Origin of the sequence: Jatrophihabitans lederbergiae, from assembly GCF_031845305.1 — a bacterium.
In the GTDB taxonomy this organism is placed as follows: domain Bacteria; phylum Actinomycetota; class Actinomycetes; order Mycobacteriales; family Jatrophihabitantaceae; genus Jatrophihabitans_A; species Jatrophihabitans_A lederbergiae.
Map to the genome: position 1 here is coordinate 114,945 of NZ_JAVREH010000002.1, position 54,902 is coordinate 169,846.

60 protein-coding genes and 3 pseudogenes (2 of these 63 cut by a window edge) are annotated in these 54,902 nt (G+C 68.7%); 48 read left to right on the plus strand and 15 right to left on the minus strand.

Translation table 11 applies throughout. The annotated features are described in order from the left end of the window. From rplE to egtD, 15 genes are all read left to right on the plus strand, one after another. Positions 1 to 556 carry the 3' portion of a 50S ribosomal protein L5 gene (rplE, locus tag RM423_RS02045; protein WP_311421326.1) on the plus strand. The gene continues 23 nt to the left of window position 1, outside the view, so 556 of the gene's 579 nt are visible here — the last part of the coding sequence; its start codon lies off the left edge, out of view; it ends in the stop codon at positions 554 to 556. 5 nt (positions 557 to 561) lie between these two features. Beyond that, the gene (locus RM423_RS02050; RefSeq protein WP_311421327.1) at positions 562 to 747 is read left to right on the plus strand and encodes a type Z 30S ribosomal protein S14; all 186 of its coding nucleotides are present in this window, start codon (positions 562 to 564) and stop codon (positions 745 to 747) included. Positions 748 to 994: 247 nt separating this feature from the next. After that, positions 995 to 1,402, plus strand: coding sequence for a 30S ribosomal protein S8 (rpsH, locus tag RM423_RS02055; RefSeq protein WP_311421328.1), 408 nt, complete (start codon positions 995 to 997; stop codon positions 1,400 to 1,402). Between the two features lie 10 nt (positions 1,403 to 1,412). Continuing rightward, positions 1,413 to 1,949: a 50S ribosomal protein L6 gene (gene rplF, locus RM423_RS02060; RefSeq protein ID WP_311421329.1), complete on the plus strand. Its 537-nt coding sequence runs from the start codon at positions 1,413 to 1,415 to the stop codon at positions 1,947 to 1,949. A gap of 2 nt (positions 1,950 to 1,951) precedes the next feature. Next, a complete protein-coding gene (gene rplR / locus RM423_RS02065; protein ID WP_311421330.1) occupies positions 1,952 to 2,341 on the plus strand; it encodes a 50S ribosomal protein L18 in 390 nt (129 codons plus the stop codon). Between the two features lie 34 nt (positions 2,342 to 2,375). Further along, the gene (rpsE, locus tag RM423_RS02070) at positions 2,376 to 3,005 is read left to right on the plus strand and encodes a 30S ribosomal protein S5 (RefSeq protein WP_311421331.1); all 630 of its coding nucleotides are present in this window, start codon (positions 2,376 to 2,378) and stop codon (positions 3,003 to 3,005) included. A 13-nt stretch (positions 3,006 to 3,018) separates the two neighbouring features. Continuing rightward, complete coding sequence (rpmD, locus tag RM423_RS02075) at positions 3,019 to 3,201, plus strand: 50S ribosomal protein L30 (protein WP_311421332.1); 183 nt, start codon at positions 3,019 to 3,021, stop codon at positions 3,199 to 3,201. Positions 3,202 to 3,204: 3 nt separating this feature from the next. Beyond that, positions 3,205 to 3,660: a 50S ribosomal protein L15 gene (gene rplO / locus RM423_RS02080; RefSeq protein WP_311421333.1), complete on the plus strand. Its 456-nt coding sequence runs from the start codon at positions 3,205 to 3,207 to the stop codon at positions 3,658 to 3,660. A gap of 251 nt (positions 3,661 to 3,911) precedes the next feature. Continuing rightward, a complete protein-coding gene (secY, locus tag RM423_RS02085; RefSeq protein ID WP_311421334.1) occupies positions 3,912 to 5,219 on the plus strand; it encodes a preprotein translocase subunit SecY in 1,308 nt (435 codons plus the stop codon). 65 nt (positions 5,220 to 5,284) lie between these two features. Continuing rightward, positions 5,285 to 5,938 carry an adenylate kinase gene (locus RM423_RS02090; RefSeq protein WP_311421335.1) on the plus strand — a complete coding sequence of 218 codons (654 nt, stop codon included), beginning with the start codon at positions 5,285 to 5,287 and terminating at the stop codon, positions 5,936 to 5,938. Positions 5,939 to 5,945: 7 nt separating this feature from the next. Then, complete coding sequence (gene map / locus RM423_RS02095; protein WP_311421336.1) at positions 5,946 to 6,779, plus strand: type I methionyl aminopeptidase; 834 nt, start codon at positions 5,946 to 5,948, stop codon at positions 6,777 to 6,779. Positions 6,780 to 6,874: 95 nt separating this feature from the next. Then, positions 6,875 to 8,146: a glutamate-cysteine ligase family protein gene (locus RM423_RS02100; protein WP_311421337.1), complete on the plus strand. Its 1,272-nt coding sequence runs from the start codon at positions 6,875 to 6,877 to the stop codon at positions 8,144 to 8,146. Further along, entirely contained in the window at positions 8,143 to 9,486 is a 1,344-nt protein-coding gene (gene egtB / locus RM423_RS02105; RefSeq protein ID WP_311421338.1) for an ergothioneine biosynthesis protein EgtB, read from the plus strand. Before RM423_RS02100 ends, egtB begins: the two co-directional genes overlap by 4 nt. Before the next feature lie 6 nt (positions 9,487 to 9,492). Next, positions 9,493 to 10,323 carry an ergothioneine biosynthesis protein EgtC gene (gene egtC / locus RM423_RS02110; protein WP_311421339.1) on the plus strand — a complete coding sequence of 277 codons (831 nt, stop codon included), beginning with the start codon at positions 9,493 to 9,495 and terminating at the stop codon, positions 10,321 to 10,323. Continuing rightward, positions 10,307 to 11,272: an L-histidine N(alpha)-methyltransferase gene (gene egtD, locus RM423_RS02115; protein WP_311421340.1), complete on the plus strand. Its 966-nt coding sequence runs from the start codon at positions 10,307 to 10,309 to the stop codon at positions 11,270 to 11,272. Before egtC ends, egtD begins: the two co-directional genes overlap by 17 nt. A 199-nt stretch (positions 11,273 to 11,471) precedes the next feature. Here the strand turns inward: egtD and RM423_RS02120 are convergent, their stop codons facing one another. The 3 genes from RM423_RS02120 to RM423_RS02130 form a co-directional block, all read right to left on the minus strand. Next, positions 11,472 to 11,636 carry a hypothetical protein gene (locus tag RM423_RS02120; RefSeq protein ID WP_311421341.1) on the minus strand — a complete coding sequence of 55 codons (165 nt, stop codon included), beginning with the start codon at positions 11,634 to 11,636 and terminating at the stop codon, positions 11,472 to 11,474. A 115-nt stretch (positions 11,637 to 11,751) separates the two neighbouring features. Continuing rightward, positions 11,752 to 12,252, minus strand: a complete 501-nt coding sequence (locus tag RM423_RS02125; RefSeq protein ID WP_311421342.1) for a M78 family metallopeptidase domain-containing protein — start codon at positions 12,250 to 12,252, stop codon at positions 11,752 to 11,754. Positions 12,253 to 12,299: 47 nt separating this feature from the next. After that, positions 12,300 to 12,737, minus strand: a complete 438-nt coding sequence (locus tag RM423_RS02130; protein WP_311421343.1) for a hypothetical protein — start codon at positions 12,735 to 12,737, stop codon at positions 12,300 to 12,302. A 572-nt stretch (positions 12,738 to 13,309) separates the two neighbouring features. Between RM423_RS02130 and RM423_RS26235 the strand changes: the two are divergent. Continuing rightward, positions 13,310 to 13,399 (plus strand): annotated as a pseudogene (locus RM423_RS26235) (transposase); the annotation flags it as partial. Positions 13,400 to 13,788: 389 nt separating this feature from the next. On the opposite strand, the gene RM423_RS02140 reads toward RM423_RS26235, so the two are convergent. After that, a complete protein-coding gene (locus RM423_RS02140) occupies positions 13,789 to 14,226 on the minus strand; it encodes a hypothetical protein (protein WP_311421343.1) in 438 nt (145 codons plus the stop codon). A gap of 238 nt (positions 14,227 to 14,464) precedes the next feature. On the opposite strand from RM423_RS02140, the gene RM423_RS02145 reads away from it, so the two are divergent. Next, positions 14,465 to 14,761: a helix-turn-helix transcriptional regulator gene (locus RM423_RS02145; RefSeq protein WP_311421344.1), complete on the plus strand. Its 297-nt coding sequence runs from the start codon at positions 14,465 to 14,467 to the stop codon at positions 14,759 to 14,761. An 86-nt stretch (positions 14,762 to 14,847) separates the two neighbouring features. On the opposite strand, the pseudogene RM423_RS25365 reads toward RM423_RS02145, so the two are convergent. Next, positions 14,848 to 15,069: pseudogene (locus RM423_RS25365) on the minus strand (LLM class flavin-dependent oxidoreductase); the annotation flags it as partial. A gap of 274 nt (positions 15,070 to 15,343) precedes the next feature. Here RM423_RS25365 and infA point away from each other — a divergent pair. The 8 genes from infA to truA all read left to right on the plus strand — a co-directional run bounded on the left by infA (position 15,344) and on the right by truA (position 20,226). Next, the gene (gene infA, locus RM423_RS02150; protein WP_311421483.1) at positions 15,344 to 15,565 is read left to right on the plus strand and encodes a translation initiation factor IF-1; all 222 of its coding nucleotides are present in this window, start codon (positions 15,344 to 15,346) and stop codon (positions 15,563 to 15,565) included. A gap of 67 nt (positions 15,566 to 15,632) precedes the next feature. Further along, positions 15,633 to 15,746, plus strand: a complete 114-nt coding sequence (gene rpmJ, locus RM423_RS02155) for a 50S ribosomal protein L36 (RefSeq protein WP_015883600.1) — start codon at positions 15,633 to 15,635, stop codon at positions 15,744 to 15,746. A 192-nt stretch (positions 15,747 to 15,938) separates the two neighbouring features. Next, positions 15,939 to 16,316 (plus strand): 30S ribosomal protein S13, encoded by a 378-nt coding sequence (rpsM, locus tag RM423_RS02160; protein WP_311421484.1) that lies wholly within the window; start codon positions 15,939 to 15,941, stop codon positions 16,314 to 16,316. Between the two features lie 76 nt (positions 16,317 to 16,392). Next, on the plus strand, positions 16,393 to 16,800 hold the full coding sequence (gene rpsK, locus RM423_RS02165; protein ID WP_311421345.1) for a 30S ribosomal protein S11: 408 nt from the start codon (positions 16,393 to 16,395) through the stop codon (positions 16,798 to 16,800). A 58-nt stretch (positions 16,801 to 16,858) separates the two neighbouring features. After that, a complete protein-coding gene (gene rpsD / locus RM423_RS02170; RefSeq protein WP_311421346.1) occupies positions 16,859 to 17,464 on the plus strand; it encodes a 30S ribosomal protein S4 in 606 nt (201 codons plus the stop codon). A gap of 149 nt (positions 17,465 to 17,613) precedes the next feature. Further along, positions 17,614 to 18,639, plus strand: coding sequence for a DNA-directed RNA polymerase subunit alpha (locus RM423_RS02175; protein WP_311421347.1), 1,026 nt, complete (start codon positions 17,614 to 17,616; stop codon positions 18,637 to 18,639). Between the two features lie 73 nt (positions 18,640 to 18,712). Continuing rightward, complete coding sequence (rplQ, locus tag RM423_RS02180) at positions 18,713 to 19,351, plus strand: 50S ribosomal protein L17 (RefSeq protein ID WP_311421348.1); 639 nt, start codon at positions 18,713 to 18,715, stop codon at positions 19,349 to 19,351. Positions 19,352 to 19,371: 20 nt separating this feature from the next. Beyond that, positions 19,372 to 20,226 (plus strand): tRNA pseudouridine(38-40) synthase TruA, encoded by an 855-nt coding sequence (truA, locus tag RM423_RS02185; protein WP_311421349.1) that lies wholly within the window; start codon positions 19,372 to 19,374, stop codon positions 20,224 to 20,226. 46 nt (positions 20,227 to 20,272) lie between these two features. Here the strand turns inward: truA and RM423_RS02190 are convergent, their stop codons facing one another. Next, a complete protein-coding gene (locus RM423_RS02190; RefSeq protein ID WP_311421350.1) occupies positions 20,273 to 20,881 on the minus strand; it encodes an RBBP9/YdeN family alpha/beta hydrolase in 609 nt (202 codons plus the stop codon). A gap of 63 nt (positions 20,882 to 20,944) precedes the next feature. Next, positions 20,945 to 22,309, minus strand: a complete 1,365-nt coding sequence (locus RM423_RS02195) for an FAD-binding oxidoreductase (RefSeq protein ID WP_311421351.1) — start codon at positions 22,307 to 22,309, stop codon at positions 20,945 to 20,947. Positions 22,310 to 22,364: 55 nt separating this feature from the next. Here RM423_RS02195 and RM423_RS02200 point away from each other — a divergent pair, with 55 nt between their 5' ends. From RM423_RS02200 to RM423_RS02285, 18 genes and pseudogenes are all read left to right on the plus strand, one after another. Then, positions 22,365 to 24,038, plus strand: a complete 1,674-nt coding sequence (locus RM423_RS02200) for an ABC-F family ATP-binding cassette domain-containing protein (protein ID WP_311421352.1) — start codon at positions 22,365 to 22,367, stop codon at positions 24,036 to 24,038. Positions 24,039 to 24,201: 163 nt separating this feature from the next. Continuing rightward, on the plus strand, positions 24,202 to 24,642 hold the full coding sequence (gene rplM / locus RM423_RS02205; protein ID WP_311421353.1) for a 50S ribosomal protein L13: 441 nt from the start codon (positions 24,202 to 24,204) through the stop codon (positions 24,640 to 24,642). A 6-nt stretch (positions 24,643 to 24,648) separates the two neighbouring features. Beyond that, positions 24,649 to 25,062: a 30S ribosomal protein S9 gene (rpsI, locus tag RM423_RS02210; protein WP_396327569.1), complete on the plus strand. Its 414-nt coding sequence runs from the start codon at positions 24,649 to 24,651 to the stop codon at positions 25,060 to 25,062. 6 nt (positions 25,063 to 25,068) lie between these two features. Continuing rightward, positions 25,069 to 26,412 carry a phosphoglucosamine mutase gene (gene glmM / locus RM423_RS02215; RefSeq protein WP_311421355.1) on the plus strand — a complete coding sequence of 448 codons (1,344 nt, stop codon included), beginning with the start codon at positions 25,069 to 25,071 and terminating at the stop codon, positions 26,410 to 26,412. A gap of 158 nt (positions 26,413 to 26,570) precedes the next feature. Further along, the gene (locus tag RM423_RS02220; protein WP_311421356.1) at positions 26,571 to 27,371 is read left to right on the plus strand and encodes a hypothetical protein; all 801 of its coding nucleotides are present in this window, start codon (positions 26,571 to 26,573) and stop codon (positions 27,369 to 27,371) included. 38 nt (positions 27,372 to 27,409) lie between these two features. Then, entirely contained in the window at positions 27,410 to 29,257 is a 1,848-nt protein-coding gene (glmS, locus tag RM423_RS02225; protein WP_311421357.1) for a glutamine--fructose-6-phosphate transaminase (isomerizing), read from the plus strand. A 9-nt stretch (positions 29,258 to 29,266) separates the two neighbouring features. Beyond that, a pseudogene (locus RM423_RS02230) lies at positions 29,267 to 30,253 on the plus strand (NAD(P)/FAD-dependent oxidoreductase); the annotation flags it as partial. Between the two features lie 89 nt (positions 30,254 to 30,342). Then, a complete protein-coding gene (locus RM423_RS02235) occupies positions 30,343 to 30,711 on the plus strand; it encodes a holo-ACP synthase (RefSeq protein ID WP_311421359.1) in 369 nt (122 codons plus the stop codon). A 5-nt stretch (positions 30,712 to 30,716) separates the two neighbouring features. Beyond that, positions 30,717 to 32,153 carry an NAD(P)H-hydrate dehydratase gene (locus RM423_RS02240; RefSeq protein WP_311421360.1) on the plus strand — a complete coding sequence of 479 codons (1,437 nt, stop codon included), beginning with the start codon at positions 30,717 to 30,719 and terminating at the stop codon, positions 32,151 to 32,153. A gap of 134 nt (positions 32,154 to 32,287) precedes the next feature. After that, positions 32,288 to 33,460 (plus strand): alanine racemase, encoded by a 1,173-nt coding sequence (gene alr / locus RM423_RS02245; RefSeq protein WP_311421361.1) that lies wholly within the window; start codon positions 32,288 to 32,290, stop codon positions 33,458 to 33,460. Further along, positions 33,460 to 34,599: an alpha/beta fold hydrolase gene (locus tag RM423_RS02250; RefSeq protein ID WP_311421362.1), complete on the plus strand. Its 1,140-nt coding sequence runs from the start codon at positions 33,460 to 33,462 to the stop codon at positions 34,597 to 34,599. The genes alr and RM423_RS02250 overlap by 1 nt, the downstream gene beginning before the upstream one ends. Then, positions 34,599 to 35,045 carry a tRNA (adenosine(37)-N6)-threonylcarbamoyltransferase complex ATPase subunit type 1 TsaE gene (gene tsaE, locus RM423_RS02255; RefSeq protein ID WP_311421363.1) on the plus strand — a complete coding sequence of 149 codons (447 nt, stop codon included), beginning with the start codon at positions 34,599 to 34,601 and terminating at the stop codon, positions 35,043 to 35,045. Before RM423_RS02250 ends, tsaE begins: the two co-directional genes overlap by 1 nt. 20 nt (positions 35,046 to 35,065) lie before the next feature. Next, positions 35,066 to 35,725 (plus strand): tRNA (adenosine(37)-N6)-threonylcarbamoyltransferase complex dimerization subunit type 1 TsaB, encoded by a 660-nt coding sequence (tsaB, locus tag RM423_RS02260; protein ID WP_311421364.1) that lies wholly within the window; start codon positions 35,066 to 35,068, stop codon positions 35,723 to 35,725. Continuing rightward, positions 35,722 to 36,198, plus strand: coding sequence for a ribosomal protein S18-alanine N-acetyltransferase (rimI, locus tag RM423_RS02265; protein ID WP_311421365.1), 477 nt, complete (start codon positions 35,722 to 35,724; stop codon positions 36,196 to 36,198). Before tsaB ends, rimI begins: the two co-directional genes overlap by 4 nt. Further along, a complete protein-coding gene (tsaD, locus tag RM423_RS02270) occupies positions 36,188 to 37,234 on the plus strand; it encodes a tRNA (adenosine(37)-N6)-threonylcarbamoyltransferase complex transferase subunit TsaD (RefSeq protein ID WP_311421366.1) in 1,047 nt (348 codons plus the stop codon). Before rimI ends, tsaD begins: the two co-directional genes overlap by 11 nt. Next, positions 37,234 to 37,470 (plus strand): hypothetical protein, encoded by a 237-nt coding sequence (locus RM423_RS02275; protein WP_311421367.1) that lies wholly within the window; start codon positions 37,234 to 37,236, stop codon positions 37,468 to 37,470. Before tsaD ends, RM423_RS02275 begins: the two co-directional genes overlap by 1 nt. Positions 37,471 to 37,494: 24 nt before the next feature. Then, positions 37,495 to 38,046: a SigE family RNA polymerase sigma factor gene (locus RM423_RS02280; protein WP_311421368.1), complete on the plus strand. Its 552-nt coding sequence runs from the start codon at positions 37,495 to 37,497 to the stop codon at positions 38,044 to 38,046. Next, positions 38,043 to 39,407 (plus strand): DUF4232 domain-containing protein, encoded by a 1,365-nt coding sequence (locus tag RM423_RS02285; protein ID WP_311421369.1) that lies wholly within the window; start codon positions 38,043 to 38,045, stop codon positions 39,405 to 39,407. Before RM423_RS02280 ends, RM423_RS02285 begins: the two co-directional genes overlap by 4 nt. A gap of 3 nt (positions 39,408 to 39,410) precedes the next feature. On the opposite strand, the gene RM423_RS02290 is transcribed toward RM423_RS02285, so the two are convergent. Beyond that, positions 39,411 to 40,601 (minus strand): class I SAM-dependent methyltransferase, encoded by a 1,191-nt coding sequence (locus RM423_RS02290; protein ID WP_311421370.1) that lies wholly within the window; start codon positions 40,599 to 40,601, stop codon positions 39,411 to 39,413. Between the two features lie 181 nt (positions 40,602 to 40,782). Between RM423_RS02290 and groES the strand changes: the two genes are divergently transcribed. Both groES and groL read left to right on the plus strand, forming a co-directional pair. Further along, positions 40,783 to 41,094, plus strand: coding sequence for a co-chaperone GroES (groES, locus tag RM423_RS02295; RefSeq protein ID WP_311421485.1), 312 nt, complete (start codon positions 40,783 to 40,785; stop codon positions 41,092 to 41,094). A gap of 165 nt (positions 41,095 to 41,259) precedes the next feature. Next, the gene (groL, locus tag RM423_RS02300; protein WP_311421371.1) at positions 41,260 to 42,897 is read left to right on the plus strand and encodes a chaperonin GroEL; all 1,638 of its coding nucleotides are present in this window, start codon (positions 41,260 to 41,262) and stop codon (positions 42,895 to 42,897) included. A gap of 225 nt (positions 42,898 to 43,122) precedes the next feature. On the opposite strand, the gene RM423_RS02305 is transcribed toward groL, so the two are convergent. The 4 genes from RM423_RS02305 to RM423_RS02320 form a co-directional block, all read right to left on the minus strand. After that, the gene (locus tag RM423_RS02305) at positions 43,123 to 43,404 is read right to left on the minus strand and encodes a WhiB family transcriptional regulator (protein WP_311421372.1); all 282 of its coding nucleotides are present in this window, start codon (positions 43,402 to 43,404) and stop codon (positions 43,123 to 43,125) included. A gap of 273 nt (positions 43,405 to 43,677) precedes the next feature. Continuing rightward, positions 43,678 to 44,076 (minus strand): DUF5319 domain-containing protein, encoded by a 399-nt coding sequence (locus tag RM423_RS02310; RefSeq protein ID WP_311421373.1) that lies wholly within the window; start codon positions 44,074 to 44,076, stop codon positions 43,678 to 43,680. Between the two features lie 67 nt (positions 44,077 to 44,143). Further along, complete coding sequence (locus tag RM423_RS02315; protein ID WP_311421374.1) at positions 44,144 to 46,678, minus strand: ABC transporter permease; 2,535 nt, start codon at positions 46,676 to 46,678, stop codon at positions 44,144 to 44,146. A 5-nt stretch (positions 46,679 to 46,683) separates the two neighbouring features. Further along, positions 46,684 to 47,538: an ABC transporter ATP-binding protein gene (locus tag RM423_RS02320; protein WP_311421375.1), complete on the minus strand. Its 855-nt coding sequence runs from the start codon at positions 47,536 to 47,538 to the stop codon at positions 46,684 to 46,686. Between the two features lie 293 nt (positions 47,539 to 47,831). Between RM423_RS02320 and guaB the strand changes: the two genes are divergently transcribed. After that, entirely contained in the window at positions 47,832 to 49,352 is a 1,521-nt protein-coding gene (guaB, locus tag RM423_RS02325) for an IMP dehydrogenase (RefSeq protein ID WP_311421486.1), read from the plus strand. A gap of 47 nt (positions 49,353 to 49,399) precedes the next feature. Beyond that, positions 49,400 to 50,188, plus strand: a complete 789-nt coding sequence (locus tag RM423_RS02330; RefSeq protein ID WP_311421376.1) for an isocitrate lyase/PEP mutase family protein — start codon at positions 49,400 to 49,402, stop codon at positions 50,186 to 50,188. A gap of 56 nt (positions 50,189 to 50,244) precedes the next feature. Here RM423_RS02330 and RM423_RS02335 read toward each other — a convergent pair whose 3' ends face one another. From RM423_RS02335 to RM423_RS02345, 3 genes are all read right to left on the minus strand, one after another. Beyond that, the gene (locus RM423_RS02335; protein WP_311421377.1) at positions 50,245 to 51,609 is read right to left on the minus strand and encodes an HNH endonuclease signature motif containing protein; all 1,365 of its coding nucleotides are present in this window, start codon (positions 51,607 to 51,609) and stop codon (positions 50,245 to 50,247) included. A 243-nt stretch (positions 51,610 to 51,852) separates the two neighbouring features. Further along, positions 51,853 to 53,817, minus strand: coding sequence for a S9 family peptidase (locus tag RM423_RS02340; RefSeq protein ID WP_311421378.1), 1,965 nt, complete (start codon positions 53,815 to 53,817; stop codon positions 51,853 to 51,855). A 44-nt stretch (positions 53,818 to 53,861) separates the two neighbouring features. Further along, positions 53,862 to 54,326 carry a tRNA (cytidine(34)-2'-O)-methyltransferase gene (locus tag RM423_RS02345; RefSeq protein WP_311421379.1) on the minus strand — a complete coding sequence of 155 codons (465 nt, stop codon included), beginning with the start codon at positions 54,324 to 54,326 and terminating at the stop codon, positions 53,862 to 53,864. A gap of 65 nt (positions 54,327 to 54,391) precedes the next feature. On the opposite strand from RM423_RS02345, the gene RM423_RS02350 reads away from it, so the two are divergent. Further along, a protein-coding gene (locus RM423_RS02350) for a GuaB3 family IMP dehydrogenase-related protein (protein ID WP_311421380.1) crosses the window boundary here: on the plus strand, positions 54,392 to 54,902 show its beginning. Its footprint extends 626 nt past the window's final position; 511 of the gene's 1,137 nt are visible here — the first part of the coding sequence; it begins with the start codon at positions 54,392 to 54,394; the stop codon falls past the right edge of the window.

Below are 54,902 nucleotides of genomic sequence, written 5' to 3' on the forward strand. Positions count from 1 at the left end.
TACTCAGGTGCCAGCACCGCGTTTGAAGCTTCGCTACCGCGAAGAGATCATGCCGGCGATGCAGGGGGAGTTCTCGTACTCCAACCCCATGCAGGTGCCCGGTGTGGTCAAGATCGTCGTGAACATGGGTGTCGGCCAGGCCGCCAAGGACGCCAAGCTCATGGACGGCGCGGTCCGTGACCTGACGCTGATCACCGGCCAGAAGCCGCTGGTCCAGCGCGCCCGGGTGTCGATCGCGCAGTTCAAGCTGCGTGAGGGCATGCCGATCGGCGCGAAGGTCACGCTGCGCGGCGACCGGATGTGGGAGTTCCTGGACCGGCTGCTCAGCCTGGCCCTGCCCCGCATCCGTGACTTCCGCGGCCTGTCCCCGAAGCAGTTCGATGGCAACGGCAACTACACCTTCGGTCTGACGGAGCAGTCGATGTTCCACGAGATCGACCCCGACACGATCGATCGCCCGCGCGGCATGGACATCACTGTGGTGACCACCGCCAAGACCGACGACGAAGGTCGCGCGCTGCTCAAGGCGCTCGGCTTTCCGTTTAAGGAGAACTGACCCCCATGGCAAAGACCTCGCTGAGGATCAAGGCCGCGGCAAAGCCGAAGTTCGCCGTCCGCGGTTACACCCGCTGTCAGCGGTGCGGTCGCGCGCACGCCGTCTTCAAGAAGTTCGGACTCTGCCGGATCTGCGTCCGCGAGATGGCCCACGCGGGCGAGCTCCCAGGTGTGACGAAGTCCAGCTGGTAAAAGCCCGATTTCATAATCGGGAGTCGATCAGGCAAACTTGTCTGGTTGTCAATCGCTTCGGGGTAGGCCCTGCGCCGGTGTACCGGCCTGATGGAACCGTTCCGAGAAAGGTAAGACCTAATCCGTGACTCTGTTCCCCGCCGGCCTTGAAAGCGAGGCCGTCTCATGACCCAGCTTCCCGCCGGCCTTGAAAGCGAGGCCGTCTCATGACCCAGCTTCCCGCCGGCCTTGAAAGCGAGGCGGTCTCATGACGATGACCGACCCCATCGCCGACATGCTTACCCGCCTGCGCAACGCCAACTCGGCTTACCACGACACCGTCGTGATGCCGCACAGCAAGCTCAAGGGTCACATCGCCGAGATCCTGCAGCAGCAGGGTTACATCGGTGGTTTCGAGATCACCGACGCTCCGGACGAATTGCCCGGCAAGGTGCTGACACTGTCGTTGAAGTACGGGCCGAACCGCGAGCGAAGCATCGCCGGCGTGCGTCGGGTCTCCAAGCCGGGCCTCCGGGTATACGCGAAGTCCACCGGACTCCCGCGCGTTCTCGGCGGTCTCGGTATTGCCATCATCTCGTCCTCGTCCGGTCTCGTCACCGACCGGCAGGCCGCCAAGCGTGGAGTAGGCGGGGAAGTCCTCGCCTACGTCTGGTAGGGAGCGCAGCATGAGTCGCATCGGAAAGCTGCCGGTCCCGGTCCCCAGTGGTGTCGAGGTCGCGATCGACGGCCAGAGCATCACGGTCAACGGCCCCAAGGGCAGCCTGTCGCACGTCGTGGCGGAGCCGATCACGGTCGCCCAGGAGGACGGCGCGCTGAACGTCGTCCGCCCGGATGACGAGCGCGTGTCCAAATCGCTGCACGGCCTGTCGCGCACGCTGATCGCGAACATGGTCGTCGGCGTGACCGACGGCTACGTCAAGAACCTCGAGATCGTCGGCACCGGTTACCGCGTCGCGGCCAGGGGCAGTGATCTCGAGTTTGCTCTCGGGTTCAGCCACCCGGTCGTCATCACGGCTCCCGACGGGATTTCGTTCAGAGTCGATTCACCCACCCGCTTCGCGGTTCAGGGCATTGACAAGCAGAAAGTCGGCGAAGTGGCCGCTAACATCCGGAAGCTGCGCAAGCCTGACCCTTACAAGGGCAAGGGTGTGCGGTACCAGGGTGAGGTCATCCGTCGCAAGGCCGGAAAGACGGGTAAGTAGCCATGGCTGCCACAAGCATCGTTAAGCGCGCACGGCGTTCGGCCGGCGTGTCCGCCGGCCGGCGGACGGGCAAGGCACGCAGGCACTTCCGCCTTCGCAAGAAGGTCGTGGGTACCGAATCGCGCCCCCGTCTGGTTGTCAATCGGTCGGCCCGGCACCTGTTCGTCCAGGTCGTGGACGACGGCAAGGGCGTGACCCTGGCCTCGGCCTCGACATTCAAGCTGACCGAGGGCGACAAGACTGAGCAGGCTCGCCAGGTCGGCGCCACGCTGGCTACGTCCGCCAAGGCCGCAGGCGTCAGCCAGGTCGTCTTCGACCGTGGTGGCAACACCTACACCGGCCGCATCGCGGCGTTCGCCGACGCGGCCCGCGAAGCCGGGCTGGAGTTCTGATGAGCACTTATTCGAACAGTGAGGGAAACGCCTGATGGCTTCCGCAACCCAGGGAACGCAGCGCGGCCCCCGCAGCGGCGGAAACGAGCGCAGCGGCGGCAACGAGCGCGGCGGTCGTGACCGTCGCGACGGTCGCGCGGCGCCGGAGAAGAGCGCGCTGCTCGAGCGCGTCGTCACCATCAACCGGGTGGCGAAGGTCGTCAAGGGTGGTCGTCGCTTCAGCTTCACCGCTCTCGTGGTCGTCGGAGACGGCGACGGCACTGTCGGTGTCGGCTACGGCAAGGCCAAAGAGGTGCCCGCCGCCATCGCCAAGGGTGTCGAAGAGGCCAAGAAGAACTTCTTCAAGGTTCCACGCATTGCCCAGACGATCCCGCACCCCGTGCAGGGCGAGAAGGCAGCCGGCGTGGTGCTGCTGAAGCCGGCTAGTCCCGGTACCGGTGTCATCGCCGGTGGACCGGTGCGCGCTGTCCTGGAGTGCGCTGGCATCCACGACATCCTGAGCAAGTCCCTCGGCTCGGACAACCCCATCAACATCGTGCACGCCACCGAAGCGGCGCTGAAGCAGTTGGTCCGTCCTGAAGAGGTCGCCGCTCGCCGCGGTCTGCCGCTCGAGGACGTCGCTCCTGCCGGTCTGCTCCGGGCGCGTGCGGGCCAAGGTTCGTAGAGGAGCCTCACTGATGGCGCGCTTAAAAATCACCCAGGTCCGATCCGAGATCGGCTCGCAGGACAACCAGCGTCAGACGCTGCGTTCCCTCGGGCTGAAGCGGGTACGCGACGTCGTTGTCAAAGAGGACCGGCCGGAAATCCGCGGCATGGTCCAGACTGTGACCCACCTGGTCGCGGTCGAGGAGGTTGAGTAACCGATGGCAGAAGGTCCTCTGAAGGTGCACCACCTTCGCCCGGCGCCCGGCGCCAAGTCCGCCAAGATCCGGGTGGGTCGTGGTGAGGCTGGTCGGCGGGGTAAGACGGCTGGTCGTGGAACCAAGGGAAGCAAGGCCCGTTACCAGGTTCCCGCCGGCTTCGAAGGCGGCCAGATGCCGATCCACATGCGGCTGCCGAAGCTGAAGGGCTTCCGTAATCCGTTCCGGGTCGAGTTCCAGGTCGTCAACGTGGCCAAGCTCGCCGAGCTGTTCCCGCAGGGTGGCGCCGTGTCACCCCAGGCCCTGGTCGAGGCCGGCGCTGTCCGCAAGGGCGCTCCGGTGAAGGTTCTCGGAACCGGCGACCTCGGTGGCGTCCAGCTGCAGGTCACGGCGAACGCCTTCTCGGCGAGTGCCGTCGAGAAGATCGCCGCCGCCGGCGGAAGCACGACAACGCTGTAGTTGATCGGCGGTGTAGGTTGGCGTGCGGCACGGGCAGAGTGATCGGCAAGATACATGCGAGTTGGGCCGGACAGGGGACTGTCCGGCCCACTGCATATGCTCTCCGGGTTCGCGCGGCCACTGCCTGTGCAAGGGCGGCTGTTAGGCTCGCACCCAGTAGGACGGTCCACCGGTGCTGTGACAACTCCGGCAGGGCTATAAGTTCGAACTCCACAAAACGGATTTGATACTAACCCCGCGCAGGAGGATGTGTGCTCAGCGCTTTCGCGTCTGCATTCAGGACGCCAGACCTGCGTAAGAAGCTGTTATTCACGCTGGCGATGATCGGGCTGTACCGGCTCGGTGCTTCGGTTCCGACGCCCAATACCAACAGCGTCGCGATCAACGCCTGCATCAAGTCGGCCAGTGGCAGCAGCCAGACCGCGTACGCCTTGATCAACCTCTTCTCCGGTGGAGCGCTGCTCAAGCTTTCGGTGTTCGCGCTGGGCATCATGCCCTACATCACCGCGAGCATCATCATTCAGCTGCTCGTCGTGGTGATCCCGCGATTCGAAGCGCTGAAAAAAGAGGGCCAGTCCGGCCAGCAGAAACTGACCCAGTACAGCCGCTACCTGACCATCGGCCTGGCGATCCTGCAGTCTTCCGGCTTCGTCGCGCTTGCCCGATCCGGTCAGTTGTTCTCCGGTGCCACCGACTGCCACCCGCTGTACCGCGAGAGCATCTTCGCTCTCGGCACGATGGTCATCATCATGACGGCCGGTACCGCCGTGGTCATGTGGCTGGGCGAACTGGTCACCGATCGCGGTGTCGGCAACGGCATGTCCATCCTGATGTTCACCTCGATCGCGGCTCGAATCCCGAACGAGGGCCAGACGATCCTCAAGACCTCGGGCGGCTTCGCGTTCACCCTGATCCTGTTGCTGGGTCTGGCGATCATCGCCGCCGTGGTCTTCGTGGAGCAGGCTCAGCGGCGGATTCCGGTCCAGTACGCCAAACGCATGATCGGCCGGCGGATGTACGGCGGTACCTCGACGTACCTGCCGCTGAAGGTCAACATGGCCGGTGTCGTGCCCGTCATCTTCGCGTCCTCGCTGCTGTACATCCCGCAGTTGGTGTCGCAGCTGAACGGCAACAGCACCTCGGGCGTGCAGCTGTGGATCACGAACCACCTGATCAACCAGCAGGACTGGATCCACATCACGGTCTACTTCCTGCTGATCATCTTCTTCACGTACTTCTACGTGGGCATCACGTTCAACCCCGAAGAGCGCGCGGACGACATGAAGAAGTACGGCGGGTTCATTCCGGGCATCCGTCCGGGCCGTCCGACGTCGGAGTACCTGCAGTACGTGTTGTCGCGGATCACCCTGCCGGGCGCTCTCTACCTGGGCTTCATCGCCGTGCTGCCGAACTTCTTCTTCTCGATGACCGGTGGCAACAACCAGAACTTCCCGTTCGGTGGCACCGCAGTTCTGATCATGGTCGGCGTTGCGCTCGACACCGTGAAGCAGATCGAGAGCCAGCTCATGCAGCGCAACTACGAAGGATTCCTGCGTTAAATGGGTGAGCAGCTGATTCGGTCAGCGCACAGGCTCATGGACCGGAGTGGACCGGTGAGAACCTAGTGCGACTCGTACTCGTGGGGCCACCTGGCGCAGGCAAGGGCACCCAGGCGGAGTTCATCGCCGAGCGGTTCTCCATCCCCAAGATCTCGACGGGTGACATCTTCCGGGCGAACGTATCCGGTGGCACGGAGCTGGGCAAGCTCGCGAAGTCCTACATGGACGCGGGTGACCTGGTTCCGGACAAGGTCACCGTGGCCATGGTGCGGGACCGGCTCGGCGAGCCTGACGCTGCCGCGGGTTTCCTGCTCGACGGGTTTCCGCGCAACGTCGCCCAAGCCTACGAACTCGATTCCGCGCTCGGTGATCTCGGCTCGTCCCTGGACGTGGTGGTGGAACTCGAGGTCGACAGCGAAGAAGTTGTCCGCCGGCTGTCCGGTCGACGGATGTGCCGCAAGTGCGGCCATATCTGGCACGTCGACTACGAGCCGACGGATGCCGAGGGTGTCTGCGACCTGTGCGGTGGCGACCTGTTCCAGCGTGACGACGACAAGGCCGAAACTGTCCGGCACCGGCTCGACGTCTACGCCGAGCAGACCGCGCCCCTGATCAAGTTCTACGACCAGCGAGGCCAGCTCGTGGTGGTCGACGCGCTCGGTACCGTCGAGGACGTGACCGAACGTGCCATCACCGCCCTCACCAAAGTGACCTCCTGACCTGCCCATGCGCCGTCGTAGGGATGACATCCAGCTGAAGTCGCCTGAGCAGATCAAGCTCATGCGCCGCGCCGGGCTTGCCGTGGCCGCCGGGTTGGCAGCGATGACCGAGGCCACGCAGCCGGGTGTGTCGACCTATGAACTCGACCAGATCGCGCGCTCAGCCCTGGCGAAGGCCGGAGCTACGTCGTCCTTCCTCGGCTACGCCGGACCGCCGCCCTTTCCCGGCGTCATCTGTTCGTCCCGGAACTCCAAGATCGTTCATGGCATACCCAGCAAGGACGACGTGCTGGCCGACGGCGACCTGATCTCGCTGGACTTCGGCGCGATCGTGGACGGCTGGCACGGCGACGCCGCCGTCACCGTCACGGTCGGACAGGTCTCCGCCGAAGCGGCCGCGTTGTCGGCCGCGTGCCGAAGCTCGATGTGGGACGGCATCGCCGCGGCCCAGGTCGGTGGCCGGCTGACCGACATCTCGCATGCCGTCGAGACGTCCGTCCGCAGGTCCGGCCGCTACGGCATCGTGACCGGTTACGGCGGCCACGGGATCGGCACCGCCATGCACATGGAGCCGCACATCCTCAACCATGGAAAGCCCGGCAGGGGCCCGGAACTCGTTGCGGGAATGGCGCTGGCAATCGAGCCCATGATCACCCTCGGCTCGCCCAACACCCGAGAGCTTGCCGACAACTGGACTGTGGAAACGGCCGACGGCTCCCCGGCCGCGCACTGGGAACACACGGTCGCCCTCCTTCCGGACGGGGTCTGGGTGCTCACGGCAGAGGACGGCGGACGCGCCGAACTGGCTGTCCGCGGCGTTCGGCTGAGTTCGCTGGCCTGACCAATCCCCGCTGATCCCTGCATCGAATCTTGTTTGTGGCCGTTGTCAGTGCGGCGTTATAGGTTCGAGGGCAAGCTCAGAGAGGGGATGAGGGCATGATTCGATCGACTTTCGATCACCGGACAGCACAGCCGATCAGCACAGTCGCCGAAGCCGGCACCTACGTGACGCGGGTCTGCTTCAAGCACGGGCCACCGACAAGAACTGGTCTCGAGCTGGAATGGATTCTTCTCGATCCCGCCGACCCGGAGCGTCGCGGTGATCTCAAGACCCTGCGGTCCCTGCTGGGTCCCCACGCTCCTCACACCATTGCCGCAGGCAGTCCAGCGGCCCCGCTGCCCGGTGGGGGTCTGGTCACGATCGAGCCGGGGGGCCAGGTCGAGATCTCCTCGGCCCCGGCACAGTCGGTCACCGCCTTGATCACGGCCATGACCGCGGACATCTCCGCACTGCAACGCCTGCTCGATCCGTCGGGTCTGGTGATGTCCGACCTGGCGGCGGACACCCGCCGGGCACCTGAGCTGTTGCTGCGGAGTCCGCGCTACACCGCGATGGCCGAGAGCTTCGACTCCATCAGCCCCGCCGGCCGCGTGATGATGTGTTCCACCGCCTCCGCGCAGGTGTGCCTGGACGTGGGTACTTCCGACCTGGCCGCCGAGCGGTGGCGAGCGGCGCACTACCTCGGCCCGGTACTGCTGGCCGCGTTCGCCAACTCGCCGCTCGGCGCCGATACCGGGACGCCGGTCGTGTCAGCTCGGATGTCTGCCTGGTGGGAGCTCGATCCAGCACGCACGCTGCCCCCCGAGACGTTCGACCCGGCCGACTACCCGGCTCGGGTGCTGGACACCCAGGTGCTGGCGCGGCGCCGCGCGGACGGCCCGTGGCTGGTGTCCGAGCCCCTCACGCTGCGCGAGTGGGCCGCATCTGGCGAACCGCTGACGGCCGCCGACATCGATCTGCACCTGTCGATGCTGTTCCCTCCGGTGCGCCCTCAGGGGTACCTGGAATTTCGGTACCTCGATCAGCAGCCCGCGGGGGAATGGGTGGCGCCACTAGCGCTGATCGCCGCTCTGTTCCGCAGCGGCGAGTCGGTGCGCCAGGTGCTCGAGGCCTGTGCCGACGTCGCCGATCGCTGGCGCCAGGCGACCGAGTACGGCCTGGCCGACCCCGCACTGCGCCGGGCCGCGGCTGAGCTGCACGAGATCGCGCGGCCGGGAATCGCCGAATTGGACTTGGACCCCGCGACGCTGGCCTTCATCACCGACCTGCTCGACCGCCGGCTGCGGACGGGTATCAGCCCAGCCATGGACGCACTGCCGCACCCGCAACCAGAGAACGTTCCTCAGCCCGATAGGGAGCTGCGATGACCACGCTGCACGACTTCACCGATCCGACGACGCTGACCGACGACGCGCTCCGCCAGCACATCGCCGCGGAACTCGACAGGGCCCGACAGCGCACCAGTGCGCTGGCAGATGCCGTGGACGAGCAGGATCTGGTCAGCCAGCATTCGCCGCTCATGTCGCCCCTGGTGTGGGACTACGCGCACATCGCGAACCAGGAAGAGATCTGGCTGGTGCGGGATGTCGGCCGGCACGACGCCGTCCGCAGCGACATCGACGACATGTACGACGCCTTCCAGAACGCCCGGGCCGACCGTCCGGCGCTGCCGCTCCTGTCGCCGGTACAGACCCGGGGGTACGTGGCGCAGGTCCGGGACAAGGTCCTCGATGTCCTGAACTCCGCCCGGCTGAACGCCGATCCATTGACTCAGGCCGGTTTCGCGTTCGGCATGGTCGTGCAGCACGAGCAGCAGCACGACGAGACCATGTTGGCCACCCATCAGCTTCGCCGCACCGGCCCGGCGCTGCACGCCCCGACTCCGGCTCCCGACCGGGCCACCGGCCTGCCGGCAGAGATCTTCCTGCCGGCAGGCGGCTTCACGATGGGGACGTCGACCGAGGCATGGGCACTCGACAACGAACGCCCCGCCCACGAGGTGCAGGTGGACGCCTTCTTCCTCGACACGACGCCGGTGACCAACGGCCAGTTCGCCGCCTTTCTCGACGCCGGTGGCTACGACGACGAGCGATGGTGGTCCGTAGGCGGATGGGCCCATCGACACCGCGCCAATCTCAGCGCGCCGCTCTTCTGGTTCCGCAACGACAACGGTGACTGGTACCGCCGGAGCTTCGGCACGGTGCTGCCCGTCGCGGCGGACGAGCCGGTGGTGCATGTCTGCTACTACGAGGCCGAGGCCTACGCGGCCTGGGCCGGCCGGAGGCTGCCCACCGAGGCGGAGTGGGAGAAGGCCGCGCGCTGGGATCCGGATACTCAACGGTCCCGGCGCTACCCGTGGGGCGACGCCGACCCGACGCCGGTGCATGCCAACCTCGGCCAACAGCATCTTCGGCCGGCCCTGGCGGGAAGCTATCCGGCAGGGGCGTCACCGCTCGGAGTGCATCAGCTGATGGGCGACGTCTGGGAGTGGACGTCCTCCACGCTGTCGGCCTATCCCGGCTTCCGCCCGTTCCCGTATGACGAGTACACCAAGGTTTTTCTCGGATCGGATTACCGGGTGCTGCGAGGTGGGTCGTTCGGAACCGACCGTGCGGCGTGCCGGGGCACTTTCCGCAACTGGGACTACCCGATTCGCCGTCAGATCTTCGCCGGCTTCCGGACGGCCCGGAACGCCGGCCGGGCCTGAGCACCCGTGTGCCGTCACTTCGGCTACCTGGGCGAACCGGTCTCGCTCGCAGACCTGGTCTTCACTCCGCCGCACTCGCTGGCCAGCCAGTCCTACGCCCCACACGATATGCGCGGCGGCGGAACGGTCAACGTCGACGGCTTCGGAGTGGGATGGTACCCGGCAGGCTCTGCGGCTGTGAGCCGAACGGCTGAGGGTGAGCCGGCCGCGCGGCGCTACCGGCGGTCCGTGCCCATCTGGCAGGACGCCAACTTCGCCCAACTCGCGGCTGACACCCACGCGACCGGAGCTCTCGGTGCGCTGCGCAACGCCACCGCGGGCATGCCGGTGGCTGAGGCCGCGTGCGCCCCGTTCACCGATGGCCAGTGGCTCTTCAGCCTGAACGGACGCATCAGCGGCTGGCCCGACACCGTGGTTCGGCTTGCCGCTGAGCTGCCGCCGCGCGACCTGCTGACCCTCGAGGCACCGACGGACTCCGCGCTGCTCTGGGCCGTCTTGCGTCATCGCCTGTCGGTGCCCGGGCAGCCCCGTCCGGTCGACCCGGCGGCGGTGCTCGGGAGCCTGGTGGCACAACTGCTCATCGACGCGCCGGGATCGCGACTCAACACCCTGCTCACCGATGGTCGGCGACTCTATGCCACCACGGCCAGCCATTCGTTGTGGTGCCGGCACAGCGGATCGAGCGTGTTGCTCGCGAGCGAGCCCTTCGACAACGACCCGGCGTGGATCTGCATCGAGGACGGCCGCGTCGTCACCGCCGACCGTACCGGCGTGAGCAGCGCCCCGCTGCCGCGCACCAGCCCTGAAGAAAGTGGATCGGATGTCCATCAACGTTGACAACACCCTCCTCGACTCGGCCAGCTCGGTCGAGGAGCTGGCACTGGACGCGCGGGTCGGGCTCACGTCCACGCCCAAGTCTCTGCCGCCGAGGTGGTTCTACGACGCGCGTGGCAGCGAGCTGTTCGAGCAGATCACCGAGCTGCCCGAGTATTACCCCACTAGGACGGAGCGCCAGATCCTGGAGGCGTACGCGGACGATATTGCCGCCGCGGCGCCGGTGAACACCGTCATCGAGCTGGGTTCAGGGTCCTCGACCAAGACGCAGCTGCTCCTGGATGCGTGGCAGCGCGCTGGAGCCTTGCAACGGATCGTCACCCTGGACGTGTCCACCAGTGCATTGGCTGAGGCGGCAGCCGGGCTCGCGGGCCGATATCCGGACGTCGAGGTACGTCCGGTGCGGGCTGACTTCGCCCGGCACCTCAAGGACCTTCCGACGACGGGACGTACCGCCATCGTCTTTCTGGGGTCCACCATCGGCAACCTCGACCCCGCTGAGCGTGGCCGGTTCTTCGAGCAGGTGAGGTCCGCGCTACCCGACGGCGACGTGCTGCTGATGGGTACCGACCTGGTCAAGTCAGAGCAGACTTTGGTTCCCGCCTACGACGACGCGGCCGGGGTCACGGCGGAGTTCAACCTGAACCTGCTCCAGGTGCTGAATCGGAAGCTGGACGGCAACCTGCCGATCGAGGCGTTCAGCCATCGCGCGGTCTGGAACTCGGAGCAGGAGCGGATCGAGATGCGGCTTCGCGCCAACCGGACGGTGGATGCCTGCCTGGCGGCCATCAGCCTGCGGGTGCACTTCGACGAGGGCGAGGAGATGCTCACCGAAATCTCGTCGAAGTTCCATCGAAAAGGCATCTCGGCGGAGCTTGCTGCGGCCGGACTCTGCGTGCAGCGGTGGTGGACCGACCCGCTGGAGGCCTTCGCGGTGAGTTTGTCCGGCTGATAGCTCCCTGTCCGGGCCGGTGATTGACCGGGAGAGAGCGGCATGGCCAGCAGTGCGGTGCCCCCACATCCGCGACGTCCACTGTCCCTAGCAGTGGTCGATCTGCTGCCATGCCGCTCCACCCTCCCCCGAGGTTTTTAGGTGCCTTCCTGCCCGTGGTGACGTTCCTTCAATTGCGTCTCTTTGACGTGGAGGTGCGTCATGCCTTGAGTTGCTTGGAGAAGTTGTTGCAGGTGATGCCGCAGGAGCGAGACGGCACCGCCCGGTGTCGGCGGGCGCCGATGAGGGCGAGCCGCAGTTCGGAGGCGTTGATCAGTAGCTGGTTGGCAAAGTCCAGCGGCTTGAGATCCCCGGCGGTACGCATACTGGCTCCTGTCGTAACGGACAACAGACATTAAAGTGCCGGGTAACGGCTTACTTGTCAAGTATTGACTTGTTTTACTTGCTGGCCGGAAGATCCGATAGCGCGGGTAGCCGGCTCACGCCACCGACCAGAGCGGAACCTGGCGCGCCAGCGCTCGCCGTAGCGCTCTGCGCTCGACACGGTCCACCCGGCTCAGGCGGACGGCCAGCGTCTCACTGTCGACATCGAGCCACTGCGCGATAGCGCCCGGATCTTCGACCCCACCCAGGGCCCGAATGGCGGCGATGAGCTGTGACAGCGGAACGAGTCGCAGCGCGGTCTCGGTGTGCACCTGGATCTCTTCGCGCTGGGACCAGGGGCCGCAATCGAGGATGCCCCGCTCGAGATGAACGAGTTCGTGGGTGAGGGTGCATCGCCGCTGGGCGCCGCTGGTGCCGGCGCGCAGGGCGATCACCAGGCCGTCATCGCGGACCTCGCCGAGCAGGTCACCGGACATCGGCTCGATCACGACCCGGACCGCGGGCCAGTTCTGCCGAACGTCAGCCCAGGGGTCGTACAGCCCGCGGCTGTCATAGGAGATGAGCTGGGGGCGGGGGGTGCCGGGGCGCGAGGTCATGCTCGCAGTATCGGGTGGGGCTCTGACGATTCTGTGCCGGTGGTGGGTTAGCGCTGGGGTGGTTCGAGGGTGCCGCGGCGGGCTGCTTTGGTGGTTTTTTTGGAGCGGTGTGTGTCTAGTCGGGTGACGGGTGTGGTGGTGTCGGCGGTCTGGGTGGGTTCGAGCATGGCGCGGATGATTTCGTCGACGGCGCGGCGTTGCCGGCGGTTGAGGCGGCTGGCTTCGGTGGGTGGGTGGTAGGGCTGGGTTTCTTCGGCGGGTAGGGCTGCGGCGGTGCGGAGTGTGCCGAGGGGGATGTGCAGGACTGTGGAGAGGGCGAGCAGGGTGGCTTCGTCGGGTCGGCCGTGGTCGCCGCGTAGGTAGCGGGCGGCGGTGTCGTGGTTGAGGCTGTAGCCGTGCTCTTGGGCGGCGCGGGCGATGGAGCGGGCGCTGAGGTTGTCGTGCTCTGCGTTGGCCTGGCGGAGCAGTTCGGACAGGGTGCTCACCGGCGCGGCTTGCGTGCAGACATGTTGTAGACACTAGCGCCCTGGTATGCCGTTAAGTGCCCTCTTGCCCACATCCGCCTGCACGCATCTCGGCTTGCCCGCAGCTGGCTTGTGCGTCGAGTGCGGGCGTGTCAGATCGGTTGGGTAAGTGACGTGGCGTGACTCCGAGTCAGAGGGTTCGGAAAGGGACCACGCGATGACTGACACTCGGATCGTGCCCGGGCAGGCCTGACCGTCCGCCGGCGGATGAGAACCGCCGCTGGTCGATGCGGAGTTCGCGGACGAACTGCTTGCGCGGGCGCAGGCGGAAGGGGTCGAGTTGCTCGGCCCGGACGGCCTGCTGAGTCAGGTGAGCAAGGCGGTGCTGGAGCGGGGCTGACCGAGGAGATGAGCCAACACCTGGGTTATGACAAATACGATCCCGTCGGGCGTGGGTCGGGACCAGCCGCAGCGGCAGCACCGGTAAGCGGGCTGTTGACTGAGATCGGTGGCATCGATCTGGAGGTGCCGCCACCGTAACGGCAGCTTCGGTCTGAAGATCGTCCGCAAGGCGAGAGGTATGACGTCGCCGTGTGTCACCCGACCTGATCAGCCGGGTCACCGACGCGGTGCTCGAGGAGCTGCAGGAATGGCAGTCCCGAACTCTTGGCCGGGTCTGGCCGGCGGGGTTGCCCAAGCACTTTCGTGCAGGGAGGTCCCCCTTCGGCGCGAGGATGGCCAAGACCAGCACCGGGCAATCCTTGAAGTTCTGGCTCACCGTGCTGCCTGACAAGGCAGAGTTCTCTGACACCGCGGCGTGGCAGCGCGCCACCGGCCTGCCCGACGCGCGCTGGCGAAGGATCTGCGGCTGTTCCTCACCGAGCAGGCCGCACTGAAAGTGCTCGACCTCGCCGTTCGCAACCTCGATGAATATCGGGGCCGAACGGTCGGACCCGAAGTTCGGTCTGGAAACAAGCACCCTGAGCGTTCACGAGCTACTTCGAGGGACGCATCCCTCCTACCATGACTGCCACGATCACTTGCCCAGCCGATCTGACACGCCGGTGGTGGGTTAGCGCTGGGGTGGTTCGAGGGTGCCGCGGCGGGCTGCTTTGGTGGTTTTTTTGGAGCGGTGTGTGTCTAGTCGGGTGACGGGTGTGGTGGTGTCGGCGGTCTGGGTGGGTTCGAGCATGGCGCGGATGATTTCGTCGACGGCGCGGCGTTGCCGGCGGTTGAGGCGGCTGGCTTCGGTGGGTGGGTGGTAGGGCTGGGTTTCTTCGGCGGGTAGGGCTGCGGCGGTGCGGAGTGTGCCGAGGGGGATGTGCAGGACTGTGGAGAGGGCGAGCAGGGTGGCTTCGTCGGGTCGGCCGTGGTCGCCGCGTAGGTAGCGGGCGGCGGTGTCGTGGTTGAGGCTGTAGCCGTGCTCTTGGGCGGCGCGGGCGATGGAGCGGGCGCTGAGGTTGTCGTGCTCTGCGTTGGCCTGGCGGAGCAGTTCGGACAGGGTGCTCACCGGCGCGGCTTGCGTGCAGACATGTTGTAGACACTAGCGCCCTGGTATGCCGTTACGTGCCCTCTTGCCCACATCCGGCGGAGGCTGCGGCGGGCGGCCGGAGGATGATGGATGGCAACGTTGATGTCGAAGCGGCGCAACGCCGTGTATGTCTGATTACTGATCAGACGTCATACGGTTGGGTAGGTTTGCTGCAATCCGGTCGCCGCCGGATAGAACTGCTCGTAACGGGGGATACATGCAACTTCGTAGCCGGCAAGCGCTAGCGGACTACATCGATCTCTTGGGCCTGTCAGAGCGCCAGGTCGCCCGCAGCGCAGGCTTGAGCCACTCCACCGTGAACCATCTGGTCACCGGACGGCGGGTCAGCTGCTCCCTGCGCACCGCCATGGCGATCGAGCGGGTGCTGGACTGCCCGCCTGGACTGCTGTTCGCCCCGGACACCGACGCGGATCGGTTGGCGCTGTCTCGGCTGTGGTCGCGCTCCGACGCTCGTGGAAACCCGGACTCCGGTGCTGACAGCCAGCAGCGCTGAGCGCCGCGGCCGAACTCGGAAGCCGCTACACCTCGGCCCGATCGAGGCTGAGTTCCGCGATCAGCTCGTAGGACCGCAGCGGGTCGGTCAGGCCGGCCCGGGTACAGCGACTCCAGGGTGTCGAACTGTTCGGCAACCCCCAGCGGCGCGTGATGGGGAAGCATCACCCCGCCGGAGCCCACCCGGATCGTCCGGGTCGCGGTTGCGGCGCGCCGCGCCAGTTCGGTCGTGAACCGCCGCGCCTCCGTGGTGTCACCTTTACCGCTGACCGGCGCGAGATCCGGGACGGAGAGGGGGACACTGTTCATGCCGCCTGCAACGGCCCACGGCATGGCGCTCTTCCCGCGCCGGGGCTGGTTTTGGTATCACGTGTGGACGTGAGTAAACTCCTTCGAGGCGCATGCCGCCGGTTTTCATGCCCTTATCTCAGGGTGCTCGCTGTGGCCGCGAGCGGATGCCGGCCCTCATCGGAAGCGCCGGACGTAGTTGTGGTCGATGCGGTGTGTCCGTGCCTTCAGAACTGCGACCGCAATGTTCACAGTGCTTACAGTGCACGACGAGACGCAACGAAAAGCGGAGGACATGGCCAAAAAGGATGGGGCCATCGAGGTCGAAGGCAAAGTGGTCGAACCACTGCCGAACGCGATGTTCCGGGTAGAGCTGAGCAACGGGCACAAAGTGCTCGCGCACATCAGCGGCAAGATGCGGCAGCACTACATCCGCATCCTGCCCGAGGACCGCGTCGTGGTGGAGCTATCCCCGTACGACCTCACCCGCGGGCGCATCGTCTACCGCTACAAGTAAGCCGACCGATGAAGATGACCGCTTCCAGTCCGGGGCGGGCATCCTGTTCGAAATCAGGAGTTAGACCGTGAAGGTCAAGCCCAGCGTCAAGCCGATCTGCGACAAGTGCAAGGTCATCCGTCGCCACGGTCGAGTCATGGTCATCTGCGAGAACCTGCGCCACAAGCAGCGCCAGGGCTGAGCAGACCGGCCAACCAGCACTACCCCAGCACGCGCATTCCTCCTCGCGTCGCCAAGCTCCGCCCCCGGGCGGTGGCCGTGACTCGGGGCCACCCCCGGTCGGAGGCCGGGGCCGTTCAGTCCAGCAATGGACACCGGGCACGAGCGGACGGATGCGCACAAGACCTCCGAAGAAACGAAGGAGAACGCCCACATGGCACGTCTTGCCGGCGTTGACCTGCCCCGCGAGAAGCGGCTCGTCATCGCACTCACCTACATCTACGGCGTCGGACCGACCCGCGCTAAGGAAACCATCGAGGCCACCGGCCTCAGTGCGGACCTGCGCGCGCGCGACCTGACGGACGAGGACCTCGTCAAGCTCCGTAACCACCTCGAGGGCAACTACAAGGTCGAAGGTGACCTCCGTCGCGAGGTTGCGGCCGACATTCGCCGCAAGATCGAGATCGGTTGCTACCAGGGCCTTCGGCACCGTCGCGGTCTGCCGGTGCACGGTCAGCGCACCAAGACCAACGCGCGTACCCGCAAGGGGCCGAAGAAGACGATGGCAGGCAAGAAGAAGGTCAAGAAGTAACACCAGCGGTTCCTTGGCTCGCTTCGGGCCGCACTGCTATCCACTTCGTTTCGAACAACCACAGGAGTAAAGGCTTATGCCTCCCAAGACCCGCGCCGCAGGCGGCGTGAAGAAGGTCCGGCGCAAAGAGAAGAAGAACGTTGCGCACGGCCACGCTCACATCAAGAGCACCTTCAACAACACGATCGTCTCGATCACCGATCCGCAGGGCAACGTGATCAGCTGGGCCTCCGCCGGCCACGTGGGCTTCAAGGGCTCGCGTAAGTCGACTCCGTTCGCCGCGCAGATGGCAGCCGAGAACGCTGCCCGCAAGGCGCAGGAGCACGGCGTCAAGAAGGTCGACGTGTTCGTGAAGGGCCCGGGGTCCGGTCGTGAGACCGCGATCCGCTCGTTGCAGGCGACCGGCCTCGAGGTCGGCACCATCTCCGACGTCACCCCCCAGCCCCACAACGGTTGCCGTCCGCCGAAGCGCCGCCGGGTCTGACCCGAGCCGGACGAGTTGTGGAGTGCGAACCTGATGTTGATTGAGGAGAGTTTGTAATATGGCCCGCTACACCGGACCCGCGACCCGTATCTCGCGGCGTCTCAACGTTGACCTCGTCGGCGGCGACGCCGCGTTCGAGCGTCGTCCCTTCCCGCCCGGCCAGCACGGCCGCGCGCGGATCAAGCAGAGCGAGTACTTGCTGCAGCTTCAGGAGAAGCAGAAGGCCAAGTTCTCCTACGGCGTGCTCGAGAAGCAGTTCCGCCGCTACTACGAAGAGGCCACCCGCCGCAACGGCAAGACGGGTGACAACCTGTTGCAGATCCTGGAGTCCCGGCTGGACAACGTGGTCTACCGCGCCGGACTGGCCCGTACCCGCCGTGCCGCCCGCCAGCTGGTGAACCACGGTCACTTCCTGGTGAACGGCAAGAAGGTTGACATCCCCAGCTACCGCGTGACCCCGCTGGACATCATCGACGTCAAGCCGAAGTCACTCGAGACCACGCCGTTCATCATCGCTCGCGAGACCCTGGGCGACCGGCCGGTTCCGGCTTGGCTCCAGATCGTCCCGTCGAAGCTGCGTATTCTGGTGCACCAGCTGCCAGAGCGCGCGCAGATCGACATCCCGGTGTCCGAGCAGCTGATCGTCGAGCTCTACTCCAAGTAAGTGAGCTCTGCTCCACGTAAGTCGGACGGGTTTGCCGGACCTTCTCACACCGCGTCAGTGGTGCGGGAGGGTCCGGTGCCGTGCGGGACAACTGAATACCTACCCGAGCGTCATATAGCGGTCGCTCACGAGTTCCAAGGAGCATCACCTTGCTGATTTCCCAGCGCCCGACGCTGACCGAAGAGGTCATCGCCGACAACCGATCCAAGTTCGTCATCGAGCCGCTCGAGCCCGGCTTCGGCTACACGCTCGGCAACTCGCTGCGTCGTACCCTGTTGTCTTCCATCCCCGGCGCGGCCGTGACCAGCATCCGCATCGACGGTGTGCTGCACGAGTTCACGACCGTCGAGGGTGTCAAAGAGGATGTCACCGACCTGATCCTGAACCTCAAGGAACTGGTCGTGTCCTCGGACTCCGACGAGCCCGTCGTGATGTACCTGCGCAAGCAGGGTCCCGGCGATGTCACCGCCGCCGATATCGCGCCGCCGGCCGGTGTCGAGGTGCACAACCCCGACCTGAAGATCGCGACCATCAACAAGAAGGGCCGGCTCGAGATCGAGCTGATCGTCGAGCGTGGTCGTGGCTACGTCACCGCGGTGCAGAACAAGCAGCCCGGCCAGGAGATCGGCCGGATTCCGGTCGACTCGATCTACTCACCCGTCCTCAAGGTGACGTACAACGTCGAGGCGACCCGTGTCGAGCAGCGCACCGACTTCGACCGCCTGGTCGTCGACGTCGAGACCAAGTCCTCGATCAGCCCGCGCGACGCGGTCGCCAGTGCCGGTCACACCCTGGTCGAGCTCTTCGGCCTGATGCGCGAGCTCAACGAGGAGGCCGAAGGCATCGACGTCGGCCCGTCGCCGACCGAGGTTGCCGACATCGCGGCGTTCTCGATGCCCATCGAGGAGCTGGACCTCACCGTCCGGTCCTACAACTGCCTCAAGCGCGAGGGCATCCACACGGTGGGTGAGCTTGTCGGCCGCAGTGAGGCCGATCTGCTCGACATCCGTAACTTCGGCTCCAAGTCCATCGACGAGGTGAAGGTCAAGCTGAACGGCCTGGGCCTGTCGCTGAAGGACAGCCCCCCCGGATTCGACCTGAACGCCGTGGTCGACTCTTACGGTGGCGACGACTTCACCGACGACACCGACTACGCCGAGACCGAAGAGCTCTAAGACACCTGGCCGCACCCGCTCCCGCGAACTCCAGCGGGTGCGGACTTACAGATATCCCTATTAGGAGCACGACATGCCTACGCCCACCAAGGGACCTCGCCTCGGCGGCGGTCCGGCGCACGAGCGGCTGATGCTCGCGAATCTCGCGACCGCACTGTTCGAGCACGACCGGATCACCACCACCGAGGCGAAGGCCAAGCGGCTGCGCCCGCTGGCCGAAAAGCTCATCACCTTTGCACGCAACGGTGAGCTACACGACCGCCGTCAGGTCCTCAAGGTCATCCGGAACAAGGATGTCGTGCACAAGCTGTTCGCCGAGATCGGGCCGAAGTTCTCGGAGCGTCCGGGCGGCTATACCCGCATCATCAAGGTCAACCCGCGCAAGGGTGACAACGCTCCGATGGCCGTCATCGAGCTGGTCGAAGAGCTGAGCGCGGCCGGCAAGGTGGTCCGCGAGGCCGAGCGGTCCCGTGGCACCAACTTCGCCCCCTCGAACGCGCCGACCGGTCGCACCGCCGAAATCGCCGAGGACGCCGCCGCGGAGTCGCCGACGGCCGCTCGGGTCGCCGAGGACGCCGCTGAGGCCAAGGCCGCCGACGAGGTAGCTGCCGACGTTCCCAGCAGCACCGGCGCTACCGCCGCGGAGTTCGTCGACACCGACTCGGCAGTGCCGGACGCCCCGGCGTCCGAGGGCGACACCGATACCAAGTAGTACGCCTCGACGCGGTCATCATGTACGTCAGCAACGAGCCCGCTTCCCCTACCCGGGGCGGCGGGCTCGTTCGCGTTCGCCTCGACCTCGCCTACGACGGCACGGCCTTCTTCGGGTGGGCCCTGCAGCCGGGGCTGCGCACGGTGCAGGCAGTGCTGGAAGAGGCGCTGGCGACCCTGTTCCGAGTGCCGCGGGTGCCGGTGGTGGTGGCTGGACGAACCGACGCGGGGGTGCACGCGGCCGGTCAGGTGGTGCACGTCGACGTCGACGGGCAACGCTGGCAGCGGGAGGCGCCGCGGATCGTGCGGCGACTGGCCGGGCTGCTGCCCGCGGACGTACGGGTGTATTCGGTCGCGGCGGCCCACCCCGAGTTCGACGCCCGTTTCGCCGCGCTCTGGCGGCGCTACCGCTACCGCATCGCCGACGCCGACTCCGGACCCGATCCGCTGCGCCGCCTCGACACGGCCGGCTGGGGGCGGCGGTTGGATGCCGACCGGATGCGGGAGGCGGCACACCTGCTGCTCGGGTTGAACGACTTCGCCGCCTACTGCCGCCGGCGTGAGGGCGCGAGCACCGTCCGCGAGCTGCAATGCCTGGACGTGGCACGGGACCGGGACCTGATCCAGATCGACGTCCGGGCGGACGCCTTTTGCCACTCCATGGTTCGCTCGCTCGTCGGGGCACTGGCCGCGGTGGGCGACGGCAGCCAGGACGTGGCCTGGCCGGCGGCGCTGCTGAGCCGTTCTCTGCGCAGCGACATGGTGGTGGTCGCACCGGCCAAGGGGCTGACGCTGATGGAGGTCGGCTACCCGCCGGACGGTGAGCTGGCTGCCCGGGCGGCGCAGAGCCGTACGGTACGGAGCCGGTCGCTCTAGTGCTGCGAGGCGGGGTGTGCTGGTCGCTGGGCGAGGTTGCTGGTTGCTAGGCGATGAAGGCGAGGTTGTCGCGGCCGCACCAGTCGAGGACCGCGGGCCAGGGGCCGAATCCGGTCTCGGCGGTGAGGGACCCGGCTCCGGGAACCACCGTGGCCGCCATCTTCAGCGGAGCTCCGTACGCCTGCGCGACACCGCCCGGGCAGTACGGATCATCGTCACTGCCGACCAGGACGGTGCCGTCCGCGGCGCCACGGATGGCGTCGATGTCCAACGGGACGGGATAGAACGAGCTCCAGCCCGCGGCGAGATCAGCACCCGGCCGCGCGACCGGCGGTGCCACCAGGGCGACGCGAGCCGGCCGTGACGCCTTCACTTCCCCGCTGTGGTTCGTTGCATGGTGCAGCCAGAGCAGGCACGACAACGAATGCGCGATCACGTCGAACCCGTCGTCGGGCAGCCCCGCCAGGGTGTCGCGCAGCACCGACGACCATTCCGCCAGGTCCGGCCTCTGCGGGTTCGGCAGCTCCGGAAAGCGCACCTCGCGGCCGGCGGTGCGAAGCTGATCGGCCAGCCACGGTTGCCAGTCGCCGTGCCCGTGTCCGATCGAGCCGTGCAGCAGGACGGTGGGGACGGTGCGGGTGGGTCGGCGCGGCATAGCGGCAGCTTACGGGCGGCCGCAGAGCAACCCGTACGACCTCCCGCCCGCGGCGGGCTCCGCTTACAGGACCGCGCCGGGATTGAGAATCCCCAGTGGATCAAGGGCATCCTTGATCCGGTGCGAGAGCGCCATCGCCTCGGGGCCGAGCTGCGCGGGCAGATGGTCCTTCTTGAGCCGGCCCACCCCGTGCTCGCCGGTGATGGTGCCGTCCAGGGCGATGGCGAGCGCCATGATCTCGTCGAAGGCAAGCCGGGCGCGGGCCACCGACTCCGGATCGGCGGCGTTGTACACGACGATGGGATGGGTATTGCCGTCACCGGCATGCGCGACCGTCGGAATCTCGATGTCGTTGCGGGCGGCGATGTCCTCGATGCCGGCGAGCAGTGCGGGCAGCAGCGGTATCGACACCCCGACGTCCTCGAGCATCAGCGAGCCGCGGCTCTCGATGGCGGGGAACGCCGCCCGCCGCGCCACCGCGAACGCCTCGCCCTCGGCCGGGTCGTCCGTGCTGAACACCTCGCGCGCACCGGATGCCTTGCAGGCATTGGCGATCACGGCGATCTCATTGACCGCCGCGGCCCCTCCGACATCGGACTGCGCGAGCAGCAACGCGCCCGCGCTGCGGTCCAGGCCCATCGAGATGTGGTCCTCGACGGCGTTGATGGACGCCCCGTCCATCAGCTCCAGCATCGCCGGGCGCAGCTGGCCGGTGATGGCGACGACCGCCTCGGCCGCCGCCGCGACCGTGCCGAAGGTCGCCACCAGCGTGCTCGGCGGCTTCTGTGCGGGCACCAGTCGCAGCACCGCGCGGGTGACCACGCCCAGGGTTCCCTCGCTGCCGACGAACAGCTTGAGCAGCGACAGCCCGGCGACGTCCTTGAGCCGGGCGCCACCGAGCCGGACCACCGCGCCGTCGGCGAGCACCACGTCCATCCCGAGCACGTAGTCCGTCGTCACCCCGTACTTCACGCAGCACAGGCCACCGGCGTTGGTGGCGATGTTGCCGCCGATGGAGCAGATCTCGAAGGACGACGGGTCTGGGGGATACCACAGGCCGTGCGCGCGGGCGGCCGCCTTCACCTCCACATTGAGGGCGCCCGGTTCGACGATCGCGACCCGGCTGGCCGGGTCGATGACGACCGACCGCATCCGGTCCATGCTGAGCACGATGCCACCGGCGACCGCCGAGGAACCGCCGGACAGGCCACTGCCCGCACCGCGGGGAACGACCGGAATCCGGTTGGCCGCTGCCCACCGCATGGTCGCCTGCACCTCGGCGGTGGTTCGCGGGCGCACCACCGCCAGCGGAACCCCGGCGGCCGGATCGCGGGCCCAGTCGTAGCGGTAGTTGTCCATCAGCGCGGGATCGACCGTGACGGCGTCCTCGGGCAGGTCAGCGCGGAGCGTGTCCAGCAAGGCAGTCATAGCTGATGATTGTGCCCGGGATTTTTGCCGTTGCGCGATCCGGGAAGATGGACTTGTGGGTTATCTCGATGTACAGGCCGTCCGGCACCAGCTTTCCGACGGCAGGATCTTGCTGGACGACGTCAGCTTCCGGGTCGGGGAGGGTGCCAAGACGGCCCTGGTCGGCGCCAACGGCGCGGGCAAGACGACGCTGCTCAGGTTGATCGCGGGCGACCTGACGCCCCAGAGCGGAGCCGTGGCCCGTACCGGCGGCCTCGGCGTCATGCGCCAGTTCATCGGCTCGGTGCGCGACGAGACCGCCGTCCAGGACTTTCTCGTCGGCCTGGCCGCTCCCGGGATCATCCGCGCCTGGGCGGACCTCACGACCGCTGAGCTGGCGATGATGGAGGCCGACGACGAGAAAACCCAGCTGCGCTATGCCCAGGCGCTGAGCGACTGGGGCGATGCGGGTGGTTACGACGCCGAGGTGCTGTGGGACACCGTTACCGTCGCGGCGCTGGGAATGTCCTACGAGCAGTGCAAGTACCGCGAGCTGTCCACCCTGTCCGGTGGCGAGCAGAAGCGGCTCGCGCTGGAGGCGCTGCTGCGCGGGCCGGCCGAGGTGCTGCTGCTGGACGAGCCGGACAACTACCTGGACGTTCCGGGCAAGCAGTGGCTCGAGGAGCGGTTGTGGTCGACGTCCAAGACGGTGCTGTTCGTCAGCCATGATCGCGAGCTGTTGGCCAAGGTGGCCGACCGGGTCGCCACCGTGGAGGGCGGCACGGTGTGGGTGCACGGTGGCGGCTTCGGCTCCTACCACGAGGCTCGGACCCACCGGCACGAGCGGATGGCGGAGCTGCGCCGGCGGTGGGAAGAGGAGCACGCCAGGCTCGTGGACCTGGTACGCACGCTGCAGCAGCAGGCCAAGATCTCACCCGACATGGCCTCGCGCTACCGGGCGATGCAGACCCGGCTGGCCAAGTTCGAGGCGCAGGGACCGCCGCCGGACCTGCCCGAGGAGCAGAACGTGACCATGCGGCTGCGTGGCGGGCGAACCGGTGTGCGGGCGGTGGTCTGCGAAGACGTCGAGCTGACCGGGCTGATGAAGCCGTTCTCGACCGAGATCTTCTACGGCGAGCGGCTGGCGGTGCTCGGTTCCAACGGTGCCGGCAAATCACACTTCCTGCGGCTGCTCGGCGGTGAACCGGTGCGTTCCACCGGATCCTGGAAGCTCGGCGCCCGGGTGGTGCCAGGCCTGTTCGCCCAGACCCATACCCATCCGGAGTGGCTGGGTAGAACTCTGGTCGACCTGCTGTGGCACGGGGAGCCGAGCGAGCATCGACCGAGGTACGAGGGAGGAGCGGAGCGAGGTGGCTACTCGCCCGGTAGGCCGGGGGTGGACCGCGGCCGGGCCATGGCGGCACTGCGGCGTTATGAGCTCAACGGCCAGGGCGACCAGGACTTCGCGACGCTGTCCGGAGGCCAGCAGGCACGGTTCCAGATCCTGCTGCTGGAGCTGTCGGGGGCGACCCTGCTGCTGCTCGACGAGCCGACCGACAACCTGGACGTGCTGTCGGCCGAGGCGCTGGAAGAGGCCCTGGAGTCCTTCGACGGCACGGTGATCTCGGTGACCCACGACCGCTGGTTCGCGCGCACCTTCGACCGGTTCCTGGTGTTCGGGGCGGACGGTGAGGTACGGGAGTCCACGGAACCGGTTTTCACTTCCGCGAGGGTGACCCGCCCGCGGTAGCGGATTTGGAGCACCTCCGGGGAAGGCGGTATCGTGGCTCGCTGGTGCGTGGCGCTCTGTGCCTCGCATCGACGGCCATGTCCCAGGGTCGACCATCGGGAGCCCCCGACGGGACCGTGGGAGCGGTGTTCTTACCGTGAAGACCGACCAGAGAGAGTGAATCTTGACCACCTATACCCCCAAGCCCGGTGACATCACACGTGCGTGGCACGTCATCGACGCCCAGGACATCGTCCTCGGCCGGCTTGCCAGCCATGCCGCGAAGCTGCTCCGGGGCAAGCACAAGCCCCAGTTCGCGTTGCACACCGACACCGGCGACTTCGTGATCATCATCAACGCCGAAAAGGTTGCCGTCTCGCCGAGCAAGCTGGGTGAGTTCCGGTACCGGCACTCCGGTTACCCGGGCGGTCTCTCCAAGCGCACCGTCGGCGAACTGCTCGAGACCAAGCCCGAGCGGCTGATCGAGATCGCCGTCAAGGGCATGCTTCCCAAGAACACCCTCGGTCGCGCCCAGCTGAAGAAGCTGAAGGTCTACAGCGGCCCGACGCACCCGCACGCCGCGCAGACCCCCCAGCCCTTCACGATCACGCAGGTCGCGCAGTAAGCGCGGATCAGGCACCTAGGAGAATTCGCGTTGACTACCCCAGTTCCAGTCGTAGGTCGCCGCAAAGAGGCCGTCGTCCGCGTCCGCCTCGTTCCGGGCACCGGCGTCTTCAAGCTCAACGGTCGCACCATGGATGACTACTTCCCCAACAAGGTCCACCAGCAGCTCATCAAGGAGCCGCTGGTGACCCTGGAGAAGAACGACCAGTACGACATCACCGCCACCCTCGTCGGCGGCGGCATCACCGGGCAGGCCGGCGCGCTGCGCCTGGCGATCTCCCGCGCGCTGATCGGCCTCGAGCCCGATGACCGCCCCGCGCTGAAGAAGGCCGGCTTCCTGACCCGTGACTCGCGGATCAAGGAGCGCAAGAAGTACGGCTTGAAGAAGGCCCGTAAGGCGCCCCAGTACTCCAAGCGCTAACCCTTCGTGTCCCGTTACTTCGGCACGGATGGCGTTCGCGGTCGCGCGAACACCGACCTGACACCCGAGCTGGCACTGGCCGTGGCCAGTGCCGCCGCTCGGGTGTTGGCGTCTCATGACCCGGATGCCTCGCACCGTCCCTTCGCGGTCCTCGGCCGGGACCCGCGTGCCTCCAGCGAGATGCTGGAGGCGGCAGTCGCGGCAGGCCTCACCTCGGCCGGTGCCGACGTCCGGCTGGTCGGCGTGCTGCCGACGCCCGCGGTCGCGTACCTGACCCAGCTGTACGGCGCTGACCTCGGCGTGGTGCTCTCGGCCAGTCACAACCCGATGCCGGACAACGGCGTGAAGCTGTTCGCGCGCGGTGGCCAGAAGCTGCCCGACGACATCGAGGCCGAGATCGAGGCGGAGGTCGACTCCGGTTGGACCGGTCCGCGGCCCACCGGCGCCTCGGTCGGACGCATCACGGTGTCGGGCGACGGTGCTGCCGAGTACGCCGCGCACCTGCTCAAGTCCGCGCCGGCGTCGCTGGCCGGGCTCAAGGTCGTGGTGGACTGCGCTCACGGCGCGGCCTCGTCGGTGGCGGGCGACCTGTTCGCCAGCGCTGGCGCCGACGTGGTGGTGGTGGCCGGTGAGCCGGATGGCCTCAATATCAACGACGGCGTCGGGTCCACGCATATCCACGCGCTGGCCACGGCGGTTCTCAGCCACTCCGCCGACCTGGGGGTCGCCCTGGACGGCGACGCCGACCGGTGCCTGGCCGTCGATGCGACCGGTGCGGTGGTCGACGGCGACCAGATCCTGGCGATCTGCGCCAAGGCCCTCAAGGAGCAGTCGCTGCTCGCCGAGGACACCGTGGTCGCGACCGTCATGAGCAACCTCGGCTTCCACCACGCGATGCGCGACGCCGGCATCGACGTGCTGACCACCGCGGTCGGTGACCGGTACGTGCTCGAGGCGCTCACCGGCAAGGGGCTCAGCCTCGGCGGCGAGCAGTCGGGCCATGTGATCTTCACCGACGCGGCCACCACCGGCGACGGCCTGCTGACCGCACTACGGTTGATGGGGTGCATGGCCGCGGAGGGACGCTCGCTCGCCGAGCTCGCCACTGTCGTCCAGCGCTTGCCGCAGGTGATGGTGAATGTCCGGGTCGCCGACCGCGCGTCGGTCTCTTCCTCTGCCGCCGTCCAGCGGGCCGTGGCGGAGGCGAGCGCCGAACTGGGCGACGAGGGGCGGATCCTGCTGCGTCCGTCCGGAACCGAGCAGCTGATCCGGGTCATGGTCGAGGCGGCCACCCAGGATCGGGCCGATGCCATCGCGCACCGGGTCGCCGATGTGGTGCGCTCGGCCTAGCTGCTGGTTGTTCACCTGTGCCGTACCCCTCTCGTTAGGTTCGGATAGGTATCGGATTTGGGTATCGACACTCAGCCGTGCCCGAACGGGCTCCCGCGCGACCCCGTTGGACGACGTGATGACAGAACGTGATGACAGAAACTGATGACAGAAGGCTGATGGCAGAGACTGAGGAGATCGGAAGCAAGCAGTCCGAGGGACTGTCGCTGTCGGTCACCCAACTTGTGGCCAGCGTGCTCGCCGCGGTCAGCTCGTCGGTGGCGGCCTCGGTGTTCGGCGTCGCCGGAACCGTCATCGGGGCGGCCCTGGGCAGCCTCGTCAGCGTCATCGGCAGCGCCGTCTACTCCTACTCCCTCAAGCGCACGCAGGAGCGGGTGCGCAGCACGCTGGACCTGGCCGTCGCCAAGCGCTTCGACGTCAAGGGCGGGGCAACGGCCGCTGACGCTGAACAGGCAGCGGGTACCGAGTCCGCGGCCGTTCCTGCCGGGAACGGTTCCGTGGCACGGTCCTGGCGGCGGTTCCGCACGCTCAAGCCCAAACAACTGGGCATCGCTGCCGCGGCGCTGTTCGTCCTCACCCTGGGTCTCATCACCAGCTTCGAGTTGCTGTCCGGGCGGCCGGTCTCGGCCACGGTGACCGACAAGCAGGGCTCCGGCGTCAGCCTCGTCGGCGGCCACACCAGCAAGGCCAAGCAGCCCAGCGCACCTGCCTCACCGTCCAGCACCGGCACGTCCAGCACGCGGCCCGGCACGTCGAACACGCCGTCCGACACTCCGAGCGCCACGCCGAGTGCGTCTCCGTCCGCGTCCGACAGTCCGTCGTCAGCGCCGTCGGACCTACCCTCGGCTTCAGCCAGCCCCTCGACGTCCGACACCGCACCGACCGAATCGGCACCCGCCGGTTCGGCGTCCATGCAGCTGGGGACGCCGAACCCGACAGGTACCGCGGCCAGCGGCTAACCCGCCTGCGGGGCGCCGCTCACGTAGGCTCTACGGCTATGTGCGGCATCGTTGGATACGTAGGACCCCGGGCTGCCCTGGACGTCGTGGTGCAGGGCCTGCGCAGGCTGGAATACCGCGGCTACGACTCCTCCGGAGTGGCCGTTGTGAGTGCCGGCGGCCAGCTGCAGGTCGCCAAGAAGGCCGGCCGTATCGAGAATCTCGATACCGAACTGGCGATTCGCGACATCTCCGGCCGCACCGGCATCGGGCACACCCGCTGGGCAACGCACGGCGCGCCGAACGACCAGAACGCCCACCCGCACCTGGACGAGGCGCAGCGGATCGCGGTCGTCCACAACGGGATCATCGAGAACTTCAGCGAACTGCGGACCGCCCTGAAGAACGCGGGCGTCGAGTTCCGGTCCGAGACCGACAGTGAGACGGTCGCGCACCTGGTGGCGGCCGAGCTGGCTGCGGGCGCCACCGATCTTGCCGAAGCCGTCCGGCTGGTCTGCCGCAAGCTGGCGGGCGCCTTCACCCTCGTCGTCCTCGACCGCGAGCACCCGGACACGGTCGTCGGCGCACGCCGCAACTCGCCGCTGGTGCTCGGTGTCGGGAACCGCGAGAACTTCCTCGGCTCGGACGTGGCCGCGTTCATCGAGTACACGAACCAGGCCGTCGAGCTCGGCCAGGACCAGATCGTCGAGATCTCCGCCGACGGCTATCGGATTCTCGACTTCGACGGCACGCCGGTGGACGGCGTCCGCTTCACCATCGACTGGGACCTGACCGCCGCCGAGAAGGGCGGCTACGACTACTTCATGCTCAAAGAGATCGACGAGCAGCCGAGTGCCGTCCAGGCGACGTTGATGGGGCACTTCCTCGACGGCCAGATCGTTCTGGACGAGCAGCGCCTGGACGCCTCCATCCTGCGTGAGATCGACAAGGTGTTCGTCGTCGCCTGCGGTACGGCCTATCACGCCGGGCTGATCGCCAAGCACGCCATCGAGCACTGGACCCGCATCCCGGTCGAGGTCGAGATGGCCTCGGAGTTCCGCTACCGGGACCCGGTGCTGGACCGGCAGACGCTCGTGGTGGCCATCAGCCAGTCCGGCGAGACGGCCGACACCCTGGAGGCGGTGCGGCACGCCAAGGACCAGAAGGCCACCGTGCTGGCCATCTGCAACACCAACGGCGCCCAGATCCCGCGCGAGTCCGACGCCGTTCTGTACACCCACGCCGGCCCCGAGATCGGGGTCGCCGCGACCAAGACCTTCACCGCCCAGGTGGCGGCGGTGCTGATCGTCGCGCTGGCGCTGGCACAGGCCCGGGGCACCAAGTTCGGTGACGAGATCGCCGCCGAGTACCAGATGCTGGAAGCCATGCCGGCCCTGATCACCGAGGCGCTCGGGGTTGTGGATCAGGTCCGGACGCTGGCCCGCGAGATCGCCGATGCCAAGGCGATCCTGTTCCTGGGCCGCCACGTCGGCTACCCGGTCGCTCTGGAGGGCGCGCTCAAGCTGAAGGAACTGGCGTACATGCATGCCGAGGGCTTTCCGGCCGGCGAGCTCAAACACGGGCCGATCGCGCTGATCGAGCCTGGCCTGCCGGTCGTCGTGGTGATGCCCTCGCCGGGGGGGCGGCCGGTGCTGCACTCCAAGATGCTGTCCAACATCGCCGAGATCTCCGCCCGCGGTGCTCGGACCATCGTTATCGCCGAGGTCGGGGACGAGCGGGCCGCCAAGCACGCCGCGCACCTGATCGAACTGCCCGTGGTGCCGACGCTGCTGTCCCCGCTGCTCACGACCATCCCGATGCAGGTGCTGGCCGCCGAGATCGCCCAGGCGCGCGGGTTCGATGTCGACAAGCCCCGCAACCTCGCCAAGTCGGTCACCGTCGAATAGGTTCACCGCGTGAGTGCAACCAGCGGAAGCGAGACCACCGTTCAGACATCGGTCGATGTATTGATCGTCGGCGCCGGGCCGGTGGGGCTGTTCGGTGCCTACTACGCCGGCGTCCGGGGCCTGTCCACGGCGGTGCTCGACTCGCTGCCCGAACCGGGCGGCCAGATCACCGCGATGTACCCCGAGAAGGCGATCTTCGACGTCGCCGGCTTTCCCGCCATCCGCGGCCGGGAGCTGGTCGAGAACCTGATCGCCCAGGCGGCGCCGTTCTCGCCGGCCTATCTGCTCGGCCAGCAGGCCGTCGGGCTGGAGCGCGGCGACGGGTTCGTGGTGACCACGTCGGCCGGTGCCCGGGTGCACGCCCGCGCCGTGATCGTCACCGGCGGCATCGGCACCTTCACCCCACGGCCGCTGCCCACCGGCGAGGAGTTGCTGGGCCATGGCGTCGTGCACTTCGTTCCCGATCCCCAGGAGTACCGCGGCCTGGACGTCGTCATCGTCGGCGGTGGCGACTCCGCGGTGGACTGGGCGCTGCTGCTCGAGCCCATCGCCAAGTCGGTCGCGGTGGTGCACCGGCGGGCGTCCTTCCGGGCGCACCCGCACTCGGTCGAGGTGATGCAGGCATCCTCGATACGGATCGTGACCGACGCCCAGATACGTGCGGTGGTCGGGGACCCGGTGACCGGTGTCGACGTCAGCGTCGCGGGTGAGGTCGAGTCGCTGCCGTGTGATCGGCTGGTGGCAGCGCTGGGCTTCATCGCCAATCTCGGCCCGCTTCTGGAGTGGGGGCTGCACATCGAGCAGAAACGCCACATCGTCGTCTCGACGACCATGGCCTCCTCAGTGCCCGGTCTCTATGCCGCCGGTGACATCTGCGAGTACGAGGGCAAGGTACGGCTGATCGCCACCGGCTTCGGTGAGGTGGCCACGGCCGTCAACAATGCCTTCGCCTACCTGGACCCGACGGCGTCGATCTTTCCCGGGCACCTGTCCGACTACGCCCCGCCGGGGGCCATCGGCTCGCCCGGCACCCCGACCACGACGCATCCCGGCGAGCCGTCACCGGTGCGCATGTCCGCACCCGCGTGATCATCGGTGTGGGCATCGACGTGGTGCCGATCGCCCGGTTCGAGGCTGCCTCGGAGCGCACCGGCAAGCTCATCGCCAGGCTGTTCACGGCGGCCGAGCGGGTCACCGAGGCGGGACTGCCCCGCTCCGCCGAGTCGCTGGCGGCCCGGTTCGCCGCGAAGGAGGCCGCGGCCAAGGCGCTCGGCTCACCCGGTGGGATGGCCTGGCACGACGCCGAGATCGTGGTCGACGCCCACGGCCGGCCGAGCCTGAGCGTGCAGGGAACCGTCGCGGCCCAAGCGGACAAGCAGGGCGTCCGGAACTGGCACGTCTCACTGTCACATGACGGCGGGATCGCCTCCGCCGTCGTCATCGCGGAGGGCTGACCGGCATGGCAGGGGTGTGGCCGGTGGCCGAGATCCGGGCGGCCGAGGACCGGGTACGGGCCGGCCTGCCCGAGGGCTCGCTGATGGCCCGGGCGGCACGTGCGATAGCCGTCCAGGCGCGGGCGATGCTCGGCTTCGGTTACGGCGCGCGGGTGCTGCTGCTCGTCGGCTCGGGCGACAACGGCGCGGACGCGCTGTACGCCGGGGCCCAGCTGGCCCGGCGGGGGATCGCGGTGCAGGCGGTCGCGGCTGATCCTGCCCGCGTCGACGGGGCGGCGCTGGCCGCGCTGCGCCGGGCCGGTGGCCGGCTCATTCCCCTGGAGCGGGCGGGCGACGCGGACCTGATCGTCGACGGGCTGCTGGGCATCGGCGCGAGCGGGCCGCTACGGGGCGCGCTCGTGCCGCTGGTACGGCACGCCTCGGATTCACCGGCGCCGGTACTGGCGATCGACCTTCCGTCCGGAGTCGATCCGGACACCGGCGCGGTCGCCGGCCCGGCGGTGCGGGCCGACGTCACGGTGTGCATGGGCGCGCTCAAGCCCGGCCTGCTGGTGGGGGCCGGGCGGCTGCACGCCGGCCGGCTGCTCGTGGTGGACCTGGGTCTTCACGCCGAGCTGGCCGGGCTCACTGAGCTGGCCCAGCCGATGATCCGGCGCCTGGACGAGGACGAGATTGCCGCCGCCCTGCTGGAACCGGGGCCGGACGACGACAAGTACACCCGCGGCGTAGTCGGAGTCGCGGCCGGTTCGCAGGCCTATCCCGGTGCCGCGCAGCTGTGCGTGGGGTCCGCCCGGCTCGGCGGGGTAGGGGCGGTCCGCTACGCCGGGCACGCCGCGCACGAGGTGGTCCGGCGGTGGCCCGAGGTACTGGTGACCGAGACGGTGGCCGAGGCCGGCCGGGTGCAGGCCTGGGTGGTCGGTCCCGGGCTGGGCAGCACGTCCGACGCGGTGAAGTCCCTGCGGGGCGTGCTCGGCTCGGACGTCCCCGCCGTGGTCGACGCGGACGGGCTGAACCTGCTGGTGGAGCGCCGGCAGTTGCTCAGCGACCGGGGCGCAGCCACCGTGCTGACCCCGCACGATCGCGAGTTCGAGCGCCTGTTCGGCCCGGTCGGCACCGACCGGATCGCCGCCGCGCGCCGGGCCGCTGCCGAGTCCGGAGCGGTGGTGCTGCTCAAGGGCTATGCCACCGTCGTCGCCGAGCCGGACGGCCACTGCTACCTCAACCCGACCGGAACCGCCGCCCTGGCGACGGCCGGCTCCGGCGACGTGCTCGCGGGGCTGACCGGTTCGCTGCTGGCCGCAGGCATCCAACCGGGACTGGCAGCCGCGACGGCCGCGTACCTGCACGGGGCCGCTGGGGCACGCGCCGCGCAGGACGGACCGGTGGTGGCCAGTGACCTGCTGCCTGCCCTACGCGCGGAGCTCGCCGCGCTGACCACCTGAGCCGCCCGAACGTCCCCAGCCACTTGCGCCCCGCGCCGCTGAGCCGCCTGAGGGCCGTCCGGCTGAGCAGCCTGAGGGCCGTCCGGCTGAGCAGCCTGCGCCTCGTCCGGCGTGACGTTTGAGAGACTGGCGGCATGCTCCGTTCAGAGGCCGTCATCGACCTTGCCGCCATCACCGCCAACGTCGCGACCCTCAAGGGCCGCACCCCGGCAGAGCTGATGGCCGTGGTCAAGGCGGACGGTTACGGCCACGGCCTGGTGCCCTCCGCACGGGCCGCGCTGGCCGGTGGCGCGACCTGGTTGGGGGTGGCGATGCTGGATGAGGCGGTCGCACTGCGCCGGGCCGGTGTCACCGAGCGGGTGCTCGCCTGGCTCTGGACACCGGTGGAGACCGCCGCCCTGCGTGCGGCGCTGGCGTCCGACGTCGATATCTCGGTGTCCTCCCAACAGCAGTTGGACCTGGTGGTGGCCACCGCCGCGGAACTCGGCCGCGCTGCCCGGGTGCACCTGAAGATCGACACCGGCCTGGCCCGCAACGGGGTGACCGCGCAGGAGTGGCCGGGGCTCGTGACCGCCACCGCCAAGGCCGCCGCTACCGGAGTCGTCGAGACCACCGGGATCTGGAGCCACTTCGTGTACGCCGACTCGCCGGGGCATCCGACGACCGCCAGCCAGGTGGAGCGCTTCACCGAGGCCGTGGACGTGGCCCGGCGGCTCGGCGTGGTCCCCGAGGTCCGGCATCTGGCCAACTCCGCGGGGACCGTGACCCTGCCGGCGGCGCACTTCGACCTGGTGCGGCCGGGGGTCGCGGTGTACGGGCTGTCGCCGGTGCCGTCCCAGGGCGACTTCGGACTGGTGCCGGCGATGACCCTGCGCAGCACCCTCGCCAACGTCAAGCGCGTCGGCCCGGACCAGGGCGTCAGCTACGGCCACCAGTACCGGACCGCGGCCGCCAGCACCCTGGCGCTGGTGCCGCTGGGCTACGCCGACGGAGTGCCGCGCGCGGCGACGAACGTGGGACCGGTGGCCATCAACGGACGGCGCTACACGGTCAGTGGCCGGGTCTGCATGGACCAGTTCGTGGTTGATCTCGGGGACGCCCGGGCCAGCGAGGGCGACACCGTGGTGCTGTTCGGTCCGGGAACCGGCGGGGAGCCGACCGCGCAAGACTGGGCCGACGTCCTGGACACCATCCACTACGAGATCATCACCCGCATCGGCGCCCGGGTACCCCGTACGTACGTTCCCGCTGACCCGTCCCGGACGGCCGATTCGGCGTTGGCCGGCCCAGCGGCGGGATCGTCCTGATGCGCGTCCACAAGGTCGAGGCCCTGGTCGGCGGATCGATCGGCCTGCTCACCGCCGTCGCTGCCGCGGGACTGGCGCAGCAGCGCCGCTCGGTCGACCGGGACCGGGCGCAGGTCACCCCGAAGTCCGCGGCCGACTTCGGTGCGCTGCCGATCGACCGCCAGGGGATCGTGCACACCGAGGACGGCGTCGACCTGCACTACGAAGAGGTCGGGCCCCTCGACGCGGGACTGACGGTGGTGTTCGTGCACGGCTTCGCGCTGAGCCTGGGCACGTTCCACTTCCAGCGACTGGCGCTGCGGGAGGAGTTCGGCGACCGCGTCCGCATGGTGTTCTACGACCAGCGCTCACACGGCCGGTCCGCGCACTCGTCGTCCGCCGGATGCACTCTCGAGCAGACCGGCCGTGACCTGTACAGCGTGCTGGACCAGCGGGTGCCGACCGGGCCGGTGGTGCTGGTGGGCCATTCCATGGGTGGCATGACCGTGATGGCGTTGGCCGACCAGCATCCCGAGCTGTTCAGCGGCACTACCCGCACCAGCGACGACATCGGCCCTACTGGCGATCCGGCTCGCGTCCGGTCCGTGGTGCTGATCAACACCTCGTCCGGTGAGCTGAAGACGATCACCCTGGGGCTGCCCAACGCGCTCGCGCGGCTGCGTGGGCCGGTGCTGCCGGTGGTGCTCCGGCGCGCGGCCAAGAGCGCCGCGCTGGTGGAGCGCGGCCGGGAGCTCGGCAAGGACCTGGCTTGGCTGATGACCAAGCGGCTGAGCTTCGCCTCGCCCGATGTGGACCCCGCCGTGGTGGCCTACAGCACCAACCTGATCGCGGCCACGCCGGTCACCGTCGTCGCCGACTTCTATCCCACCCTGATGGCCCACGACGGCCAGCTGGGGCTGCGCAACCTGCGGCACTGCCCGGTGCTGGTCATCGGCTCGGACCACGACGCCCTGACCCCGCTGTCGCACTCCGAGCAGATTGCCCGGGCGCTGCCCGGGGCCACCCTCGTCGTGGCCGCCGACTCCGGGCACCTGCTGGTGCTGGAGCACCCGGACCTGGTGAACAAGCCGCTGATCGCCGTCGTCCACTCCGCACTGGACGGCGCCGCCTCTCCGGTCGGTTCGGCACGGACTCGCTGATGGTCCTGCTGCGGACCCCGGACGAGACGCACGAGTTCGGGCGACGGCTGGCGGAGCTGCTGCGTCCGGGTGACCTGCTGGTGCTGACCGGTCCGCTGGGCGCGGGCAAGACCGCGCTGACCCAGGGCATCGGCGCGGGGCTGGCTGTGCGCGGCCGGGTGGTCTCGCCGACGTTCGTGATCGCGCGGGTTCATCCCGGCGGGCGGATACCGCTGGTGCACGTGGACGCCTACCGGCTGGGCTCGCTGGACGAGGTGGACGATATGGACCTCGACGTGGCCGTGGCTGACTCGGTGACCGTGGTGGAGTGGGGCGCGGGACTGGTGGAGCAACTCGCCGACGCTCGGCTGGAGGTCAAGCTCAGCCGGCTGCCGGACTCCGAGGTGCGCGAGGTCGACCTGGTGCCGGTCGGCGGGGACTGGGCCACGCGCCTGACGCGGCTGTAGCTGCGATTAGGCTGGCGCGCGTGCTGGCTCTGGTGATCGACACGTCGTCGGCCGCGGTGACCGCGGGCGTCGCCGAGGTCGCGTCCGGGGTTGCTCCGAGGGTGCTGGCACAGCAGGTCATCATCGATGCCCGGGCACACGGGGAGCGGCTGGCCCCGTCCATCCAGGCCAGTCTGGCCGAGGCGGGCGTGCGGTTTCCAGACCTGGCCGCCGTCGTCGCCGGCACCGGTCCGGGGCCGTTCACCGGCCTGCGCGTCGGCCTGGTCACCGCGGCGGCCATCGGGGACGCGACGGGGCTGCCGACGTACGGGGCGTGCTCGCTCGACGCGATCGCGGCCGTCCACGCGGACTGCGCGGACCTGCTCGTGGCCGGTGACGCCCGCCGCAAAGAGGTGTACTGGGCGCGCTACCGGCACGGGATACGAACCGCCGGACCCGAGGTGACCAAGCCCGCCGAGCTCAGCACGGAAGCGGCCGCGATGGCCGGCGCCGGTGCCCGGCTCTACTCCGACGTCCTGGGCCTGCCCCTGCTGGAGGAGGACTACCCACCGGTGGCGGGGCTCGCCGCGGTGGCCGCCGAGCGGGTGCTGAACCGGGCACCGGGGGAGCCGCTGACCCCGCTGTACCTGCGGCGCCCCGACGCGGTCGCGCCGGGTGAGCGCAGGCAGGTGACCGCGTGACAGCACCCAATTCCGCTCAGCTTCCGCTTCCGAGGCTGCGCCCGATGCGCGCCGCCGACCTCGATGTCCTGCTGGCCCACGAGCAGGCAATGTTCGGCAGCGAGGCATGGTCACGGGAGAGTTACCTCGATGAGCTGGCTGACACCGAGCTGCGCTATTACCTGGTCGCCGAGAACGCCGACGGCGTGCTGCTCGGCAGCGGCGGGCTGATGACCATCGGCGAGACGGCGCAGATCCTGACCGTCGGCGTGCTGCCCGCCGCCCGGCGACACGGTCTGGGACGGGTGCTGGTACGGGCGCTGATCACCGAGGCTCGTCGGCGCGGCGCGTCCGAGGTGCTGCTGGAGGTCCGTGAGGACAACCTGGCCGCCCGCAAGCTGTACGAAGCTGAGGGCTTTGCGAACCTGGGACGCCGCCGGGGCTACTACGACCGGGGCCGGGTGGATGCGGTGACGATGCGCTATGCGATCTAGCGACCAGCCCCTGGTGCTCGGCATCGAGACGTCCTGTGACGAGACCGGCGTCGGCATCGTGCGGGGCACCGAACTGCTGGCCGACGCGGTGGCCTCCAGCGTCGAGGAGCACGCCCGCTTCGGTGGCGTGGTGCCGGAGGTGGCCAGCCGCGCGCACCTGCAGGCGATGGTGCCGACGGTGCACCGGGCGTGCGCCGACGCCGGAATCGCGCTGACCGATGTCGACGCCATCGCGGTGACCGCCGGGCCGGGCCTGGCCGGAGCGCTGCTGGTCGGCGTCGCGGCGGCCAAGGCGTACTCGCTGGCGCTCGGCAAGCCGCTGTACGGGGTGAACCACCTGTCCGCCCATGTCGCAGTGGACCTGCTCGAGCACGGTCCGCTGGACGAGGCGTGTATCGCGCTGCTCGTCTCGGGCGGGCACTCCTCGATCCTGCGCGTCCCCCGGGTCGGCGGCCTGGAGCTGACCGAGCTCGGGGCGACACTGGACGACGCGGCCGGCGAAGCGTTCGACAAGGTTGCCCGGCTGCTGGGCTTGGGCTTTCCCGGTGGGCCGCTGATCGACCGGGCCGCTCGCGAGGGCGACCCGGCGGCCATCGCGTTCCCCCGGGGCCTGACCGGTTCCCGCGACCCGGCGTTCGCCTTCTCGTTCTCGGGCCTGAAGACGGCCGTCGCCCGCTGGGTGGAGGCTCGGGAGCGGGCCGGCGAGCCGGTTCCGGTCGCCGATGTCGCGGCCTCGTTCCAGGAGGCGGTCGTCGACGTCCTGACGAGCAAGGCGATCCGGGCGGCGAGGGAGGCCGGCATCGACTACCTGCTGCTCGGCGGCGGGGTGGCCGCGAACTCCCGGCTGCGCGAACTCGCCCTACAGCGCTGCCAGCAGGCCGGCATCCGGCTGCGGGTTCCCCGGCCGGGGCTCTGTACCGACAACGGGGCCATGGTGGCGGCGCTGGGGGCCCAGCTTGTCGCCGCCGGCGCCACCCCGTCCGAGCTCGACATCCCCGCCGACTCCGCCATGCCGATCGCCGAGGTGCTGGTCTGATGCCGGTGACCATGTGGGAGGTCCGCGCCGCCCCGGGCCGGCTCGACGAGTTGCGGAACTGGGTGCTGACACGGGTCGACGAGACGGCTCAGGTGTACCGCAGCGCCGGCGGTGAGCCCCGGCTGGTGGTGATCGACCCGACCGGTTCGGCCGCGCACCAGTTGGCGGACGTGCCGGGGGAGCTGGTCGCCCGGCCGGCGCATGCCTGGGACTTCGAGTCCGCGCGCAATGTTTGAGTCGACCCGCGACGTCTAGTAGCTGTGACCGGCATCGAGGGGAGCTCGGACGAGCGCTTCAGCGCGTTCGTCGGCGAGCACACCGATGCCCTGCTGCGCACCGCGTACCTGCTCACCCGCAATGCCGTCGAGGCCGAAGAGGTCGTGCAGGACACCCTGGTCTGGCTCTATCCGCGCTGGGCGCAGGTCGAGGCCGCGCGGTACCAGCTGGCCTACGTCCGCAAGGCGGTGGTCAACCGGTTTCTGGCGGGGCAGCGCCGGATGTCCTCGACGGAGGTGCGTTTCGACGAGTCGTTCGCCCTCTATGCCGAGCAGCCGGGCCATCGGGACGAGGCGGCCGAGGTGGACGAGCGGATGGCGATGTGGCGTGAGTTGGGCGCCCTGTCCGAGCGCCAGCGGGCCGCGATCGTGCTGCGGTTCTTTCACGACCTGCCCGACGACGAGGTGGCCGGGGTTCTGGACTGCCGGGTGGGAACGGTGCGCAGCCTGATCAGCCGGGCGCTGGCCGCCCTGCGCGGCACCGGCAGCTTCGCCGACGACGCGACCGGCTCGCATTATCTGAGGAACGTGACATGAGCAAGAAGACGCTGCCCGACGAGCTGCGTTCGGTGCTGCTCGCGCGGTCCCTCGACGCCCCGGAGCCGACCGAGACGATGCGGCGGGTCCTTGCCGACACGGTCGGCGCCGGGGCGAGCCACCAGCCTCGGCTAAGCGACCGGCCTGGGCTAGGCGACCGGCCTGGGCTAGGCCACCGGACCGGGGCAGGCGACCGGCCTGCCGCGCGTGTTCGCGCCGGCCGGCCTAGCTGGTTGCGCTGGCCGCCGTCCGGATTCCTGGTTGCTGCGGTCACCGTCGCGCTGCTGGTGATCGGCGTCGGCGCGCTGGCCCGGCTCGGGCAGTCGGGCCAGTCCGGCTCGGCGACGAGCAGTAACGCCGTCGGCTCTGCCGAGAAGAACTCTGCCGGGAAGAACTCTGCCGGGAAAAACGCTGCCGGAAGCAACTCAGCTGGCGAAGGCACCCGGACCGGCGCGGCGATGGACCCCAAGGCACAAGCACGCGGGACGGAGTTGCCGAGTGACGGGGCGGAGCAGGGCAGCCCGGCTCCGCCGGCTGGGCCGACGCCGCCGTTCCCGAAGGACCTGAACTGCTCCTCGATCGGCGGTGGCAGGCGCGGCATCGGAGCGTGGGCGGCGGATCCGGCGACCCCGGGAAGCAACGGCCTGCGGTTCTATGAGTTCCGGTGTACCGGCCCCAGCGGCCAGCGCCTGGCCAGTGAGGTGCAGGAGTTCAGGCGCACCGGATCATTCCTGGCCTACGTGCAGACACTGCTGCCGCTCGGACTGAACCAGCATGTCGACTTCATCACCATCGAGGGCGGCGCGGTGCTCATCCGGAGCGCGAACGTCTCCGGTGTCGACATGGGTGATGTTGTCCAGCGCACCTACACCCTCAACAGTGGTCCGGGGTACCGGGTCACCTCCAAGCTGATCGCCCGGGCCTGCACCGGCAAGGACCTGACCACGACAGGCAGCACCAGTGCCGAGATTCGGACGACGTCGGGCACCGTCGTGTCGGCCCATGCACTGCTGCAGTTCACCAACCGCAGCTATCTGGCGTGCGCCATGGAGGGCTATCCGGCGGTTCGGTCGTTGGTGGGCTCCCGAGCCGTCGGCCCGCCGACCGACACCATGCTCAGCGGGGTCGGCGGTGGCGTCCGGAACGGGGTGGTACCGCCCATTGTGGTGCTGGCGCCGGGCAGCACCGCCGCCGCGATCGTGGAACTCGGCGAGTGGACGGGCAGCTCGCAGTGCGCCTCGACCGATCACCTGGCCGTGTCACTGCCGAACGGAACGGTGCTGCCCCCCGTTCCGGTCTCGCTCGGGGCCTGTGCCGTCACGGTCCACCCCGTCGTGGGCAGTCCACTGGGATCGGACTGAGCTTCAGCCCTGTACAGGCTCGGCCAGCACGGCCAGCCGGCTTTCGCCCACCCGGGCCAGCAGCACCGTGATCGAGTTGGGTCCCTGTGGTTTCAGCTCCCGCCGCAGGCCGGCCGGGTCGATGTCCACCCCGCGCTTCTTGATCTCGACGATGCCCACCTGGCGGCGCCTCAACTCCGCGCGCAGCGGCTTTACCGAGTACGGCAGGACGTCGAGCACCCGGTAACCCCGGGCCAAGGCTGTGCTCACGGGAGCGTCGGCGCTCAGGTAGGCCAGGTGCTCGTCGATCCGCCGGCCGCCGGGCAGCAACGCGGAAACCTGCTGCACCAGACCGGCCCGGATGACGGCGCCGTCCGGCTCGTACAGGTACGCACCGACCGGCCCGATCGCGGGCGAGGACGGGTCCGCGTCGGTCAGGTGCTCGCCCGAGGGCAAGACCGTTGCCCGGTAAGAGACGTCCCGTGCGGTCGCCGCTCTGAAGGCGGCTGACCACAGCACCGCCTCTTTCACGCCGCCGGCGAAGGACACCCACTCGGCCTCGGCCCCGGCCGGGATCAGGCGGTGATCGAGGCCCGGGGCGAGCTTGGCGGCCGCGTATCCGCCGCTGGTGAGGACGTCCAGGACGAAGTCGAAGCTGGGCGAGTACGCCCTGGGGTCGAAGGTCCGGCCGCGGTCGGTGCGCCGAGCCGGATCGAGGAACACCGATTCGGCCGCCCGCCAGTCCGCGTCCTCGGCGTTGCTGGTCACGATCGGCGCGTCGGCGTTCGCGGCGGCGATCGCGGCCGTGCCCGGGTCACGCTCCACGCCGGTAACGGCGAGCCCGGCTCGCTGGAAGGCCAGCACGTCCGCGCCGATCCCGCAGCACAGGTCGAGCACGGAACTCAGCCCGGCGCCGGCGTACCGGGCGGCGCGGTGGTCGGCGATCTCGACCCGGGTGGCCTGCTCCAAGCCGTCCGGGGTGAACAGCAGTGAGCCGGCCAGCGCGCCGAACTTCGCCCGGGCCCGGGCGCGGAGTGCCGCCTGGGCGAGCGCGACCGTGGCGAGCCCCGGATCGAGCGAGCGCCGCAGTGCCGCAGCCCGCCGAATCGGGTCCAGCTCGCCCAGGGACTCCGCCAGCTCGATCGCCCGCCACAGCTCGCCCCGTCCGGCGGCGGTCGACAGGAAGTCCGGAAGCACGCCCCCAGTGTCGCCCACGCCGCGCACGAGCTCCTGGCCGCACGCCTCCGGCCGAGTTGGCACCCGCCCGGTGTTGAGCGTTGGCACTCTCGGAGCTAGAGTGCTAGTCAAGGCAAGGCTGACCCCCGCGACGGCAGCCAGCGCCGGATCGCCAGACATTTCCATTCCGCATGATCCAGATCGACCCCAAGGAGGGGAGCTGCTCGTGACCGCCACCAAGGTCAACATCAAGCCGCTTGAGGACCGCATCGTGGTCCAGGCGCTGGAAGCCGAGACCACCACCGCGTCCGGCATCGTCATCCCTGACACCGCCAAAGAGAAGCCGCAAGAGGGCACCGTCCTCGCCGTCGGCCCGGGCCGGATCGACGACAAGGGCAACCGCGTCCCCGTCGACGTGTCCGAGGGCGACGTCGTTCTGTACTCCAAGTACGGCGGCACCGAGGTCAAGTACGCCGGCCAGGAGTACCTGGTTCTTTCGGCGCGCGACGTCCTCGCGGTCATCGTCAAGTAATTCGGGCGACGACTTCCGCCAGAACGAAGGCTTACTTCGAGAAGGCCCCGGAGCGCACTGCGCCCCGGGGCGTTCTCGGTTCCGGGATCTGCACGGGTTCCCGACCGCTCCGGCGATCGAGCCCGTGCCGGTCCACTGCGGCTAGCAATCAGAAAGGAACCATCCATGGCGAAACTCCTCAGCTTCAACGAGGACGCCCGGCGCGCGCTCGAGCGTGGCGTCGACAAGCTTGCTGACACTGTCAAGGTCACCTTGGGCCCGAAGGGCCGCAACGTGGTGCTCGACAAGTCCTTCGGCGCACCGCTGATCACCAACGACGGTGTCACCATCGCCCGTGAGATCGAGCTGACCGACCCGTTCGAGAACCTCGGGGCCCAGCTGGTCAAGTCCGTCGCGACGAAGACCAACGACGTCGCCGGTGACGGCACCACCACGGCCACCGTGCTGGCGCAGGCGCTGGTCAAGAGTGGTATGCGCAACATCGCCGCGGGCGCGAACCCCGGCGGCGTCAAGCGCGGTATCGACGCCGCCGTCCAGGCCGTGTGCGACGCGCTGGATGCCGCCGCGACCCCGGTCGAGGGCGAGCAGGGCATCGCGCACGTCGGCACCATCTCCGCGCAGGACGCCCAGATCGGCGCCCTGATCGGAGAGGCGATGACGAAGGTCGGCAAGGACGGTGTCATCACCGTCGAGGAGTCGAACACCCTCGCCACCGAGCTCGAGTTCACCGAGGGCATGCAGTTCGACAAGGGCTATATCTCGCCCTACTTCGTGACCGACCCCGAGTCGCAGCTGGCATCCTTCGACGACCCGTACCTGCTGATCACCACCCAGAAGATCTCGTCCATCGCGGACCTGCTGCCGATCCTCGAGAAGGTCATCCAGGCGTCCAAGCCGCTGGTCATCCTCGCTGAGGACGTCGACGGCGAGGCGCTGTCGACCCTGGTCGTCAACGCCATCCGCAAGACCTTCTCGGTCGTCGCCGTCAAGGCGCCGTTCTTCGGTGACCGCCGCAAGGCGTTCCTGCAGGACCTCGCCATCGTCACCGGCGCCCAGGTCATCTCGCCCGAGGTGGGCCTCAAGCTCGACCAGATCGGGATCGAGGACCTCGGGACCGCGGGGCGCATCGTGGTCACCAAGGACCTGACGACCATCACCCACGGTGGTGGCAAGCAGGACGAGATCGAGGGCCGGATCGTCCAGATCAAGGCCGAGATCGACACGACCGACTCCGACTGGGACCGCGAGAAGCTGCAGGAGCGGCTCGCGAAGCTGGCCGGCGGTGTCGGCGTCATCAAGGTCGGCGCGGCCACCGAGGTCGAGCTCAAAGAGAAGAAGCACCGCATCGAGGACGCGATCGCCGCGACCCGCGCCGCGGTGGAGCAGGGCATCATCGCCGGGGGTGGGGCCGCACTCGTGCACGCCTCGTCCGCGCTGGACGGTCTGTCGCTCGAGGGCGACGAGGCCACCGGCGTGAGCATCGTCCGCGAGGCGCTCGTCGAGCCGCTGCGCTGGATCGCCAACAATGCCGGTCTCGAGGGCTACGTGGTGGTCAGCAAGGTGCGTGAGGCGGCCAAGACGCTCGGCACCAACGCGGGCCTCAACGCCGCGACCGGCAACTACGAGAACCTGCTCGACGCCGGTGTCGTCGACCCGGTCAAGGTGACGAAGGCCGCGCTGGCCAACGCCGCCTCGGTCGCGTCGCTGGTGCTGTCCACCGAGTCGGCCATCGTCGAGAAGCCGGCCGAGTCAGCGCCCGAGGAGCATGGCCACAGCCACGGCGGTCACGGGCACAGCCACTAGTTCGGCTGGTTCGCCAGTTCGGCTGGTTCGTCAATACGGCTGAGCAACAAGCAGAGATAGGGAACTCCCCCTCGGATCGTCCGCAATCCGAGGGGGAGTTTCGTTTCGGGCCACTCCGGCAGTGCTCGCTGCCAGATGGCCCGAGTTCATAGCGCCGCTGGTTCTGCCGGCGCCCGCTGGCTCGAGCGCCGCTGGTTCTGCCGGCGCCCGCTGGCTCGAGCGCCGCTAGCTGGCTCGGGTCCGGATGAGTTGCACGCGCTCTTCCGTCGACTTGCCACCCCAGACGCCGTACGGCTCACGGGTGCGCAGCGCCCAGTTCAGGCAGGCCTGGGTGACGGGGCAAGAGGCGCACACCTGCTTGGCGGCGCGCTCGCGGCGGGCTCGGGACGGGCCGCGCTCGTTCTCCGGGTGGAAGAAGGTCGCCGAATCCAGGCCGCGGCACGCGCCCTGAATCTGCCAATCCCAATCCTCGGCACGCGGCGCAGGCAAACGAGACACATCCGCCACGGGAACCTCCCGAACTCTCTGCCCGTGAAATGGCACTACCTGTCCACATGGTCCAACGAGACAGTATCGGGAAGGTGACGGAGAGTCACTGAGGAACTTCGGAAAGTCCCCATTCCGGACGCTGGACCTTGGTGAGCACGTTCAGGAAGGGGTTCGGAGCGACTTGTCCACCGGATGGGCGCTGACGAAAGATTCTTTTTCCGCCGGTTAGCGGCAGTGGCGGTTAGCGGCAGTGGCTGGTCAGCGGCGGTGATTGAGCAGCCGTGGGGTGGGTCAGCTGCGGTGGGCGAGCGCGTCGGTGAAGCCGCGCGCGTAGTCCCAGGTCACGTACGAGTCGGTCAGCGGTTCAGCGGCCGGCTCGTGCACGCCGGTACGGCCGTGTCCCAGCAAACTGCGGAGATTGCTGGCCATCAGCGCCCACGAGAAGTAGTGCTGTTCGCCGCAATCTCCGCAGTCGACCACGATGCCCTGAATCCCGTGCGGGCTCAGTGCCGCCTGGAACTCCGATAGCTCAGCCAGATCCGCGGCGATCTCTTTGCGGTCTGTGTCGGTGAGCGGTTCGACCGGGTCCAGCTCGTCCAGCAACTTGGACGGATCGTTGGGGTCACCCAGAAACGGATCGGTAGGTCCGCTGTCCGGAGCCGAGAACGGGTCGTGGGAGTTCACACTCATAAAGGTAACGCTCGCAGAGCCGTCGGTTCCAACTTCTTGAGTTTTTTTCGTACAGTCGATATCTGGGTCAGAGGTCGGCGATGGCCTCCAGCGGCCGGGTACGGGCCGCCCGGGTGGCCGGCCACAGGGCCGCCAGCACCCCCACCACCGCCGCCAGCACCAGCATCACAACCGACTGGGTGACCGGTACCGAGATGTGATCGAGTCCCTGGTCACGCAGCGTCCGAACGAACAGCGCGCCGAACGTCAGCCCCAGTGCCACTCCGACGACCGCTCCGAAGACGGCGATCAGCATCGACTCCAGATAGATCGTGCGCCGCACCTGGCTACGGAAGGCGCCGATGGCCCGCAGCATGCCCAGCTCGCGACGGCGTTCCACCACCGACAGGGCCAGGGTGTTGATGATGCCCAGGACGGCGATGACGATGGCCAGTGCCAGCAGGCCGTAGAGCACCGCCAGCAGTGAGTTGATCTGGGTGGCCTGCTGTCCCTTGAACTGGTCGCGGTCCTGGACCTGCACCACCAGGAACTGGTCGGTGGCCTTTTCGAGATTCGTGCGTAGCGCGGCCAGGTCGGCGCCGTGCTGAGCCTTCACCAGAACCACTATGTCGGTCAGGTTCGAGGACGGGGCGACCTCGCGGTAAAGCGCGCCCGAGCCCAGCCAACTTCCGAGCAGCTGGTTGTCGGCGTAGATTCCGGCGACCGTGGCGGTCACCGTCCGCTGGTCCGGTGTCGCCATGGCGACGGTGCTGCCGACGCTCAGGTGCCGCTGCGCGGCGAACTTCTCCGAGGCCAGCACGTTGTGGCCACTGAGGGTGCCCTCGCCACGCATCAGCGTGTACGGAACCACGGAGGTGATCGCGCCGTCCACGCCGGTGCCCTCGGCCTCCTCGCCGCCGATCCGCACCGGTATCGGATGCAGCGCGACGGCGGTCGCAACGCCGGGAACCTTGCCGGCGGCCACTCCCGCACCCACCGGTACGCCGATGGCGTCCGGGCCGGTCAGGATGTAGTCGGCCGTGACGCCGTTGTCGACGAGTGCGTTGATACTGCGCTTGGCCGAGCTGCCGAACACCGCGATGGCGGTGACCAGCATCAGCCCGAGAGTCAGGGCGAACGCGGTGGCTGCCGTCCGGCGCGGGTTGCGCACGGCGTTGGTGCGGGCGAGCCGACCCACCGAGCCGAAACCGACCGCCACCGGGGCGCCGACCGCGCCGATGATCGGACGCGACAGGGCCGGTGCCGCCAGCAGTACGGCGATGATCAGCAGCAGGGTGCCGAGGCCGACCAGGCTGGCCGCGCCGCCGCCCGCCTTGGCGAGCGCACCTGCAACCATGGCGACCGCACCGAGGGCGCCGAAGGCAGCGCCGATGGCCGTGCGGACGCGCAGCGACGAGCCGGTCGAGGCGAACTCCTCGCGCATGGCGGCCACCGGCGGGATCTTGGCAGCGCGCCGGGCCGGGGTGTACGCGCTGAACATCGTGACGATGATGCCGACGGCGAGCGCGACCACGATCGTGCGCGGCTGCAACTGCAGCGCGCCGCCGGGCAGGCCGACGTCGAAGCTGTTGAGCAGCGCGCGCAGTCCGTACGCCAGGCCGACGCCGCCGACGATGCCGATGATGCTGCCGGTGAGGCCGACGATGCCGGCTTCCAGCAGCACCGACCGGCTGACCTGGCGGCGGCTGGCACCGATGGCGCGCAGCAGCGCCAGCTCGCGCAGTCGCTGGGCCACGATCATCGAGAAGGTGTTGTAGATGATGAAGGTTCCGACCAGCAGCGCGATGGCGCCGAAGGCCAGCAGGAAGTAGTTGACGAACTTCAGGGCCGTGGTGACGTCGGCCTGCGCCTGGTCCGTCACCTGCTTGCCGGTCTTGTACGTCAGGCCGGGTACCGCGGCGCTGATCCGGTCGCGGAGCTGCTCCTGCGACAGTCCGCTGCCCGCGACGTTCACCGCGCCGACGTGCTTGCCGTCGGTGAACAGCGCGAGCGCCTGCGGCCGGGTGAACAGGGCCTCGACGTAGCCGCCGGTGTCGGCCTTGGTGTCATAGATCCCCGAGATGGTCACGTCCACCGTGCCGCGGGTGGGAACCAGCACCTTCGTGTGGGCCCCGACGGCGAGGTTGCCGAGCTTGATCGCCCCCTTGTTCAAGGCGATCTCACCCTGTTTCGCCGGCGGCGACCCGGCGACGAACCGGTACGGGTCACCGATGAGCTCGTCGGGCGGTGAGTAGGACCGTCCGATGCTCGGGGCGCCGCCGCCCTTCACCGGCTTGCCGTTCGCGGCGAGCAGAACCACCTGGGACTCGAACTGGGGGTCGATGGCACGCACGCCGGGCACCGCGCTGATCTTGGCGACGTCCGCCACCGGAACGCCGCTGCCAGCGCTGTCCGCGCCGCTGACCTGGACGTCGACGCCCTTGGCGACATCGGCGAACAACCCGTGGAAGGTGCGGCCGAGGGTGTCGGTGAAGACGAACGAGCCGGTGACGAAGGCCGTGCCGAGCACCACCGACAGCACCGTCAGGGCGAGCCGGATCTTGTGGGAGGCCACATTGCGCAGGGAGACCTTGCGCATGGCTGGGTTTGCTGTGATGGCCATTGCGCCTACACCTGCTCGAGGTTCTTCATACGGTCCAGGACCTTGTCGGCGGTGGGCTCACGCAGCTCGTCGACGATCTGGCCGTCGGCGAGGAACACCACCCGGTCGGCGTAACCGGCCGCCCGCGGGTCGTGCGTCACGATCACCACGGTCTGGCCGAGCGCGCTGACCGACTGCCGCAGGATGCCGAGCACCTCGCCGGAGGACCGGGAGTCCAGGTTGCCGGTGGGCTCGTCGCCGAAGATGATGTCGGGCCGTCCGGCCAGCGCCCGCGCGCAGGCGACCCGCTGCTGCTGCCCGCCGGAGAGCTCGGACGGACGGTGGCTGAGCCGGTCGCGCAGCCCGAGGGTGTCGATCACCGAGTCGAGCCAGGCCTGGGAGTCGGCGTCGCGCTTGCGACCGGCGATGTCCATCGGCAGCGTGATGTTCTCCAGTGCGGTCAGCGTCGGGACCAGGTTGAACGCCTGGAACACGAAGCCGATCCGATCCCGGCGCAGCTGCGTGAGCTTCTTGTCCGACAGGCCGGTGAGTTCGGTGGCGCCGATCACCACCATTCCGGAGCTGGCGACGTCCAGACCGGCGAGGCAGTGCATCAGGGTGGACTTGCCCGAGCCGGACGGACCCATGATCGCGGTGAACTCCGCCCGTGCGAAGTCGACGGACACGTCGTCGAGCGCGCGGACCTGGGTGTCGCCGCTGCCGTAGACCTTGCTCAGGCCGATGGCACGGGCGGCCAGCTGGCGGTGCTGGGCTGGCTGGAGTGGGTTTTGGGGATCGGTTGCTTGGGCTCGGTCGGTTGGGGGTTGGTCGGCGTGGTTGGCTTCGGCCTGGCCGGCGGCCGCGGTTGCGGACGGTTTCATGGACTCGCCTTTCGAGAATTGCCGGTCGTTGCGGGTTGCTGTCGGTTGATCTGACCGCTATCAGGTGCAGCTCATAGCGTGGTCGCTTCGCGGCCCGGGCGGCAGTGGGGGCAACCCTGATTTCCCCTGATGTTTGTCATAGCCGGTTCTCAGGGGGTACCCGGGCCGGGTCGAGGTTTTTGTCGAGTGGGGAGGGTGCCTGCGGCGGCCGTACTATGAGATACCGGCATCAAGGAGTTTGTGTGAGCACCGACCAGACCGCAGTGCCAACCAGCGCAGTGCCAACCAGCGCAGTGCCCAGTGAACTCAGTACCACCGACGGGGTCCCCGGCAAGTTCGCGACGCTGGGCCTGACCTTCGATGATGTGCTGCTGCTTCCGGGGCCGACGGACGTCATCCCGAGCGAGGTTGACACCTCGGCGAAGCTCTCGCGCAACATCTCGCTGCGGCTGCCGCTGGTGTCCGCGGCCATGGACACCGTGACCGAGTCTCGACTGGCGATCGCGATGGCCCGCGAGGGCGGTATCGGCATCCTGCACCGCAACCTGTCCATCGAGGACCAGGCGCAGCAGGTCGACCTGGTGAAGCGGTCCGAGGCCGGCATGGTGACCCACCCGGTGACCACGAGCCCCACCGCGACCCTGGCCGAGGTCGACGCGCTCTGCGCCCGTTACCGAATCTCGGGTCTTCCGGTGGTGGACGCGACCGGGCTGCTGGTCGGCATCATCACCAACCGCGACCTGCGCTTCGAGCACGACTACTCCCGTCCGGTGTCGGACGTGATGACGAAGATGCCGTTGGTCACCGCCCAGGTCGGCGTGCACAAGGACGTCGCGCTCGGTCTGCTGGCCAAGCACAAGATCGAGAAACTGCCGCTGGTGGATGCCGACGGCAGGCTGCAGGGCCTGATCACGGTCAAGGACTTCACCAAGAGCGAGCAGTTTCCGCTGGCGACGAAGGACCCGTCCGGACGGCTTCGGGTCGGTGCCGCGATCGGTTTCTTCGACGACGCGTGGAAGCGTGCGATGGCGCTGGTCGAGGCCGGCGTGGATGTGCTGATCGTCGACACCGCGAACGGGCACGCCTCCGGGGTGACCGACATGATCCGCCGGCTCAAGGCTGAGAGTTCCGCCGCGCACGTCGACATCATCGGCGGCAACGTGGCGACCCGGGCCGGGGCGCAGGCGCTGGTGGATGCCGGGGCTGACGCCGTCAAGGTCGGTGTCGGGCCGGGTTCGATCTGTACGACGCGGGTGGTTGCCGGCGTGGGTGTTCCGCAGGTGACCGCGATCTACGAGGCGGCGCTGGCGTGCAAGGCCGCGGGCGTGCCGGTGATCGGGGATGGCGGACTGCAATACTCCGGCGATATCGCCAAGGCGTTGGTTGCCGGTGCCGACACGGTGATGCTGGGATCGCTGCTGGCCGGGTGTGACGAGTCACCGGGCGAGCTGGTGTTCATCAACGGCAAGCAGTTCAAGTCCTACCGGGGGATGGGCTCGCTGGGTGCGATGCAGACCCGTGGACGGGCGAAGTCGTACTCGAAGGACCGGTACTTCCAGGGCGATGTGACCGACAACGACAAGCTGGTGCCCGAGGGCATCGAGGGCCAGGTGCCCTACCGCGGGCCGCTGTCGGCGGTGGCGTATCAGCTGATCGGGGGACTGCGGCAGTCGATGTTCTACGTGGGTGCCCACAACCTCGCGGAGCTGCGTGACAACGGCCAGTTCGTGCGGATCACTGCCGCGGGCCTGAAAGAATCGCACCCCCACGACATCTGGATGACGGCCGAGGCCCCGAACTACACCAGCCGCTGACGGCTTCGCAGCACCGTTCATGCCCGCACCCTGCCTAGAGTGCGGGCATGACTCTGTACGACACGATGGTGCGCGACAAAGCTGATCTGCTCCGTCGGTTGCACACCGAGCCCGAGTTGCTCGTGCTCGTCAACGTGTGGGACGTGGCCAGCGCGAAGGTGGTGGCCGGTCTGCCTGGTTGCCGTGCGCTGGCGACCGCGAGCCATTCCATCGCCGCCTCACACGGGTACGAGGACGGCGAGCAGATTCCATTCGACCTGATGCTCGCGGCCATCGGCCGGATCGTCGCCGCGGTCGACCTACCCGTGACTGCCGACCTGGAAGCCGGTTATGGCGACGTGGGTGACACCGTCCGGAGGGCGGTCGGCGTCGGGGTGGTGGGCGGAAATATCGAGGACCAGCTGCGACCACTTACCGAGGCGGTCGCAGGCATGCGCGCGGCGGTCAACGCGGCCGAGACCGAGGGCGTGCCGTTTGTGTTGAACGCTCGCACCGACGCCTTTCTGATGACGGGGGACCGAGATGCCGATGCCGTGCTGGCGGATGCCATCGAGCGCGGCAGGGCTTTTCTGGACGCCGGGGCGGACTGTGTTTTCGTGCCAGGAAAGCTGAGCGCTGAGGTCATCGCCCGGCTGGTGGACGGCATCGGGCAGCGCAAGGTCAGCATTCTGGCGGCGCCGGGCACGCCGTCGCCGTCCGAACTCGCGGAGCTGGGGGTGGCACGGGTGTCGTTCGGCCCCTGGACGCAACGGTTGGCGCTCACCGCGTTGGCCGACACCGGCGCTGAGCTGCTGCGGGGCGACGGGCTTCCTGCTGATATCCGGTCGCTGTCCTGAGCCGTCGTCGGTTTCCTGCGCCATGGGCCGCGGGCGGATGGCGCAGAGGGCGTGGTTCATGGTCGGGTGTTGCGTTGTGGTTGTTGGGTGGGGTTGATCCAGGGTGGTGGGGTGAACCAGGGCAGTCCGTGTCGCATGGTGATGGTCCAGCCGCCGGTGTTGATGCGGTCGTGGTGGTGGTCGCAGAGTAGGCAGAGGTTGTCGAGGTTGGTGGGTCCGCCTTCTGCCCAGGGTTTGATGTGGTGTTTTTCTGTCCATTCGGGTGGGTCGGTACAGCCGGGGAAGGCGCAGCCCTGGTCGCGGGCGATCAACGCCAGGGTTTGGGTGGTGCTGGCGGTGCGTCGGGTGGTGCCGTAGTTGAGGAGCCCGCCCTTGCTGTTGTGCACGATCCACGCGATGCTGGCTTGGTCGGCCAGTCGTAGCGCCTGGGCGACGGACAGTTTTTGGCCGTAGCTGGTGGAGGCCAGTCCGGTGCCGGTCTCGAACTGCTGGGCGGTCATGGTGATCAGCACGGTCGCTGGTACCCCACCTGAGGTGGGTAGTTCCCCGGAGCGCAGGGCGAGTTTGAGGATCGAGCGGAACGCATCATGCATCCGTTGCCCGGCGGTGCGCTCATCCCGCTCACCCGACTTACCACCGTCACCGCGGTTACCGGACTCCCCGCGGTCGCCGGGTTCGGCGCGCTCTCCCGGCACTTTTGACTTGGCCGGCTCGGGCGCGGCGAGGGAGTGCAGCACGGTCATCGCCAGGGCGGCGGTGTCGGTGTCGAGGTCGGCGGTAAGTCGGTACATCCCGTCCCCGCGGGGCAGGCAGCTCAGAAACCGCCGCCGCCGCTGGGACTGCTCATCGGCCAGCCGGCCGTCCGGGTCCAGGGTGTCAACCAGTTGACGGGCGATCCCGCTCAGCGTCCCCGGGTCAAAACACAGGGCCTGCTCGACGAGGAACGCCTCCGCCTCGGCCTGGTCCTCAACCGGCAGCGACGCCGCGCGGAGGGTGCCCATGGCGCGGATGATGACGTCTACATGCCGGGCGGTGATGCCACCCTCCGCCCGGGCGGCCGCGGTCAAGGGCAGCACCGGCGGCAACACCTCACCCGACAGACTGAGCCTGGGCCCGAGTTCGTGGGCGTGCCGAACCCGCGACGAGGACTCAGCCGCAGACAGGTTCAGCACCCCCGACAGCACCTGCTTGGACCCGCGCATCATCAACCGACCCGCGACGTTCCGGGCCTCCAGCTCGGCGATCAGCACCGCATCGAAGGCCTCCAACTGCCGGCGCGCCCCCTCAGCCGAACGCACGATATCCAGCAGCTCATTATCAGACAGCGGGGACAATGGCGCCACGACCAAGGCGGCAACCGCGCCCGGCAAAGCCGACGCAGCCACCACCGCCGCTACCTCGCCCACCCCCGTCAATGCCATACACCAGACACTACGGAAAGGGTCTGACAAAACTGCTTCACGAGAAGAGGCCTTGGCACCTGCACCCAAGGTGATCGGGACTCGGGCGAAGTGTCGGCACTCCCCGGCCCCGCCACTGCAGCGAGCAGCAACTTCCGAGCTGAAGAGGGACTTGCTCCGCCGAGCCGCGCCTCACCGGACCAGGCACGGATCGTGGGTGAGGCAGCTAATTTCGCGCCGAAGCCAGCCGCTAGCTCAGTACCGCTACGCCTCCGGGTGCCACAGCTGCAAGGTAGGCACGCCGGGCGTTGCGAAGCCGAACACCTGGCCGTAGAAGGACAGCTCGGCCTCGCTCGAGTTGATGATGGTCTCGGTCCGCCGGAAGCCGTGCGACTCCCCCTCGTAGGCGATGTAGGCATGCGGAATTCCCTTTGCCACCATGGCATCGCGGAACATCTCGGCCTGCGACGGCGGCACCACCGGATCGTCCAGACCCTGCAGCAGCAATACCGGGCATGACAAACCGTCGACGTTGTTCACCGGCGCACGGGTCTCGTACAGCTCCCGCGCCTCGGGCAGCGGACCGATCAGGCCGTCCAGATAACGGGATTCGAAGTCGTGGGTGTCCTGAGCGAACTGGATGAGCTCCGCCACGCCGAAGTAGGAGACACCGCAGGCGAACGCATCGGTGCTGGTGAGCGCCGACAGCACCGTCCAGCCACCGGCGGAGCCACCCTCGATGCCCAGGCGAGCCGGATCGGCCAGTCCGGCCTCGGCCAGGCCCTGCACCGCGGCCACGGTGTCCTCGACATCCACGATGCCCCACTGGCCGCGTAACCGGTCGCGGTACTCGCGCCCGTAGCCGGTCGAGCCGCCGTAGTTGACGTCGATGATCCCGATGCCGCGGCTGGTGAAGTACGCCGTCCCGACGCTTGCCGCCGGCGTCACATGAGCGGTCGGACCACCGTGCACGAAGGCGACGTACGGCGGCAGTTCCCCGTCGGGCGCGGTGAAATGCGGATTGGCAGGCGGGTACACGATGGCGTGCACCTCGCGTCCCTGTGGCCCGGGAAAGGTCATGGCCTGGGCCTGGGACAGGTAGCTGGTGTCGGGCAGGTCATCGGCGGACAGCCGGACGACGGTGGAATCCGCACTGGGCAGCTGCAACCGCCGCAGCCCGGACGGCGTCCTGGCCCCGCCGGTACGCAGCAGCACCTCGCCGTCGCGCACGTCGCCGAGGTACAGCGTGGTCTGGTCGCCGAGGTCTACGTCGGTCAGCGTGCCCGTTGCCGGATCGAGAATGCCCAGCGTGTCCAAGCCGAACGTGCGAACCGTCAGCAGTCGCCCGTCAGCAAGCGGGCGGTACCAGGACCCGCCGAGCGTCCACATCGGGCCGCCGAAATCCGCCTCGACGGGGTACAGCGGGACAAGTTTCGGCTCGGCCGTCACGCCGACGCTGTACAGGTTCCACCAGCCTGTCCGGTCGCTGATCACGTACAGGGTGTCCGAGTCGCGCCATTCCGGCTGCAGCAGCGACTCCGTCGTCGAGCCGGCCAGCGTCCGAACCGTTGTCCAGCTGCCGTCCGCACCGCGCTCGGCAACCCTCAGTTCGGTGCCGTCCCACGGCATCTGCGGATGGTTCCAGGCGATCCAGGCCAACCGGGCGCCGTCCGGGGAAAGCCTCGCGCCGCTGAGAAAGTCCGATCCCGAGACGATCGAGCGCACCCGCGAGGAATCGGCGGCCGCCGAGCCGTCCACGGGAATCGCGCAGATATCGCGGACGATCGTGCCGTCCTCGGCGTGGCTCTCGCGGACGCACCACAGCTCGCTGCCGTCGGCCGACAGCTGCGGCTCGGCGTAACGAAGCCCTGCCGGAACAGCGGGTTCCGGGCTGAGCGGTACCGGCTCGTTCGCACCGGGGTCCAGCCGGTACAGCCGCTGGTCGGTGAACTCGGTGAAGATCAGCGCGCCGCCCGCGGTGCCGGTCCAGCTGGCACCGCCGTACTCGTGCACCCGGGTCCGGGCGTTCCACGGCGGGGGGAGTACGTCGATGGCCTGCCCGTCGGCATCGAGGCGACGAACCGCCTGCCGGCCCCCCTCGGCGGGGCGCAGCTCCGTCCACCACACCTCGTTGCCGAGGAACTGGCCGCCCGAGACCGGATGGCCCTTGCTGGCCAGGTCAGCGGCGGTGATGGGCGAGGTCCACGATCCGTAGGGTGCAGTCGTCATGAGGCGATCATGCCCGTCCGGGCAGCCCCCGTCATACTGCGTCGTCATACCCCGCCCGCGAAGCCGTGCTGGCGCCAGGCCTCATATGCCGCAACGGCTGCCGAGTTGGACAGGTTCAGCGATCGGCGTCCCGGCAGCATGGGAATCCGGACCTGCCCGGTGATGCGGGGATCGGCCAGCACCTCCGGCGGCAGGCCGGTCGGCTCGGTCCCGAACAGCAAGACGTCACCGGGCAGGTACCGGACGTCGGTGAAGACCGTCGCCGCCTTGGTGGTGAAGGCGAAAACCCGCGCGGGCAGCAGGCGCAGCCAGGCGCTGGCGAGGTCCTGGTGAACCGTGACCGAGGCCAGGTCGTGGTAATCCAGCCCCGCGCGGCGCAGCTTGCTGTCGGACAGGTCGAAGCCCAGCGGGCCGATCAGGTGCAGCTCGGCGCCGGTCGCGGCCACCATCCGGATCGCGTTGCCGGTGTTCGGCGGGATCCTGGGCTCGAGAAACGCGATGCGGAACATGACAAGCATGATTGCAGCCGAGGCGGGCACGGAGCGCCGCGCGCCGGTAGGGCAGACTTCGACCCATGCCTGAGACCGTTGAGATCGGACTGGGCCGCGAGGCGCGTCGCGGCTACCACCTGGACGAGGTCGCCCTCGTTCCCAGCCGGCGTACCCGTGGCTCGTCCGTGGTGTCGACCGCCTGGCAGATCGACGCGCACACCTTCGAGCTGCCGCTGGTGGCCGCCCCGTCCGATGCCGTCGTGTCACCGGGCTCGGCCGCCGAGATCGAGCGGCTGGGCGGGCTCGCGGTGCTCAACGGCGAGGGACTGTGGGCCCGGTACGAGGACCCCACCGAGGTGCTCGCCCGGATTGCCGACCCGGCCGGCTGCACCACCGCCGCGCTGCAGCAGATCTATGCCCAGCCGGTTTCGCCGGAGCTGTTGGGTCGCCGGACCGCCGAGCTGCAGGCCGCCGGCGTCCGGGTCGCCGTCCGGTTGTCGCCGCAGAAGACGGTCGCCCTGTCGCCCGAGGTGCTGAAGGCCGGCGTGGACCTGCTGGTCATCCAGGGCACGGTGATCTCGGCCGAGCACGTCG

Excerpts from the sequence above, each read along its gene's own strand:
- rpsD (WP_311421346.1), top strand. The coding sequence starts at position 16,859 with ATGGCCCGCTACACCGGACCCGCGACCCGTATCTCGCGGCGTCTCAAC.
- RM423_RS02330 (WP_311421376.1), top strand. The coding sequence starts at position 49,400 with ATGACTCTGTACGACACGATGGTGCGCGACAAAGCTGATCTGCTCCGT.
- glmS (WP_311421357.1), top strand. The coding sequence starts at position 27,410 with ATGTGCGGCATCGTTGGATACGTAGGACCCCGGGCTGCCCTGGACGTC.
- tsaE (WP_311421363.1), top strand. The coding sequence starts at position 34,599 with ATGGTCCTGCTGCGGACCCCGGACGAGACGCACGAGTTCGGGCGACGG.
- RM423_RS02050 (WP_311421327.1), top strand. The coding sequence starts at position 562 with ATGGCAAAGACCTCGCTGAGGATCAAGGCCGCGGCAAAGCCGAAGTTC.
- RM423_RS02195 (WP_311421351.1), bottom strand. The coding sequence starts at position 22,309 with ATGACTGCCTTGCTGGACACGCTCCGCGCTGACCTGCCCGAGGACGCC.
- infA (WP_311421483.1), top strand. The coding sequence starts at position 15,344 with ATGGCCAAAAAGGATGGGGCCATCGAGGTCGAAGGCAAAGTGGTCGAA.
- egtD (WP_311421340.1), top strand. The coding sequence starts at position 10,307 with ATGTCCATCAACGTTGACAACACCCTCCTCGACTCGGCCAGCTCGGTC.
- RM423_RS02310 (WP_311421373.1), bottom strand. The coding sequence starts at position 44,076 with ATGAGTGTGAACTCCCACGACCCGTTCTCGGCTCCGGACAGCGGACCT.
- RM423_RS02345 (WP_311421379.1), bottom strand. The coding sequence starts at position 54,326 with ATGTTCCGCATCGCGTTTCTCGAGCCCAGGATCCCGCCGAACACCGGC.
- RM423_RS02240 (WP_311421360.1), top strand. The coding sequence starts at position 30,717 with ATGGCAGGGGTGTGGCCGGTGGCCGAGATCCGGGCGGCCGAGGACCGG.
- groL (WP_311421371.1), top strand. The coding sequence starts at position 41,260 with ATGGCGAAACTCCTCAGCTTCAACGAGGACGCCCGGCGCGCGCTCGAG.
- tsaD (WP_311421366.1), top strand. The coding sequence starts at position 36,188 with ATGCGATCTAGCGACCAGCCCCTGGTGCTCGGCATCGAGACGTCCTGT.
- rplQ (WP_311421348.1), top strand. The coding sequence starts at position 18,713 with ATGCCTACGCCCACCAAGGGACCTCGCCTCGGCGGCGGTCCGGCGCAC.
- rpmD (WP_311421332.1), top strand. The coding sequence starts at position 3,019 with ATGGCGCGCTTAAAAATCACCCAGGTCCGATCCGAGATCGGCTCGCAG.
- RM423_RS02125 (WP_311421342.1), bottom strand. The coding sequence starts at position 12,252 with ATGACCTCGCGCCCCGGCACCCCCCGCCCCCAGCTCATCTCCTATGAC.
- RM423_RS02220 (WP_311421356.1), top strand. The coding sequence starts at position 26,571 with ATGGCAGAGACTGAGGAGATCGGAAGCAAGCAGTCCGAGGGACTGTCG.
- rpsE (WP_311421331.1), top strand. The coding sequence starts at position 2,376 with ATGGCTTCCGCAACCCAGGGAACGCAGCGCGGCCCCCGCAGCGGCGGA.
- alr (WP_311421361.1), top strand. The coding sequence starts at position 32,288 with ATGCTCCGTTCAGAGGCCGTCATCGACCTTGCCGCCATCACCGCCAAC.
- RM423_RS02145 (WP_311421344.1), top strand. The coding sequence starts at position 14,465 with ATGCAACTTCGTAGCCGGCAAGCGCTAGCGGACTACATCGATCTCTTG.
- RM423_RS02250 (WP_311421362.1), top strand. The coding sequence starts at position 33,460 with ATGCGCGTCCACAAGGTCGAGGCCCTGGTCGGCGGATCGATCGGCCTG.
- rplF (WP_311421329.1), top strand. The coding sequence starts at position 1,413 with ATGAGTCGCATCGGAAAGCTGCCGGTCCCGGTCCCCAGTGGTGTCGAG.
- RM423_RS02190 (WP_311421350.1), bottom strand. The coding sequence starts at position 20,881 with ATGCCGCGCCGACCCACCCGCACCGTCCCCACCGTCCTGCTGCACGGC.
- RM423_RS02100 (WP_311421337.1), top strand. The coding sequence starts at position 6,875 with ATGATTCGATCGACTTTCGATCACCGGACAGCACAGCCGATCAGCACA.
- RM423_RS02320 (WP_311421375.1), bottom strand. The coding sequence starts at position 47,538 with ATGAAACCGTCCGCAACCGCGGCCGCCGGCCAGGCCGAAGCCAACCAC.
- RM423_RS02335 (WP_311421377.1), bottom strand. The coding sequence starts at position 51,609 with ATGGCATTGACGGGGGTGGGCGAGGTAGCGGCGGTGGTGGCTGCGTCG.
- RM423_RS02275 (WP_311421367.1), top strand. The coding sequence starts at position 37,234 with ATGCCGGTGACCATGTGGGAGGTCCGCGCCGCCCCGGGCCGGCTCGAC.
- rpsH (WP_311421328.1), top strand. The coding sequence starts at position 995 with ATGACGATGACCGACCCCATCGCCGACATGCTTACCCGCCTGCGCAAC.
- egtB (WP_311421338.1), top strand. The coding sequence starts at position 8,143 with ATGACCACGCTGCACGACTTCACCGATCCGACGACGCTGACCGACGAC.
- map (WP_311421336.1), top strand. The coding sequence starts at position 5,946 with ATGCGCCGTCGTAGGGATGACATCCAGCTGAAGTCGCCTGAGCAGATC.
- RM423_RS02285 (WP_311421369.1), top strand. The coding sequence starts at position 38,043 with ATGAGCAAGAAGACGCTGCCCGACGAGCTGCGTTCGGTGCTGCTCGCG.
- rpsM (WP_311421484.1), top strand. The coding sequence starts at position 15,939 with ATGGCACGTCTTGCCGGCGTTGACCTGCCCCGCGAGAAGCGGCTCGTC.
- rpsK (WP_311421345.1), top strand. The coding sequence starts at position 16,393 with ATGCCTCCCAAGACCCGCGCCGCAGGCGGCGTGAAGAAGGTCCGGCGC.
- RM423_RS02120 (WP_311421341.1), bottom strand. The coding sequence starts at position 11,636 with ATGCGTACCGCCGGGGATCTCAAGCCGCTGGACTTTGCCAACCAGCTA.
- rplR (WP_311421330.1), top strand. The coding sequence starts at position 1,952 with ATGGCTGCCACAAGCATCGTTAAGCGCGCACGGCGTTCGGCCGGCGTG.
- RM423_RS02340 (WP_311421378.1), bottom strand. The coding sequence starts at position 53,817 with ATGACGACTGCACCCTACGGATCGTGGACCTCGCCCATCACCGCCGCT.
- rplO (WP_311421333.1), top strand. The coding sequence starts at position 3,205 with ATGGCAGAAGGTCCTCTGAAGGTGCACCACCTTCGCCCGGCGCCCGGC.
- truA (WP_311421349.1), top strand. The coding sequence starts at position 19,372 with ATGTACGTCAGCAACGAGCCCGCTTCCCCTACCCGGGGCGGCGGGCTC.
- RM423_RS02315 (WP_311421374.1), bottom strand. The coding sequence starts at position 46,678 with ATGGCCATCACAGCAAACCCAGCCATGCGCAAGGTCTCCCTGCGCAAT.